Source organism: Actinomadura harenae (assembly GCF_003696215.1).
Classification (GTDB): Bacteria; Actinomycetota; Actinomycetes; order Streptosporangiales; family Streptosporangiaceae; genus Spirillospora; species Spirillospora harenae.
Map to the genome: position 1 here is coordinate 1 of NZ_RFFG01000028.1, position 54,325 is coordinate 54,325.

The 54,325-nt window shown below is 71.8% G+C and carries 58 protein-coding genes and 3 tRNA genes (1 of these 61 cut by a window edge); 34 read left to right on the forward strand and 27 right to left on the reverse strand.

Going from position 1 to position 54,325, the window contains the following annotated elements; translation table 11 throughout:
* On the reverse strand, nt 1-326 hold a 326-nt coding region (locus tag EBO15_RS17335), incomplete at its 3' end, for a MerR family transcriptional regulator (protein ID WP_233616258.1).
* A gap of 75 nt (nt 327-401) precedes the next feature.
* Between EBO15_RS17335 and EBO15_RS17340 the strand changes: the two genes are divergently transcribed.
* From EBO15_RS17340 to EBO15_RS17350, 3 genes are all read left to right on the forward strand, one after another.
* Entirely contained in the window at nt 402-1,169 is a 768-nt protein-coding gene (locus tag EBO15_RS17340; RefSeq protein WP_122195439.1) for a maleylpyruvate isomerase family mycothiol-dependent enzyme, read from the forward strand.
* 71 nt (nt 1,170-1,240) lie between these two features.
* Complete coding sequence (locus EBO15_RS17345; RefSeq protein WP_122195440.1) at nt 1,241-2,467, forward strand: M20 metallopeptidase family protein; 1,227 nt, start codon at nt 1,241-1,243, stop codon at nt 2,465-2,467.
* Nucleotides 2,468-2,612: 145 nt separating this feature from the next.
* Complete coding sequence (locus tag EBO15_RS17350; protein WP_147481531.1) at nt 2,613-3,182, forward strand: hypothetical protein; 570 nt, start codon at nt 2,613-2,615, stop codon at nt 3,180-3,182.
* 19 nt (nt 3,183-3,201) lie between these two features.
* Here the strand turns inward: EBO15_RS17350 and EBO15_RS17355 are convergent, their stop codons facing one another.
* Nucleotides 3,202-5,529, reverse strand: coding sequence for an ATP-binding protein (locus tag EBO15_RS17355; protein ID WP_122195442.1), 2,328 nt, complete (start codon nt 5,527-5,529; stop codon nt 3,202-3,204).
* Between the two features lie 168 nt (nt 5,530-5,697).
* Entirely contained in the window at nt 5,698-6,819 is a 1,122-nt protein-coding gene (locus EBO15_RS17360; RefSeq protein WP_122195443.1) for a TDT family transporter, read from the reverse strand.
* A gap of 94 nt (nt 6,820-6,913) precedes the next feature.
* Between EBO15_RS17360 and EBO15_RS17365 the strand changes: the two genes are divergently transcribed.
* Nucleotides 6,914-7,834, forward strand: a complete 921-nt coding sequence (locus EBO15_RS17365) for a LysR family transcriptional regulator (RefSeq protein ID WP_122195444.1) — start codon at nt 6,914-6,916, stop codon at nt 7,832-7,834.
* 10 nt (nt 7,835-7,844) lie between these two features.
* On the opposite strand, the gene EBO15_RS17370 is transcribed toward EBO15_RS17365, so the two are convergent.
* On the reverse strand, nt 7,845-8,420 hold the full coding sequence (locus EBO15_RS17370; protein ID WP_122195445.1) for a YceI family protein: 576 nt from the start codon (nt 8,418-8,420) through the stop codon (nt 7,845-7,847).
* A gap of 140 nt (nt 8,421-8,560) precedes the next feature.
* Here EBO15_RS17370 and EBO15_RS17375 point away from each other — a divergent pair, with 140 nt between their 5' ends.
* The 9 genes from EBO15_RS17375 to EBO15_RS17410 all read left to right on the forward strand — a co-directional run bounded on the left by EBO15_RS17375 (nt 8,561) and on the right by EBO15_RS17410 (nt 14,500).
* Nucleotides 8,561-9,379, forward strand: coding sequence for a universal stress protein (locus EBO15_RS17375; protein ID WP_122195446.1), 819 nt, complete (start codon nt 8,561-8,563; stop codon nt 9,377-9,379).
* Nucleotides 9,380-9,499: 120 nt separating this feature from the next.
* The gene (locus EBO15_RS17380) at nt 9,500-10,519 is read left to right on the forward strand and encodes a CHAP domain-containing protein (RefSeq protein WP_122195447.1); all 1,020 of its coding nucleotides are present in this window, start codon (nt 9,500-9,502) and stop codon (nt 10,517-10,519) included.
* A 141-nt stretch (nt 10,520-10,660) separates the two neighbouring features.
* Nucleotides 10,661-10,732, forward strand: a tRNA-Gly gene (locus tag EBO15_RS17385).
* Nucleotides 10,733-10,764: 32 nt separating this feature from the next.
* A tRNA-Cys gene (locus EBO15_RS17390) sits at nt 10,765-10,835 on the forward strand.
* 30 nt (nt 10,836-10,865) lie between these two features.
* A tRNA-Val gene (locus tag EBO15_RS17395) sits at nt 10,866-10,940 on the forward strand.
* A gap of 195 nt (nt 10,941-11,135) precedes the next feature.
* Complete coding sequence (locus EBO15_RS43640) at nt 11,136-11,345, forward strand: hypothetical protein (protein ID WP_147481532.1); 210 nt, start codon at nt 11,136-11,138, stop codon at nt 11,343-11,345.
* A 68-nt stretch (nt 11,346-11,413) separates the two neighbouring features.
* Nucleotides 11,414-11,953: a MauE/DoxX family redox-associated membrane protein gene (locus EBO15_RS17400; protein WP_122195448.1), complete on the forward strand. Its 540-nt coding sequence runs from the start codon at nt 11,414-11,416 to the stop codon at nt 11,951-11,953.
* Nucleotides 11,954-12,005: 52 nt separating this feature from the next.
* Nucleotides 12,006-12,533 (forward strand): TlpA family protein disulfide reductase, encoded by a 528-nt coding sequence (locus EBO15_RS17405; protein WP_122195449.1) that lies wholly within the window; start codon nt 12,006-12,008, stop codon nt 12,531-12,533.
* 35 nt (nt 12,534-12,568) lie between these two features.
* The gene (locus EBO15_RS17410) at nt 12,569-14,500 is read left to right on the forward strand and encodes an ABC transporter ATP-binding protein (RefSeq protein ID WP_122195515.1); all 1,932 of its coding nucleotides are present in this window, start codon (nt 12,569-12,571) and stop codon (nt 14,498-14,500) included.
* On the opposite strand, the gene EBO15_RS17415 is transcribed toward EBO15_RS17410, so the two are convergent.
* Nucleotides 14,386-14,886 carry a S26 family signal peptidase gene (locus tag EBO15_RS17415; protein WP_122195450.1) on the reverse strand — a complete coding sequence of 167 codons (501 nt, stop codon included), beginning with the start codon at nt 14,884-14,886 and terminating at the stop codon, nt 14,386-14,388. The genes EBO15_RS17410 and EBO15_RS17415 overlap by 115 nt on opposite strands.
* Nucleotides 14,887-15,057: 171 nt before the next feature.
* On the opposite strand from EBO15_RS17415, the gene EBO15_RS17420 reads away from it, so the two are divergent.
* A complete protein-coding gene (locus EBO15_RS17420) occupies nt 15,058-16,386 on the forward strand; it encodes an AfsR/SARP family transcriptional regulator (protein WP_122195451.1) in 1,329 nt (442 codons plus the stop codon).
* A gap of 32 nt (nt 16,387-16,418) precedes the next feature.
* Here EBO15_RS17420 and EBO15_RS17425 read toward each other — a convergent pair whose 3' ends face one another.
* Together EBO15_RS17425 and EBO15_RS17430 are read right to left on the reverse strand one after the other, a co-directional pair.
* Complete coding sequence (locus EBO15_RS17425) at nt 16,419-17,237, reverse strand: ABC transporter permease (RefSeq protein WP_122195452.1); 819 nt, start codon at nt 17,235-17,237, stop codon at nt 16,419-16,421.
* A complete protein-coding gene (locus EBO15_RS17430) occupies nt 17,234-18,178 on the reverse strand; it encodes an ATP-binding cassette domain-containing protein (protein ID WP_122195453.1) in 945 nt (314 codons plus the stop codon). The genes EBO15_RS17425 and EBO15_RS17430 overlap by 4 nt, the downstream gene beginning before the upstream one ends.
* A gap of 114 nt (nt 18,179-18,292) precedes the next feature.
* Here EBO15_RS17430 and EBO15_RS17435 point away from each other — a divergent pair, with 114 nt between their 5' ends.
* A complete protein-coding gene (locus EBO15_RS17435) occupies nt 18,293-19,021 on the forward strand; it encodes a TetR/AcrR family transcriptional regulator (RefSeq protein WP_122195454.1) in 729 nt (242 codons plus the stop codon).
* Between the two features lie 94 nt (nt 19,022-19,115).
* On the opposite strand, the gene EBO15_RS17440 is transcribed toward EBO15_RS17435, so the two are convergent.
* Nucleotides 19,116-19,733, reverse strand: a complete 618-nt coding sequence (locus EBO15_RS17440) for a TetR/AcrR family transcriptional regulator (RefSeq protein WP_233616259.1) — start codon at nt 19,731-19,733, stop codon at nt 19,116-19,118.
* Nucleotides 19,734-20,048: 315 nt separating this feature from the next.
* On the opposite strand from EBO15_RS17440, the gene EBO15_RS17445 reads away from it, so the two are divergent.
* A complete protein-coding gene (locus tag EBO15_RS17445) occupies nt 20,049-21,158 on the forward strand; it encodes a glycosyltransferase family 2 protein (RefSeq protein ID WP_122195456.1) in 1,110 nt (369 codons plus the stop codon).
* A 233-nt stretch (nt 21,159-21,391) separates the two neighbouring features.
* On the opposite strand, the gene EBO15_RS17450 is transcribed toward EBO15_RS17445, so the two are convergent.
* Nucleotides 21,392-21,997: a TetR/AcrR family transcriptional regulator gene (locus tag EBO15_RS17450; protein WP_122195457.1), complete on the reverse strand. Its 606-nt coding sequence runs from the start codon at nt 21,995-21,997 to the stop codon at nt 21,392-21,394.
* Between the two features lie 98 nt (nt 21,998-22,095).
* Between EBO15_RS17450 and EBO15_RS17455 the strand changes: the two genes are divergently transcribed.
* Nucleotides 22,096-23,298, forward strand: a complete 1,203-nt coding sequence (locus tag EBO15_RS17455) for an MFS transporter (RefSeq protein WP_122195458.1) — start codon at nt 22,096-22,098, stop codon at nt 23,296-23,298.
* Nucleotides 23,299-24,533: 1,235 nt separating this feature from the next.
* Entirely contained in the window at nt 24,534-25,586 is a 1,053-nt protein-coding gene (locus EBO15_RS17465) for a hypothetical protein (RefSeq protein WP_147481533.1), read from the forward strand.
* Nucleotides 25,587-25,713: 127 nt separating this feature from the next.
* On the opposite strand, the gene EBO15_RS17470 is transcribed toward EBO15_RS17465, so the two are convergent.
* The 3 genes from EBO15_RS17470 to EBO15_RS17480 all read right to left on the reverse strand — a co-directional run bounded on the left by EBO15_RS17470 (nt 25,714) and on the right by EBO15_RS17480 (nt 28,864).
* Nucleotides 25,714-26,472, reverse strand: coding sequence for a phosphotransferase (locus EBO15_RS17470; protein WP_122195461.1), 759 nt, complete (start codon nt 26,470-26,472; stop codon nt 25,714-25,716).
* Between the two features lie 12 nt (nt 26,473-26,484).
* Entirely contained in the window at nt 26,485-27,738 is a 1,254-nt protein-coding gene (locus EBO15_RS17475; RefSeq protein ID WP_122195462.1) for an MFS transporter, read from the reverse strand.
* Nucleotides 27,739-27,799: 61 nt separating this feature from the next.
* Nucleotides 27,800-28,864, reverse strand: coding sequence for a PLP-dependent cysteine synthase family protein (locus tag EBO15_RS17480; RefSeq protein ID WP_122195516.1), 1,065 nt, complete (start codon nt 28,862-28,864; stop codon nt 27,800-27,802).
* Nucleotides 28,865-28,949: 85 nt separating this feature from the next.
* Here EBO15_RS17480 and EBO15_RS17485 point away from each other — a divergent pair, with 85 nt between their 5' ends.
* From EBO15_RS17485 to EBO15_RS17495, 3 genes are all read left to right on the forward strand, one after another.
* The gene (locus EBO15_RS17485) at nt 28,950-29,588 is read left to right on the forward strand and encodes an MBL fold metallo-hydrolase (protein ID WP_122195463.1); all 639 of its coding nucleotides are present in this window, start codon (nt 28,950-28,952) and stop codon (nt 29,586-29,588) included.
* A gap of 63 nt (nt 29,589-29,651) precedes the next feature.
* Nucleotides 29,652-31,085, forward strand: coding sequence for a carboxylesterase/lipase family protein (locus EBO15_RS17490; protein ID WP_122195464.1), 1,434 nt, complete (start codon nt 29,652-29,654; stop codon nt 31,083-31,085).
* 130 nt (nt 31,086-31,215) lie between these two features.
* Nucleotides 31,216-32,109 carry an SDR family oxidoreductase gene (locus EBO15_RS17495; protein WP_122195465.1) on the forward strand — a complete coding sequence of 298 codons (894 nt, stop codon included), beginning with the start codon at nt 31,216-31,218 and terminating at the stop codon, nt 32,107-32,109.
* 16 nt (nt 32,110-32,125) lie between these two features.
* Here the strand turns inward: EBO15_RS17495 and EBO15_RS17500 are convergent, their stop codons facing one another.
* Entirely contained in the window at nt 32,126-33,001 is an 876-nt protein-coding gene (locus tag EBO15_RS17500) for an alpha/beta fold hydrolase (protein ID WP_122195466.1), read from the reverse strand.
* 84 nt (nt 33,002-33,085) lie between these two features.
* Here EBO15_RS17500 and EBO15_RS17505 point away from each other — a divergent pair, with 84 nt between their 5' ends.
* On the forward strand, nt 33,086-33,637 hold the full coding sequence (locus EBO15_RS17505) for a CGNR zinc finger domain-containing protein (RefSeq protein ID WP_122195467.1): 552 nt from the start codon (nt 33,086-33,088) through the stop codon (nt 33,635-33,637).
* Nucleotides 33,638-33,685: 48 nt separating this feature from the next.
* A complete protein-coding gene (locus tag EBO15_RS17510) occupies nt 33,686-34,096 on the forward strand; it encodes a VOC family protein (protein ID WP_122195468.1) in 411 nt (136 codons plus the stop codon).
* Nucleotides 34,097-34,156: 60 nt separating this feature from the next.
* Here the strand turns inward: EBO15_RS17510 and EBO15_RS17515 are convergent, their stop codons facing one another.
* Both EBO15_RS17515 and EBO15_RS17520 read right to left on the reverse strand, forming a co-directional pair.
* Nucleotides 34,157-34,582, reverse strand: a complete 426-nt coding sequence (locus EBO15_RS17515; protein WP_122195469.1) for a nuclear transport factor 2 family protein — start codon at nt 34,580-34,582, stop codon at nt 34,157-34,159.
* Nucleotides 34,583-34,625: 43 nt separating this feature from the next.
* A complete protein-coding gene (locus tag EBO15_RS17520) occupies nt 34,626-35,276 on the reverse strand; it encodes an NADPH-dependent F420 reductase (protein ID WP_199744611.1) in 651 nt (216 codons plus the stop codon).
* Nucleotides 35,277-35,358: 82 nt separating this feature from the next.
* On the opposite strand from EBO15_RS17520, the gene EBO15_RS17525 reads away from it, so the two are divergent.
* A complete protein-coding gene (locus tag EBO15_RS17525) occupies nt 35,359-35,781 on the forward strand; it encodes a MarR family winged helix-turn-helix transcriptional regulator (protein ID WP_122195471.1) in 423 nt (140 codons plus the stop codon).
* Nucleotides 35,782-35,802: 21 nt separating this feature from the next.
* Here EBO15_RS17525 and EBO15_RS17530 read toward each other — a convergent pair whose 3' ends face one another.
* Together EBO15_RS17530 and EBO15_RS17535 are read right to left on the reverse strand one after the other, a co-directional pair.
* The gene (locus EBO15_RS17530) at nt 35,803-36,060 is read right to left on the reverse strand and encodes a DUF397 domain-containing protein (protein ID WP_122195472.1); all 258 of its coding nucleotides are present in this window, start codon (nt 36,058-36,060) and stop codon (nt 35,803-35,805) included.
* On the reverse strand, nt 35,994-36,815 hold the full coding sequence (locus EBO15_RS17535; protein WP_122195473.1) for a helix-turn-helix domain-containing protein: 822 nt from the start codon (nt 36,813-36,815) through the stop codon (nt 35,994-35,996). Before EBO15_RS17535 ends, EBO15_RS17530 begins: the two co-directional genes overlap by 67 nt.
* A gap of 102 nt (nt 36,816-36,917) precedes the next feature.
* Here EBO15_RS17535 and EBO15_RS17540 point away from each other — a divergent pair, with 102 nt between their 5' ends.
* The 4 genes from EBO15_RS17540 to EBO15_RS17555 all read left to right on the forward strand — a co-directional run bounded on the left by EBO15_RS17540 (nt 36,918) and on the right by EBO15_RS17555 (nt 39,103).
* The gene (locus EBO15_RS17540) at nt 36,918-37,346 is read left to right on the forward strand and encodes an ATP-binding protein (protein ID WP_147481534.1); all 429 of its coding nucleotides are present in this window, start codon (nt 36,918-36,920) and stop codon (nt 37,344-37,346) included.
* Between the two features lie 226 nt (nt 37,347-37,572).
* Nucleotides 37,573-37,830 (forward strand): hypothetical protein, encoded by a 258-nt coding sequence (locus tag EBO15_RS17545; protein ID WP_199744612.1) that lies wholly within the window; start codon nt 37,573-37,575, stop codon nt 37,828-37,830.
* A complete protein-coding gene (locus tag EBO15_RS17550) occupies nt 37,827-38,375 on the forward strand; it encodes an NUDIX hydrolase (RefSeq protein WP_122195475.1) in 549 nt (182 codons plus the stop codon). The genes EBO15_RS17545 and EBO15_RS17550 overlap by 4 nt, the downstream gene beginning before the upstream one ends.
* Nucleotides 38,376-38,659: 284 nt before the next feature.
* The gene (locus EBO15_RS17555; RefSeq protein ID WP_233616261.1) at nt 38,660-39,103 is read left to right on the forward strand and encodes a hypothetical protein; all 444 of its coding nucleotides are present in this window, start codon (nt 38,660-38,662) and stop codon (nt 39,101-39,103) included.
* Nucleotides 39,104-39,115: 12 nt separating this feature from the next.
* On the opposite strand, the gene EBO15_RS17560 is transcribed toward EBO15_RS17555, so the two are convergent.
* Nucleotides 39,116-39,538 (reverse strand): MarR family winged helix-turn-helix transcriptional regulator, encoded by a 423-nt coding sequence (locus EBO15_RS17560; protein ID WP_122195477.1) that lies wholly within the window; start codon nt 39,536-39,538, stop codon nt 39,116-39,118.
* A gap of 80 nt (nt 39,539-39,618) precedes the next feature.
* The gene (locus tag EBO15_RS17565) at nt 39,619-40,140 is read right to left on the reverse strand and encodes a MarR family winged helix-turn-helix transcriptional regulator (protein ID WP_122195478.1); all 522 of its coding nucleotides are present in this window, start codon (nt 40,138-40,140) and stop codon (nt 39,619-39,621) included.
* An 81-nt stretch (nt 40,141-40,221) separates the two neighbouring features.
* On the opposite strand from EBO15_RS17565, the gene EBO15_RS17570 reads away from it, so the two are divergent.
* Nucleotides 40,222-41,265, forward strand: coding sequence for an alpha/beta hydrolase (locus tag EBO15_RS17570; RefSeq protein ID WP_122195479.1), 1,044 nt, complete (start codon nt 40,222-40,224; stop codon nt 41,263-41,265).
* Here EBO15_RS17570 and EBO15_RS17575 read toward each other — a convergent pair.
* Nucleotides 41,252-43,264, reverse strand: coding sequence for a translocation/assembly module TamB domain-containing protein (locus tag EBO15_RS17575; protein WP_122195480.1), 2,013 nt, complete (start codon nt 43,262-43,264; stop codon nt 41,252-41,254). The genes EBO15_RS17570 and EBO15_RS17575 overlap by 14 nt on opposite strands.
* A gap of 4 nt (nt 43,265-43,268) precedes the next feature.
* Nucleotides 43,269-43,823, reverse strand: a complete 555-nt coding sequence (locus EBO15_RS17580; protein WP_122195481.1) for a helix-turn-helix domain-containing protein — start codon at nt 43,821-43,823, stop codon at nt 43,269-43,271.
* 37 nt (nt 43,824-43,860) lie between these two features.
* On the opposite strand from EBO15_RS17580, the gene EBO15_RS17585 reads away from it, so the two are divergent.
* Together EBO15_RS17585 and EBO15_RS17590 are read left to right on the forward strand one after the other, a co-directional pair.
* Nucleotides 43,861-44,742: an alpha/beta hydrolase family protein gene (locus EBO15_RS17585; RefSeq protein WP_122195482.1), complete on the forward strand. Its 882-nt coding sequence runs from the start codon at nt 43,861-43,863 to the stop codon at nt 44,740-44,742.
* 89 nt (nt 44,743-44,831) lie between these two features.
* Nucleotides 44,832-45,593: a dioxygenase family protein gene (locus tag EBO15_RS17590; protein WP_233616262.1), complete on the forward strand. Its 762-nt coding sequence runs from the start codon at nt 44,832-44,834 to the stop codon at nt 45,591-45,593.
* Between the two features lie 6 nt (nt 45,594-45,599).
* On the opposite strand, the gene EBO15_RS17595 is transcribed toward EBO15_RS17590, so the two are convergent.
* Nucleotides 45,600-46,724, reverse strand: a complete 1,125-nt coding sequence (locus EBO15_RS17595; protein ID WP_233616263.1) for an amidohydrolase family protein — start codon at nt 46,722-46,724, stop codon at nt 45,600-45,602.
* A gap of 194 nt (nt 46,725-46,918) precedes the next feature.
* On the opposite strand from EBO15_RS17595, the gene EBO15_RS17600 reads away from it, so the two are divergent.
* Complete coding sequence (locus EBO15_RS17600) at nt 46,919-48,352, forward strand: glutamine synthetase family protein (RefSeq protein WP_199744613.1); 1,434 nt, start codon at nt 46,919-46,921, stop codon at nt 48,350-48,352.
* Nucleotides 48,353-48,518: 166 nt separating this feature from the next.
* On the forward strand, nt 48,519-49,061 hold the full coding sequence (locus EBO15_RS17605) for a CGNR zinc finger domain-containing protein (RefSeq protein WP_122195483.1): 543 nt from the start codon (nt 48,519-48,521) through the stop codon (nt 49,059-49,061).
* 15 nt (nt 49,062-49,076) lie between these two features.
* Here EBO15_RS17605 and EBO15_RS17610 read toward each other — a convergent pair whose 3' ends face one another.
* Nucleotides 49,077-50,222 (reverse strand): FAD-dependent monooxygenase, encoded by a 1,146-nt coding sequence (locus EBO15_RS17610; protein WP_158628263.1) that lies wholly within the window; start codon nt 50,220-50,222, stop codon nt 49,077-49,079.
* A gap of 63 nt (nt 50,223-50,285) precedes the next feature.
* Here EBO15_RS17610 and EBO15_RS17615 point away from each other — a divergent pair, with 63 nt between their 5' ends.
* Nucleotides 50,286-50,891 carry a TetR/AcrR family transcriptional regulator gene (locus tag EBO15_RS17615; RefSeq protein WP_122195485.1) on the forward strand — a complete coding sequence of 202 codons (606 nt, stop codon included), beginning with the start codon at nt 50,286-50,288 and terminating at the stop codon, nt 50,889-50,891.
* 96 nt (nt 50,892-50,987) lie between these two features.
* Here the strand turns inward: EBO15_RS17615 and EBO15_RS17620 are convergent, their stop codons facing one another.
* The 4 genes from EBO15_RS17620 to EBO15_RS17635 all read right to left on the reverse strand — a co-directional run.
* Nucleotides 50,988-51,680, reverse strand: a complete 693-nt coding sequence (locus EBO15_RS17620) for a CDGSH iron-sulfur domain-containing protein (protein WP_122195486.1) — start codon at nt 51,678-51,680, stop codon at nt 50,988-50,990.
* An 81-nt stretch (nt 51,681-51,761) separates the two neighbouring features.
* Nucleotides 51,762-52,508: an MBL fold metallo-hydrolase gene (locus EBO15_RS17625; protein ID WP_122195487.1), complete on the reverse strand. Its 747-nt coding sequence runs from the start codon at nt 52,506-52,508 to the stop codon at nt 51,762-51,764.
* A 47-nt stretch (nt 52,509-52,555) separates the two neighbouring features.
* Nucleotides 52,556-53,569, reverse strand: coding sequence for a methyltransferase (locus tag EBO15_RS17630; protein WP_122195488.1), 1,014 nt, complete (start codon nt 53,567-53,569; stop codon nt 52,556-52,558).
* A gap of 427 nt (nt 53,570-53,996) precedes the next feature.
* Nucleotides 53,997-54,325, reverse strand: the 3' portion of a protein-coding gene (locus tag EBO15_RS17635) for a hypothetical protein (protein WP_147481535.1). It continues 82 nt past the right edge of the window; the window shows 329 of its 411 coding nt (coding positions 83-411); the start codon falls outside the window, past its right edge; it ends in the stop codon at nt 53,997-53,999.

Below are 54,325 nucleotides of genomic sequence, written 5' to 3' on the forward strand. Positions count from 1 at the left end.
CCCTGCCCCGCCGCGCGGAGCGCCGCGCTCCGCCAGGCCAGCGCGGACAGCTCGGCGTCCACGGCGGCCCGCTCCCGCGCGATCGCCTCGCCGAGGTCGTCCTCGCCGTCCAGGACGGACCGGATCGCGACCAGGCCCATCCCCAGCGCCCGCAGCCGCCGGACGGTCCGCAGCCGCTCCTCGGCGAGCGGGTCGAACCGGCGGTGCCCTCCCCCGCTCCGCAGCGGCGCGAGCAGGCCCTCGTCGCAGTAGAAGCGGATCGTCCGGACCGGCACGCCGGTCCGCCGCGACAGCTCCCCGATCCCCAGCGACGTGATACGGGTCACAGACACTTGAACCTCCAGCCGACTGGAGTTCCTACGGTAAGGGCATCGGTTCCGCCACGGCAGAAGGGGCATCTCATGGACATCCCACCCAGGGACAGACTCGCCGCGGGCCTGCGGCTCCACGCTCCGGCGCTCGGCCGGAAGGCCGCCGGCGGCGATCCCGGCATGACCGTGCCGACCTGCCCCGACTGGACGCTGCGGCAGCTCGTCGAGCACATCGGCGGAGCGCTTCCCGCGATGGCCCGCACCATCGAGACGCGCGCGCGTGAACCGCTCCCCAAGGTCGTCCCGGACGGCATGAACCCGCACCTGTGGGAGGAGTGGCTCGGCGGCGGCGCCGACCGGCTCGTCGCGGCCGTCGAGGCGGCGGGCGAACCGGTCTGGAGCCCGTTCGGCGACGACGTGCCCGCCGAGTTCTGGCTGCGGCGGCTGCTGCACGACACGACCGTCCACCACGCGGACGCCGCGATCACCGTCGGCGCGGAGTGGGCGCTCGACGCCGACCTCGCCGCCGACGGCATCGCCGAGGGCCTGGCCCTCGTGGCCTCGCCGTTCGTCGCGCAGGTCAAGCCGGAGATCGCGCGGTTGCGCGGGGACGGCGAGACCCTGCTCTGGCGTCCGGCCGAGGCGGACCTGCCCGCCTGGCTCGTCACCCGCACCGCGGGCGGGCCGCGCGTCGCCGAGACCGCGCGCGGCACCGACGCGCAGGTGGCCGTCCGGGGCGGCGCCGCCGACCTGTTCCTGCTGCTCAGCAGGCGGATCACCGCGGACGACCCGCGCGTGAAGGTCGTCGGCGACCGGGGGCTGCTCGACCACTGGACGTCCCTGACCGCGTTCGGCTGAGGGGTGCCGCGAGGCCGGGGCGCGGGGATAACGTGAGGCGAAAGATCGTTTCCGAGCTTCGGGAGGCGCCCATGCCCCGCTCCACGATCCCCGGCCGGTCCCTGCGCGCGGACGCCGACGGCCTCCGCGACGACCTGGTCCGGCTGCGCCGCGCCCTGCACCGCGAACCGGAGCTCGGGCTGGACCTTCCGCGCACCCAGGAGAAGGTGCTCGCCGCGCTCGACGACCTGCCGCTGGAGATCTCGACCGGCGAGCGCCTCAGCTCCGTCACCGCCGTCCTGCGCGGCGCCCGTCCCGGCCCGACCGTCCTGCTGCGCGGCGACATGGACGCGCTGCCGGTCACCGAGCGCGGCGAGGCCGACCTGATCTCGCGGGTCCCGGGCCTCATGCACGCCTGCGGCCACGACTTCCACACCAGCATGCTCACCGGGGCCGCGCGCCTGCTCGCCGACCGCCGCGAGAGCCTGGCGGGGAACGTCGTCCTGATGTTCCAGCCCGGCGAGGAGGGCCTGGGCGGCGCCAAGATCATGATCGAGGAGGGCCTCCTGGACGCGTCCGGGGAGCGTCCCGTCGCCGCGTATGCGCTGCACGTGCTGTCGGCGGGCTTCCCGTCCGGGCTGTTCGTGTCGCGCGGCGGCCCGATGCTGGCCGCCGCCGACCGCCTCCGCGTGACCGTCCGCGGGACGGGCGGCCACGGGTCGATGCCGCACCGCGCCAACGACCCGCTCCCGGCCGCGTGCGAGATGGTCACCGCCCTCCAGAACCTCGTGACGCGCCGCTTCGACGCCTTCGACCCGGTAGTCCTGACCATCTGCACGTTCCACGCGGGCACCATGGACAACGTGATCCCGGACGAGGTCACGTTCACCGGGACGGTCCGCTCCTTCTCCCGGCAGGTGCCCGACGAGATGGCCGAGCGGTGCACCCGGCTCCTCCAGGGGATCGCCGACGCCCACGGCCTCGAGGTGCTCGTCGAGTACTACCAGGACTATCCGGTCACGACCAACGACGCCGCCGAGGCCGCCTTCGCCGGGGAGACCGTGCGCGAGGTGCTGGGCGAGGAACGCTACTTCGAGTCCCCGCGCCCCATCCCCGCGTCCGAGGACTTCTCCTTCGTCGGCAACGAGATCCCGTCGGCCTTCCTGGTCCTCGGCGCCTGCCCGCCAGGGCTCGATCCGGCCGAGGCCGCCAACAACCACTCCGCGGATGCGGTCTTCGATGAAGCCGTCCTTCCCGACGGGGCGGCCCTCCTCGCCGAGCTCGCCGTTCGCCGGCTCGCCGCCGAACCGTCCGCCTGACCTCGACGAAGGCCCCGCGTCCCTGGCGTCACGCGTCGTGCCGGCGCGTCACTCCGACCGGTTCCTCCCCCGGTCCGCTCGGAACCCTCGTCAGGCACCACACGTCTTATGACCGACTTGTACGGCAGGGTCAGCCCTGCCGGTCATGGACCAAGGACGCGGGGGCGGCCGCATGATGATGGACGAGCGGATCGAGCGGGCACGGAGCGGGCCGGACGGGTGGCGCGCGCCCGGCCCCGACGCCGTCGCCGTGGCCCGGCAGACGTCCTCCCGGGCCGACGCGAACTCCGAGGACGGGCGCATCCGGGTCACGGCGGCGGCCGGCCGCCTGACCGGCATCGAACTGGACGGGCTCCTGCTGCGAGGCAGCCAGGCCGACCTGGAGGACCGGCTCAACAAGCTGGTCAACACCGCGCTCGCGCGGTCCCGGCCGAAACCGGAGACCGGGCGGCATGCCCTCCCCTTAACCCTCGACGTGCAGCGGGTGCGGCTGGACACCGCCGACAACCCCGCGGAACGGACCTCGTCCGAGGCGTGGACGAGCGACCACCGCGTCTACGCCCTGGCGTCCATCTCCGGGCACATCGCCCGCATCTGGTGGGAGCACGACGCGGGCGGCGCCGAGATCACCGGCGGCCTGGTCCGCGCCGTCAACAACGCCCTGGCCGAGGCCGAGAACCGCGCCCGCCGGGCCACGGCCCGCGCCCGGAACTGACCCCCGCCCGGCGGTTCCCCTAGGAGTTGCGGGCGTACCAGGCGGCGATCTCGGCCCGTGAGGACACGGCGAGCTTGGCGAGGATGTGCTCGACGTGCGAGTCGGCGGTCCGCTTGGCGATGACCAGGCGGTCGGCGATCTCCCGGTTGGTCAGGCCCTGGGCGACGAGCTCGGCGATCTCCCACTCGCGCGGGCTGAGGGATCCGCGGGGCCGTCCGCCGCCCGGTCCCGGGGACGGCGTCTCGCGGCGTTCACCGAGCGCCTCGGCGAGGACGGCGTCCAGCTCCATCCGCCCGCCGGCCTCGGCCGACGCCGTGTAGGGATCGGACCCGAGCTCGGTGCGGACGCCGTCGACCACGACCCCGATGAGCGCCGAGTAGACCGGGCCGAACAGCACCGCGCCGCTGTCGTCGTACTGCCGCTTGGCCGCGCCGAACAGCGCCGCCGCGCTCTTGGGCCGCCCGGTCGCGGCCAGGCCGCACGCCACGACCTCCAGGCACAGCGCGAGGCCGAGCCGGTTGTCGAGCTCGGCCATCGTCCGCAGCCCCGTCCGTCCCACGGCGAGGGCCTCGCTCGCCTGCCCCAGCAGCAGGAGCACGATCCCGTTCAGGGCGCGGGCGTACGCCTGACCCCAGACGTTGCCCTCACGCTCGGCCTCGCGCATCGTGCGCTCGGCGATGGCGCGGGCGGTGGCGACGTCGCCGAGCGCCGCGTGCGCGATGCCCGCGAGCAGCGGGACGATCGACGAGATGACCTCACCCGGGCACGCCTCCGCGAGCAGCCGCTCCGCCTCGGTCAGCGCCGCGATGGCGCGCTCGGGATCGCCTTCCTGGAGGGCGACCACCCCTTCGGCGGCGCGTGCGTACCCGGCGCCGCACCCGTCCGCCGCCCCGGACGGATGCGCCCGGGCCCGCGCGGCCAGTTCCCCGGCCTTGGCAAGGTTGCGCTGGAAGGCCGTCAGCATCGCCGAGAGCCCGAGCGCCTCGGCCCAGAACGGCTCGTCACCGACCGGACGGGCGTCCAGCATGCGCCGCACCCAGTGCCAGGACTCGCCGATGCGTCCGCGCAGGACGAGCAGGCGGCCGTTGCAGACATGGGCCGACAGGAGGACCTCGTCCGGCGCGGTGCGGATGCCCCAGTCGAGCAGCGCGCGGACGCCGGCCTCCTCACGCGCGTGCCACTCCAGCCAGTGCCGCTGACGCGGCCCGCCCAGCTCGTCGACGGCCGTGCGGAGCGTCCCGGCGAACCAGCCGAACGCGCGGGCGCGCGTCCGCTCGGTCTCGCCGAGCCCCTCCAGCCGCTCGGCGCCGTACTCGCGCAGCGTGTCGAGCATCCGGTAGCGGACGCGGCCGTCGCGTTCCACCCGCTGCACGATCGACTTCGCGAGCAGGCCCGCGACCAGGTCGAACACCGTCACCGGGGCGAGCCGCTCGTCGCCGCAGACGCGCTCGGCCGTCTCCAGGTCGAAGTCGGCGGCGAGCACCGACAGCCGCGCCCACAGCAGCCGCTCGTCCGGCGAGCACAGCTCGTGGCTCCAGTCGATCGCCGAGCGCAGCGTCTGGTGGCGCTGCAGGGCGGTGCGGCGGCCCCGCACCTCCAGGGCGTGCCGGTCGAGCCGTTCGAGGATCTGACGCGGCGACAGCGCGCGGACCTGCACGGCGGCCAGCTCGATCGCCAGCGGGATGCCGTCCAGCCGCCGGCACAGCAGCGCGACGGCCTCACGGTCGTCGCCGGACGCCGTCCATCCGGGCACCACGGCGGACGCGCGGTCGGTGAACAGCGCGACCGCGCCGTCGGCGGCCCCCGGCGCGGCGCAGTTCCCGCCGGACGCGCCCTCCTCGCCGGGCACCGGGCTCGGCAGCGGCGCGACGACGAGCGTGTGCTCGCCCGCGATGTCGAGCGGCTGCCTGCTGGTCGCCAGGACGCGCAGGTCGGGCGCGGCGTGCAGCACGGTCTCGGCGAGCATCGCGCAGGAGTCGATGAGGTGTTCGCAGGTGTCCAGCACGAGCAGGCCGGGACGGCGGCCGAGGAACTCGATCGTCGCGTCCAGCGGTTCGCCGCCGCCCTGGTCGGGCAGGCCGAGCGCGTCCGCGACGACCCGGGCGACCAGCCCCGGCTCGGGGGCGGCGGTGAGGTCGACGAACCAGACGCCGTCGGGAGGCGCGGCGGCGCGGGCGGCGCGGACCGCGAGGCGGGTCTTGCCGACGCCTCCGGGCCCGGTGAGCGTGACGAGCCGGCACCGCGCCAGGAGGCGCTCGATCCCGGACAGTTCCTCACGGCGTCCGACGAAGCTGGTCATCTCGGCCGGGAGGCGTCCCGGCCGTTGGTGCAGGGTGCTGAGCGACACCGGCGCCTCTTCCCACCGGCGCGGGGCCGGTGACGGATGGGGGGACGTCCGTCGCATCGTACCCTTTGGAGCACGCCGTGCAACCGTTCCGTCACCGGGGGTTCCGGCGGGTCCGAATCCCCCGGTCCGAGCGGTCGGGGCGCGCGTCGAGCGGTCCGCGCGGGACGGTCAGCGGGGCGGCAGCAAGAGCCGTCCCGTGCGCAGACCGCGGACGGTGTTGCTCCCGGCGATGAGCCATCCGGCCGCGAGCAGCAGGTAGAGGCCGACCGAAACCCAGGTCATCGCGGTGAGGCCGGTGGCCCTGGCCAGCGCGGACGCGCCGGTCACGCACGTCCCGACGGGGAAGGTGAACGCCCACCACGTCATCGCGAACGGCATCCCGGACGCGAACGCCCGCCGGTTGGCGGCCAGGCACAGGACCAGCCACAGCAGGGCGAACCCGAGGATCGGCACCCCGTAGAGGACCCCGAACACATGCATGGCCTGCGCGTACTCGGGCGCGGCGGCCGGCGCGGCGCCGCCGAGCGCGCCCGCGGCCGTCGTGGACTGGCCGAGCGGCCCGAGCACCAGGAACAGCGTCGGGGTGAGCGTCAGCGGCGCGAGCTTGTCGTGCGCGATCCGGTGCCAGACGACCGGCAGCAGCATCATCGTCAGCATCAGGCTCACGCCGAACATCGCGTAGCAGCCGTAGAGCATGGCCGCGCGCGCCTGGCCCTCGGGGAGGTGCGGGATGAGCGCCGGGCCGGTCGCGGCGGCGACCATCGGCGCGACCACGGGCAGCAGCCAGGTCGGGTTCGCCGTGCCGGGCCGAATCTCGTGCCGCGTGGCCATCAGGTAAGGAATGCCGAACGCGACCAGGAGCGAGTACACCGTTCCGGCCGTCCACAGGACCCAGGCGACCGTCACGGCGGCGGATCCGCCGAGGACGTCGCGGCCGAGCGTGAGGGTGCCCGCGCCGACGGCCAGCAGCGCCATCGGCGGGCAGCCGTAGAAGACGGCGGTCCCGGGGTTGTCCAGCAGCATCGCGCGCGCCTCGGCCCGATGCCGGACGACGTGGACGAGCCGGGCGCTCGACAGCGCGATCAGCATCAGCAGCCCGAGCGCCCAGAACGCCACGGCGACCCGGTGCAGCCCGGGGACCGTGACCGGCAGCGCGTTCGCGCCGTTCGCCATGATCGCCGTCCCCATGACGGCCGCGTACCAGTTCGGCCCGAGATGACGGAACGCCTCGGCCGGGCGGTCGAGCTCTCCCAGAATGATCCGCCTCGGCGGTGCGACGGTGATGCCCATGTCTCCGAGACTGCCGTCCCCTGGACACGATCAGTAGTGGTCACGGCCCTATGGGGTCATAAGCCGAGGTTATGGCCGGGGCTAGACTGGGATCATGCCGCTCTCCCACCGCGTCCCCGACCTGGCCGCCCTCGAGCTGCTGCTCGCGGTCGTCCGGCTGGGCAGCGTCGGGCGCGCGGCGGCCGAACTCGGCGTCACCCAGCCCGCCGCCAGCGCGCGGATCCGCTCCATGGAACGGCAGCTCGGCATGGCGCTCCTGGAGCGCTCACCGCGAGGCTCGCGCCCCACCCAGGCGGGCGCCCTGGTCGCCGAATGGGCCCAGCAGGTCGTGGACGCGGCGCACGCCCTCGACGCGGGCGTCGAGGCCCTGCGCGAGCGACGCGACGGACGGCTCCGCCTGGCGGCCAGCCTGACCGTCGCCGAGTACCTGATGCCGGGCTGGCTGGTGGCGTTGCGGGAGACTCGCCCCGACACGGCCGTGACCTTGCGCGCGGCCAACTCGACCGCCGTTGCCGAGCTCGTGCGCGCGGGGGAGGCCGACCTCGGATTCGTCGAGGGCTCCCGCAAACCGGCCGGACTGAGTGGCGCGATCGTCTCCACGGACCGTCTCGTCGTCGTGGTCTCGCCGCGGCACCCCTGGGCGCGCCGCCGCTCCGGGATCACCCCGGAGGAGCTGGCGACGACGCCGCTGATCCTGCGCGAGGAGGGATCCGGGACGCGCGAGGTCCTCGACCGGGCGCTCGCCGCGCACGGCGGCGTGGCCCCGCCGATGCTGCAGCTGGCGTCCACCACCGCGCTCAAGGGGTCGGCGGTGTCCGGGGCGGGCCCGGCCGTGGTGAGCGAGCTGGCCGTCGGCGACGAGCTGGCGCGGGGACGGCTGGTGGACGTGCCCGTCCGCGAACTCGACCTGTCGCGTCCGCTGCGTGCCGTCTGGCCTGCGGGAACGCGTCCGGCGGGACCGGCGCGCGACCTGCTGTCCCTCTGCCGCAGCGCGCCCCACGCGCCCGCGCACTGAGCCAGCCGGGTCAGGCGGCCTTGACCAGCTGGATCTCGAGCTGGATGGCGATCGTGTCGCCGAGGACGACCTTGTCGCCCTGGAGCGGGATGTTGAACTCGATGCCGAAGTCGCGGCGGCTGATCTCGGTGGTGGCCGTGAAGCCGGCGCGCATCCCGCCCCACGGGTCCTCGCTGATGCCGTGGTACTCCGACAGCATCCGCACCGGGCGGGTCACGCCGCGGACGCCCAGCGCGCCGTCCACGTGGAAGCGGGGCGTGCGGGCGCGGCGGCCGACGGTGGCGCGCTCGACGCCGGTGGAGGCGAAGGTCATGACCGGGTGCCGCGCCACGTCGAGGAAGTCGGAGGACCGGACGTGCGCGTCCCGCTCGGCGTTGCGGGTGTCGAGGGAGGCCAGGGTGATCTCCGCCCGCGCGGACGAGGCGAACGGGTCGTCGGCGATGTGCGCCTCGCCGGCGAACTCGGGGAAGGTCCCGCGCACGGTCGTCATCAGGTGCCGGACGGTGAAGGTGATCTCGGAATGGGCGGGATCGATGGTCCAGCGGCCGGACGTCAATCCGGGCGCGACGGTGTCCAGCGTCAACATTCCCCCAAATGTCTACATTTCACGCAGCGGACGTGAATCTACCGCAGAAGTACACAGACAGAACAAAATCGGATCGTGGTCGGGGCCGCCGTCCGGCGCCGTTCCGCATGCCCGCTGACCTGGGCGGGAAGGATCAGGGCGTGATCGGAGAACACGTGCTGGCCGGGTACGAGCCGGGCGCGGGCGGCCGCGAGGCACTGCGCCTGGCCCGGGCCGTCGTCGCGCTGACCGGGGGCCGGCTGACCGTCGCCCACGTCCACCCGCCGGACCGTCCGGCCGCGGCGGGCGAGGCCCTCGCCGTCCTGCGGCAGGCCGAGGACCTGCTCACCGAGACCGCCCCGGAGGTCTCCGCCGACTTCGTCGCCCAGGAGGCGCGCGGTGTGGGCCGCGGGCTGTCCACGCTGGCCAGCCGGGCGGGCGCGGACCTGATCGTGATCGGCTCGCAGGAGGGCGGCGCGCACGGCCGGGTGGCGATCGGCGCGGCCGGCGACAACCTGCTGCACGCCTCCAACGAGGCCGTCATGATCACCCCGGCCGGATACGAGCCGCCCGAGCGCCTCGGCCGGATCACCCTCTCCTACGTCCGCCGCCCGCAGGCCGACGAGGCCGTCGAGCGGACGGCCCAGGCCGCGCTCGCCCTCGACGTCCCGCTGCGCCTGATCACGCTGCTGGTCGGCGACGGCGAGGCCCGGGGGCGGCTCAACGACGACCTGGCCCTCGCGATCCGCCATGCCCAGGACTCGTCCGGCCTGCCGCCCGAGGCGGTGACCGCCGAACTGGCCGAGGGCGGCGACGTCGCGGACGCCCTCAGCGACGTCCCCTGGCCCGAAGGGGAGCTCCTCGTCCTGGCCAGTTCCGAGGACGCGTCGGCCCATCAGGTCTTCCTGGGCGAGATGGCGCTGAAGGTCCTGCGGGCGGCGTCCTGCCCGGTCGCCGTCCTGCCCAGGGGCTACTCCTGAGCTAGTCACCCACGGCCCCCCAGGCGATAGCCCAGGATGGCCGATTCACCCGAACTGGTTGCGGGCTCGAATTTACCTTCGCTACATTCCGTCGAGATCAATACGTGACCTTGGAGCGTCATGGATCCCATCGGCGGGAAGTTGCTCGACGTCGCCCGGAAGCAGGTCGGCTACCAGGCGAAGGACGACGGCTACTCCATGTACGGGGAGTGGTACCGCAAGACCATCGACGGCGACCACGACTCCTACTTCTCCACCGCCCCCTGGTGCGACATGTTCCTCGCCTGGGCCGCGCAGCAGGCCGGGGTCGCCCAGCAGGCCGGGCAGTTCGCGTCGACCGTCGACCACGCCAGGTGGTTCCAGAAGCAGGACGCGTTCGGGCACACGCCCGAGGCCGGGGCCCTGGTCTTCTTCGACTGGTCCGCCAGCGGCGACGTCGACCAGATCGACCATGTCGGCCTCGTCGAGTCCGTCGACGGCGACTGCCTGCACACGATCGAGGGCAACAGCGACGGCGGACGGCTCGTCCGCCACACCCGCTGCGACGACGCCGTGGTCGTCGGCTACGGCTACCCGGGCAAGGTCAGGATCACCGAGAGGTACGCGCCGAGGCACTCCGCTCCCCCGGCCCCCGTCCAGAACATCGGGGCCGCTCAGGACACGTCCGCCGCGGCGGCCCGGCACCGTCCGGCCCCGGCGTCCCACCATGATCACGACGCCGGCCTGCCCGCCCAGGAGGCCGTGATGGGCGGCGTCCTGGCGCTCATCCTGTGCGGAACGGTCGCGCTCAGCGCCGGGAGGGCCGCCGCGGCCCGCGCCGCCGAACTGGCCCCGGACCGCGCGCCCATCCGCGTCCGCAAGCGCGGCAAGCACCACCGCCCGGCCACCCCGGTCGCGCTCCCCGCCGACCTCACCCCCGCGGACCTGGACGACGCCGCCTCCGAGACCACGGTCATGCCCGCCCTCTCCCTCGCCGCCGCCCACCAGGCCGAGGACCGCGAGTTCTGGGGCCGGATCGCCCACCTCCAGGAGGACGAGGACCTGGCCTTCTGGGACGACCTCCACCACGAGTCCACGCTCACCTCGCCCCTGTCCCGCGCCCTGACCACCACCGGAGGCGAGGAGTCCGCCCCCGTCTGAGAGGCCGGGGGCGCGGGGCGCACGGGCCTGGAGCCGGAGGTCACGAGGCCGCCGGGGGCACGCCAGCGCGAGCGTCGAGTGGGCATCGGCGCCGGAGTTCCGCTAAAGTTAACGACGTCGCCAGGGGAACCCGGGCGGCGCGCGGAAGTGGCTCAGTGGTAGAGCATCACCTTGCCAAGGTGAGGGTCGCGGGTTCGAATCCCGTCTTCCGCTCTGAGAGGCAGGCCGTGTGCCGGTCTCGCTCTGGTGGAGTGGCCGAGAGGCGAGGCAACGGCCTGCAAAGCCGTGTACACGGGTTCAAATCCCGTCTCCACCTCTGTGCCGTACCCCCCGAGAGTACGGTCCCGGGCGATTAGCTCAGTGGGAGAGCGCTACCTTGACACGGTAGAGGTCACTGGTTCAATCCCAGTATCGCCCACCATACGTAAGCGCAGGTCGGAAGCCCTGCTTCTCCTCTGGAGAAGCAGGGCTTCCGGCTTTTCGGGCGCTCTCCGGACGATGCGGGCCACCCGCCCTCGGCCGGGGCCGTTAGCCCAGCGGTAGGCCATCGTTAGCGAGCGGGAAGGCCGACCGCAGATCATCACGGTGCCGATGATTCCTCACATCAGGAGGCGTGATGGTTCAGTCCGTACTGTCCCTCGGGGAGCGGGTGCTCTCGCTGGTCGTCCCCAAGACCGAGGCCGCAGCGTGCTGCGCCCCGGACTGCTGGACCGAGTCCAACTGCGGCGGCAGCTGCATCTACACCTGCACCTACTGCTACAACTGCCAGTGCCAGGCAGTTCTGCAGGGATGCCACGAACAGTGCAGCCCAGCGGCCCCGTGCTGATCTGACCGATCCGAAACCGTTCCCGGGGCCGGTCGCACGCGCCCGCCCCGGGTTCCGGAGGGCTCTGGATGGACTATCTGGTTCTGGGCTGCCGCTGCATGCTGTTCGGTGTCTTCGCGGTGGCCGTCGTGGGCAAGCTTCGCAGCGGCCGGGCGTTCCGTGACTTCGCCTGGTCGATCAGGGAACTGCGGCTGGTCCGGCCACGGCGGACCCGTGCCGTCGCCATCGCGGCGATCAGCGCCGAGACGGCGACCGTGGTCATGCTGGCTCTGCTGCCCCTGGCCGGGTTCCTCGCCGCGACGGTGCTGCTGATCGCCTTCTCCGCGGCCATCGTGGTGGGGCTGACCCGCGGCGCGCGGGTGCCGTGCCAGTGCTTCGGTTCCTCCTCGACTCCACTCGGCGGGGCCCATCTGCTCCGCAACGCGATCCTGCTGGCCGCCGCGCTGACCGGGGCCGCAGGCTCGCTGACCGGCCATTCCGCTCGCACCTCCCCGGCGGGAGTGGCGCTGACCGCCGCCTGCGCCGCGGCGGTCATGGTCCTCGTCCTCTTCCTCGATGAGTTCGCCGCCTTCCTCGCCCCCGGCCAGGACACCCGGAACCCGTCGTGACGAACGTCCGGCCGGCCCGCTTCGCCATCAGTCGTCCCAAGGAGCGCATCTGATGCCGTATCTCACCACCGCCACCGTGATCTTCGGTGCCCTGACGATCCTCAACCTGCTCCTCACCGTGACCGTTCTGCGGCGTCTGCGGGACCAGGGGCAACACGAGGAGCATCCCGCCCCCGCTCTTCCCTTCGCCATGCAGGAGTCCGGGTCCCCGGCCCCCGAGGTCGACGCCACCGACGTGGACGGACGCCCCGTGTCCATCCCGGGCGACGTCAGGCTGGTCGGCTTCTTCTCCGGCAGCTGCAGGTCATGCCGGGACCATGTCAACCCGTTTCTGGCCTACGTCGAAGGCATGCGCGACGGTGACGCCCTGGCGGTGGTCAGTGGCACGGCCGAGGACACCGAGGATCTGGTCACCGCGCTCGGCGGCGCCGCACGGGTCGTCCAGGAGCCCCAGAGAGGCCCGGTGACCTCGGGCTTCGACGTGTCGGTGTTCCCGTCCTTCTTCCTTCTCGGCCCGGACGGGACGATCGTCGCGTCGCACACCAGCATCCGGCTGATCCCGGGCCAGGCAGCGGCGTGAGAGGCGCCGCCCGGCGCCTTCGCATGGTGCTGGCGATGATCTGGCGGGCCGGCCGGCTCGCCACCATCGGCTACGTCGCCGTCATCGTGGTCGGCGGGCTCACCCCGCCGGCCTCGGCCTGGCTCACCAAGCTGGTCATCGACCGGCTCGCCCACGGCTCCTTCGCCGCGGGACCGGCGACCGGACTGGCCGGGCTCAGCGTGGCGACGGCGATGGCGCCGCAGCTCACCCGGTATCTGGACGCCCAGATCCGGCGCGGCACCGGCATGATCATCCAGGACCGGCTGTTCTCCGCGGTCAACGGCTTCACCGGACTCGGCAGGTTCGAGAACCCCCGCGATCTGGACCGGATCCGGATGGCCCAGCAGAACGGGCAGGCCGCCCCGGTCCAGCTGGTCTCCGCGCTGTTCATGGCCGCGCAGGGCGCCCTGAGCCTCATCGGCTTCGTCACGGCGCTGGCGGTGATCAGCCTGCCGATGGCCGGCGTGGTGCTCCTGTCCTCGCTCCCCCTCCTGCTGATCGAGCTGCGGCTCTCGCGCCGGCGGGCGGACTTCCTGTGGAACACGACGTCGCTCAACCGCCGGCAGAACCTCTACGCGGGACTGATGACCGACGCCCGGACGGCCAAGGAGATCCGCCTGTTCGGGCTGGGGAACTGGTTCCGGGACCGGCTGCTGGACCAGACGCGGAAGATCAACGGCGCGGAGCGCTCGCTGGACCGCCGGGTGCTCTTCGGCCAGGGCGGGCTGGCGCTGCTCGGGGCCCTGGTGGCGGGAGGCGGCCTGGTCTGGGCCGTCTTCCAGATCAGGAACGGCGCTCTCACGGTCGGCGACATCGCCGTCCTCTCCGCCGCGCTCACCGGAACCCAGGGCGCCCTCGCCGGGCTGGTGGGGCGGACCGCCGACGGCTACCAGGCGTTGCTCACCCTGCGGCACTACGAGGAGATCACCACCGCGGGACCGGACCTGCCGCGTGCCGCCCCGAGCCGCCCGGCTCCCCCGCTGCGGCACGCCATCGAGATGGAGGGCGTCTGGTTCCGGTACGCCGACGGCCATCCCTGGGTTCTTCAGGACGTCTCACTGACCATCCCCTTCGGCCGGGCGATCGCCCTCGTGGGGCGCAACGGCAGCGGCAAGAGCACGCTGGTCAAGCTGCTGTGCCGGTTGTACGACCCGGTCCGCGGCCGGATCCTCTGGGACGGGATCGACCTCCGCCAGATGCCGATCGACGAGCTGCGGGCCCGGATCGGGGCGGTGTTCCAGGACTACGTCTGCTACGACCTGACCGCCCGCGAGAACATCGGCATCGGAGACCTCGCGGCGCTGCACGACCTCGATCTGATCAGGGCGGCCGCCGACCGGGCCGACATCGACCGCGAGCTGTCGGCGCTGCCCCACGCGTACGCGACGCCGCTCAGCCGCGGATACTTCGGAGAGGCCGACGGCGTGGACGGCACCGCGCTGTCCGGTGGCCAGTTGCAGCGCGTCGCCGTGGCCCGTGCCCTCATGCGGGACAGCCGTGACCTGCTCATCCTCGACGAGCCCAGCTCGGGGCTCGACGCGGAGGCCGAGCACCGGATCCACCAGCGCCTGCGCGCCCACCGCGCGGGCCGGACCAGCCTGCTCATCTCGCACCGGCTCGGCGCGGTCAGGGACGCCGACGAGATCGTGGTCCTGTCGGGCGGCCGGGTCATCGAGAAGGGCGAGCACGACGGGCTGATCGCGGCGGACGGGGAGTACGCCCGGCTCTTCCACCTTCAGGCGGAGAGCTACGGCGCCCTGCGGGCGGACGGAGGCGGCGTTCCGCGGGCGGACGGAGGCGGCGTCCTTCCGGTGGGCGGGGACGGCGGCCTTCACGCGGACGGAGGGGGTGTCCTTCGGACGGACGGGCCCGGGACCGACGCCTCACCGCGCGGCCGGGAGAACCGGCGGACCACCACGCCCAGCACCCCGTCGAGGGGGCAGTAGCCCCACATCCGCGAGTCGGCGCTGCGCGCGCCGTCGCCGAGCACCACGACCTGCCCGTCCGGGACCAGCAGATCGGGAACGACCGGCCGCACGTCCTCGGGGACCTCGTCTCCGGGCAGTGCGGCCACCCGCTTCACGTACCAGTCGGGCTCCCCGCCCACACGCCGCCCGCCCACGGATCTTGGACGCGCCAGCACGACCACGTCACCGCGACGCACGGTTCGGCGGCGCAGCACGAGGACGCGGTCCCCGGTGGTGAAGGTCGGCTCCATGCTCGGCCCGCTGACGGTCACCACCACCAACCTGCGCCGCGCCAGGACGGCACTCGCGACCACGCCCAGGACAAGGCACGCGACGGGCACGAGGATCACCAGCGACGTGTTCATGCATCACCCCATCGGCCAGTACCGGCAATCGAACATGTATCGAAACGAGAAGGGTCCTGATGCATCATCCATGAGGACCGTCCAGAGATCTCCGGTGCGCGGCCGGAAGTTCGCCCGGACCTGTGGCCGCGCGCGAAAGCGGCCGTCGGCTTCGCGGATCGGGAGAACACGATGCAGTTCCTCATCCTGGGCTCGGTGGAGATGCGCCACGCCCGAACGCGGATCCGGCCCATGGGGAGGAACCAGCGCACCGTCCTCGCCATGCTCGGCCTGCACGCCAACCGTCCGGTGGCGCTGACCGAGATCATCGAGGCGATCTGGGCCGGCAGGCCGCCGCGCACCGCCGCCACGAAGGTGCACGGGCTGGTCAGCGGGCTGCGCAAGCTCCTGGCCGACTGCGTCGGCCGGGCGGAGGCCAACCGCCTGATCGCGACGCGGGATCCGGGCTACGTCCTGCAGATCCAACCGCACCAGCTCGATCTGGACGAGTTCGAACAGCGCTGGGCCGCCGCCCGCAACGAGCTCCGGCACGGCCGGGCCGATCTGGCCGGAGAGCATCTGCACGACGCCCTCGCGCTCTGGCGGGGTTCGGCCCTGCTCGACGTCACCGACAACCTGGCGGCCTCGGAGAGACCGGCCCTCGAGGAACGCCGGCTCACCGCGGTCGAGGAGCGCATCGGCATCGATCTGCAGCTGGGCCGGCACGCCGACCTGGCCTCCGAACTCACCACCCTGGTGGCCGCGCACCCGTTCCGGGAGATCCTGCGCGCCCATCTGATGACCGCGCTGTGGAGGTCCGGCCGCACGGTGGACGCGCTCGCCTGTTTCCGGGCCGGGCAGCGGCTGATGTCCGAGGAGCTGGGTCTGGAACCGGGGCCGGATCTACGGCGGCTGCACCTGGCCATCCTCACCGGCGACCCCGCCTTCCCCCGTTACATCCCCCCGCCTCACGGTTCTCCCCCACAGGTCGCGTGCCGGAGCACGGCCACCGCAGCCGTCATCTCGGCGCTGTCGGCGTACTCGGGGACGCCGCGGGTCGCGGTGATCTCTGGCGAGCCGGGTGCGGGCAAGACCGTCGTGAGCCTGCATGTCGCCTACCACCTCCGCTCCTGCTTCCCCGACGGCCAGGTCCACGTGGAGCTCAACGGTTCGGGCGATCGCCCGCTGAACCCTCGGGAGGCGATGTCCGGAGTGCTGCAGGCGCTGCGCTCGGGCCGACATGGAGCGTTCCGATCCGACACGCCGCCCGAACCGCCCACCGGGCGGGAGGAGCCGTTCAAAGGGCCTCCGGAAGAACTCGCCGAGGCCTACCGGGAGGCCCTGTCCGACCGGCGCATCCTCATCATTCTCGACAACGCCGCGGGCGCGTGGCAGATCGAACCGCTCCTGCCGATGACCCCGAACTGCGCGGTCCTCATCACGAGCAGGTCGCCGCTGGAGGCGGTGACGGCGCGTACGCATCTCGCCCTCGGCTCCTTCGCGTCCTACCTGCGCTGGTGACACGGTGGAGGTCACTCCGGCGTTTCCCTTGTTCAGCGTCCTCGGCGGGTCTGGGCGCGGGCCGCGAGCGGGACGAACACGACCAGCGCCGCCACCGACCAGAGCAGGACCGCGGCCACCGGGTGGGCCATCGGCCAGGCCGGATGCGCGGACCGCGCGCCCGGGTTGCCGAACAGGTCGCGGGAGGCGGCGGTGATCGCGCTCAACGGGTTCCAGTCGGCGACCAGCCGCAGCCAGGCCGGCATGCCGTCCGTGGGGACGAACGCGTTGGACAGCATCGTGATGGGCAGGAACAGCGGCACGAGCTGGGCGGCCGTCTGGTCGTCCTTCACGACCAGGCCCAGGTACACGCCGACCCAGCTCATCGCGTACCGCAGCAGGACGATCAGCAGGAACGCCTCGGCCGTGGCGGCCGCGCCACGATGCGGCTGCCATCCGACGATCAGGCCGGTCCCGACCATGGCCGCCAGCAGTCCCAGGCCGACGAGAGCGTCGGCCCCGGTCTGCCCGAACGGGACGGCGAGCCGCGCGGTCGGCATCGAGCGGAACCGGTCCATCACGCCCTGGGACGCGTCGGCGGCCATCCGCGTCATGACGCCCTGGACGGCGGTGATGCTCACCATGGCGAACAGTCCGGGCATCAGGTACTCGCGGTAGTCGCCACCGCCCGGCACCTGGATCGCGCTGCCGAAGACGTAGCCGAACAGCACGACCATGACGACGGGGAAGGCGAGTGCCGCGACGATCTGCCCGGGTTCGGCCTTGAGGCGCGCGATCTCCCGGCCGGCGAGGGTCAGCCCGTCCGTGATCGTCCAGCGCAGGCGTTGCGGAGCGGGCCTCGCCGTGGTCATCGGACGGTCTCCTTGGAGTCGGTGAGGCGGAGGAAGACCTCGTCGAGGCTGGGACGGCGCAGCCGGACGTCGGCGACGGCGACCCCGGCGCGGTCGAGCTCGCGCACGATGTCGGCGAGCCGGAAGCCGCCGCCGGGGAGGGGCGCGGTGAGCCGGTCGGCGCCGGTCATCGTGGGATCGGTCCCGGCGAGGGCGTGCAGGACGGACGCGGCGGGACGCAGACCTCCGGGGTCCTCGACGACGACGTCGAGGGTGTCGCCGAGGGTGGCCTTGAGCTCGTCCGGGGTGCCGGTGGCGATCACCCGTCCTTGGTCGACGACGGCGATGTCGTCGGCCAGGTGGTCGGCCTCGTCCAGGTACTGGGTGGTGAGCAGGACGGTGGTACCGTCCGCGACGAGCTCGCGGACGGCGTCCCAGATCTCCAGGCGGCCGCGGGGGTCGAGGCCGGTGGTCGGCTCGTCCAGGAAGAGGACCTCGGGGCGCTGGATCAGGCAGGCGATCAGGTCCAGGCGGCGGCGCATCCCGCCGGAGTAGCCGGCGACGCGGCGGTCGGCGGCGTCCGCCAGTCCGAAGCGTTCGAGCAGGTCGTCGGCCCGGCGGCGCGCCTCGCCGCGGGACAGGTGGCCGAGGCGTCCGAACAGGCGCAGGTTGGCGCGTCCGGTGAGCTGCCCGTCCACGGCGGCGAACTGGCCCGCGAGGCCGATCCGCTCACGCACCCGTCCCGCCTCGCGGACGACGTCGAATCCGGCGATGGTGGCGCGTCCGGCGTCGGGGTCGGACAGGGTCGCCAGGATCCGTACCGCGGTCGTCTTGCCCGCGCCGTTCGGCCCGAGCACGCCGCAGACCGTCCCTTCGGGGACGCCGAGGTCCAGGCCGCGCAGTGCACGGGTGCCGCCGAAGGACTTGTGCAGCCCCTCGGCGAGGACGATCGGATCGGTCATGATCCCTCCACTGGGTATGATGTACGCAGAAAGCGAGGCTAGTAACCGCGTACCGCGTACGCAAGAGGTTCCGGCGAATTATCGCGTACCTCGTACGCATGTGGAGGGGGAAGGGTGCCCGACACCGAGTACACCAACATCTGGATGCGGCCCGAGCGCCCGGCCCGGGGACCGCGCCCCGCCTACAGCCGCGCCCAGATCACCGAGGCCGCCATCCGGATCGCCGACGCCGAGGGCGTGGAGGCCGCCACCATGCGGCGGATCGCGGCCGAGATCGGCGCGGGCGCGATGTCGCTGTACCGGTACGTCCCCAGCCGGGACGACCTGACCGAGCTGATGGCCGACCACCTGATGGGCGAGATCGGCCTCGAGGACGTCCCGACCGGCGACTGGCGCGCCGACCTGCGGCTCTACGCCGACCAGATGCGGGCGATGTGGCTGCGGCACCCGTGGATCGCCACCGTGAACCGCTCGCTCCCCGGATACGGCCCCCACCAGCTGCGGCTGATCGAGCAGGTCATGGGAGTGCTGGACGCGCTCGTCCCCATCGACGAGAACCTCGCGCTGATGGCGATCCTGAACGGCTACGTCGAGGGCGCGGCCCGCGACGAGGTCGCCGCGGCCGAGGAGATCCGGCGCAGCGGCCTCAGCGAGGAGGCGTGGGAGGCGCGCAACTACCCCTACCTGCAGCGGATCCTGGAGAGCGGCCGCTACCCGATCTTCACCAAGATCGCGATGGACGCCCGCCAGCCGCGCCTGAGCCGCGACGACCAGTTCCGGCACGGCCTGGACCGCGTCCTCGACTGCATAGAGACCGCCCTCCCCCAACCCGCCGAAGACTGACACTCCGCCGTCGGACGGGCGTTACGGCACGTCGTGCCGTGGGCCACGACACCCTGCGGCCATCAGGCCGCGACCGGGCCGCCTCTTGTGGTCGTCAGGCGATGGCCACGGCGCCGTTGAGGAAGACGTCGATGGCGTCCTCGATCGGGATGACGGTGTCGCCGACCGGGCGGGTGCGGCTGAACACGAAGCCCATGAACATCGCGGCGACCTGCTCCGGAGGAAGGCGCAGGCTCTCGCGTTCGGGTTCGAAGAGTTCGGCCAGCGCCTCGCGCGTGGCCTCCATGGCCGCGCCGCGATCGGGCCCGGGCTCGGCCTGCTCGGCGCCCCCCTGAGCACCCCGTCCTCCCTTGCGTCCGGTGGCGAACAGCGCGCCGAGGACCAGTCCCATGCGGGCCAGGTAGGCGTCGATCGCGGCGACCGCCTCGGTGAGGCGTTCGACGAGCGGGCGGTCGAGGGAGATCTCGCCGATCTCGGCCAGGACGTGGTCGTTGCGCAGGACCTCGGCGATGCAGGCGTCGAGCAGCTCGTCCTTGTCGGCGAAGACGCGGAAGATCGTCGCCTCGCCGATGCCCGCGGCGCGCGCGATCTGTCCCGTGGTCACGGCCGTGCCGTGCTCGGCGACCAGCGGCAGCGCCGTCCGGACGATCATCTCCCTGCGCTGTTCGGGGCTCATGCCCGGCGCCCGGCGCCGGGTGGGTGGGGTCTCCATGCGGACCAGAGTACGGAGTGAGTGCTCACTCCGTCAACGGCGAAGTGAGCACTCACTCCGCCATCACGGGCGACGCCCCGCGGCTGCCACATGCCTCTGACCTGCAGCTCTTCGGAGTTATCCACAGTTGGGCCGTCACCTGTCCTTGGATGTGCCGGGCGCCCAGGATGGTTCGTAAGCCCGAACCGGCACACGAGAAAGGAACGGACACATGCACGGCGGATTCCCTGGGATCGGCGTCAGCACCCTCATCTACGGCACGGTCTGGATCGCGACGGCGGGTGCTCGCGCCTTCGCGCGGATGCGGGGTGCCCGATGAACGCCCCGGTCCTCACAGCCGAGAAGACGGCCGAGAAGACGGCGTCCCCGTCCGGCGAGCCGACGCTCACGGTCATCGTCCCGGCGCACAACGAGGAGGCGGGCCTTCCCGCCACCCTCGTGTCACTGCACCGGCAGACCGTCCCGCCCGACCAGATCATCGTGGTGGACGACGCGTCCACCGACCGCACCGGCGAGGTCGCCCGTGCGCACGGCGCGACCGTCCTGCGCCCCGAACGCCGGCTGGGCAGCAAGGCCCGCGCTCAGAACCACGCCCTCCCCCACTGCGAGGGCGACCTGGTCCTGGCCGTGGACGCCGACACCGTCCTCGCACCCGACTACGTCGAACGTCTCCGCCCGGTCTTCGCCGACCCCCGGGTCGCGATCGCGGCCGGGAACGTCCAGACCCGGTTCACCCGCACGCTCTGGGAACGCGGCCGCTCCGTGGAGTACCTCTTCGGGTTCCACTTCCAGCGCCCGATCCAGCAGGGCGCCGCGAGCCCGATGGTCTGCTCCGGCTGCTGCTCGACGTTCCGCCGGGACCTCCTGGCCGCGTCCGGCGGCTTCCCCGAGCGGACCATCGTCGAGGACATGGACGCCACCTGGACCTGGCAGATCGAGGGCCGCCGCGCCGTCTACGTCCCCGAGGCCGTGGCGTGGGCCGCCGATCCCGAGTCCCTCGTCTACCTGCGCCGTCAGGTCTGGCGCTGGATGTCGGGCTTCTTCCAGAACGTCCGGCTGCACCTGCGTCCGATGGTGCGCCACAAACCCATGCTGGCGCTCTGGGTCACGCTCGCCGTCCTGGAGATCCTGCTCGCCCCGATGTGGTGGCTGACGCCCGTCCTGCTCACCACGGCCTGGCACGTCCCGCTCGCGTTCGCCGCCCTGTGGTGGCTGGCCAGCGAGTTACCGCTGCTCGTCGCGACACTGCTCTACGCCGCCCGAAAACGCGACATCCCCCTGCGCCGGGTCCTGGCCAGCCTCCCGTGTCTCTATCCGATCCGCGTCGTCAACACCTACTACGCCTGGAAGGCACTGATCGTCGAGCTCGTCCTGGTCCCCCTGTGCCTGGCCAAGACCCTGACCACCTACCACAAGGGCCGCTGACCACGTCCCGAGGCAATCCACCTCGAGGAGCACGGATGGCGGCTTGGCATCGGCCGCGCGGCCTCGGCTCCGGAACGTCCAGGCCGCGCGGCCGGCACGCCTGGGCCTCGCGGTCGGGGCTTGGCGAGCCTCGTCACCTCGTTGTTCAGCGGGGCGGCACGAGGAGGGGCGGGGCTCGGCGTATGCCTCACGCAGGAGGCGCACACCGGTGAGCCGCACGCATCGCGCTGCCGTCAAGGCGTCGTGGTGGGGGCGGGGCCCAGCACGCGGATCGCGGCGTCGATCGCCATGGTCAAGCGTGCGTGGTCGTGGTCGGCGCGTTCTCGGACGCGAAGGCCGAGCACGGTGGTGAACAACAGTTCCACGGCGGCGTCGATGTCGAGGTCCGTGGAGAGTTCGCCCTTGCTCCGTCCCTCGACGAGCAGGGATCGGAGTGCCTGCCGGGTGACCTCGAAGGCGGCCTCGGTCCGTTCGGCGACCTGAGCGTCGGTGACGCCGAGTTCGGTCGCGGTGTTGACCACGAAGCAACCGCGCCCGGGTTCGGCGTCGGGCGGGCAGGAGACCAGCCACAGCATCCAGTCGCGCAGCACGTGGCGCACCGGACGTCCGTCGCTCTCCAGCCATCGTTCGGCCTGGGCGGACTCCGTGGCGCGGTAGTGGTCGAGCACGCGGAGGAAGAGGGTGTGCTTGTCGGTGAACGTCCGGTACAGGCTGCTGGGAGTGAGGTTGAGTTCCGCGCCGAGGTCGCGCACCGAGGTGGCGTTGTAGCCGCGACGCCAGAACAGGTCGGTCGCCTTGACCACCGCGTGGTCCTCGTCGAACTGCCGGGGACGTGCCATGCGACTCAGCCTATCCCGCTTGTGGAGCGATCGCTCCCATACTAGGGTCCTCCGTCATATGGGAGCGATCGCTCCCGAATAAGTGAGGAGAGGGTTCAGTGCCGAGCACAGAACAGGCCGCGGATCGGGCGACCGGCCAGCAGGAGCCGTCGAAAAGCCGCTGGGCGGCGGTCGCCGCCGTGACTTTGGGGACGTTCCTGCTGGTCACCGCGGAACAAATTCCGATCGGCCTGCTGACGGCCGTGGGATCCGCGCTCTCGGTCTCCGAGGGGACGGCGGGGCTGATGGTGACGGTGCCCAGCCTGGTCGCCGCGGTCGCCGCGCCACTGGTACCGGTACTCGTCGGCGCGCTGGACCGGCGGCTGCTGCTTCTCGCCCTGATGGGGCTGATGACGGTCGCGAACGTGGCCTCGGCCCTGGCGCCGAGCTTCGCCGTCCTCGTGGCATCGCGGGTTCTGGTCGGGGTCGCCGTCGGAGGGTTCTGGGCCGTCGCCAGCGGCCTGGCCGTCCGGCTCGTGGCACCCGCGAACGTGCCACGGGCCACGGCGGTCATCTTCGGCGGAGTCGGGGCCGCGAACGTGTTCGGCGTCCCGCTCGGCACATTGCTCGGCGAGTTCTCCGGTTGGCGCATCGCCTTCGCGACGCTCAGCGCCCTCGCGCTCGTCACGCTGTTCGCGCTGCTGGCCGTTCTGCCGTCCCTGGCCGCCTCCCAGCCCGTCCGGCCGCGGTTGCTGGCCGAGCAGTTCCGCAACCCGGGCGTGCGCGTCGGGATCCTCGCGACGTTCCTCATCGTGACCGGCCACTTCTCGGCCTACACCTTCGTGAGCCCGGCACTGCAGAAGCTCTCCGGCATCGACGAGGGACTCGTCGGCCCGCTGCTGTTCGGCTTCGGCCTTGCGGGTATGGTCGGCAACTTCGTCGCCGGTGCCGCCCTGGCCCGCAACCCGTTCCGAACCGTCCTGACCATCACCGTGTCCCTGGCCGTGGCCATGCCGCTCTTCCTGCTCCTCGGTCGCGGACCGTTCGCCGGGGCCCTCCTGCTGATCGCCTGGGGCCTGGCCTTCGGCGGCGTGTCGGTCGGTCTCCAAACGGTGATGATCAGAGTCGCGCCGGAGGCCGTGGAAGCGGCCTCCTCCCTGTGGGTCGCGGTGTTCAACCTGTCGATCGGCCTCGGCGCACTGGTCGGCGGCGTCATCGTGGACTCACTCAGCCTCGGCGCCGTCCTGTGGCTCGGCGGCGCATGCGCGTTGGTGGCCGCCCTGGCGATCTGGACCGCACGCACCAACGAAAGCCTGCGATAACCCGCCGCTCACATCACCACTCAGGCCGCGCGCCCGTCCACGCAGATCGGGGCCTCCCCGTGGGGGTGCCTGGGCGTCCCCACTCGTCTGTTCCGGGCTCGCGCAGGGTGGGTGTGATGCGTTCGAGTGGGCCGAAAGGAGCGGCTCGGTCGGTCGGCGGGGTTCGGGTGCCTTTGCGTTGAGCGCTGTTGGGAGGCGCATTGGTGGGTATGGGGGTGCTTTTGCGAGGGCATTCTCGGTGGGGTGGGCGACACACCTGGGTGGTCTTTTCGCGGGTTGGTGCTGTGGTCGGGGCTGAGCTGGCATCCTTCTTGCCGGTGCGCTGAGTTCAGGGCTCACCGGGACGTCCGACATTGGCCAGTGTTCGGGCGGAATCGGGGGGCCCGGACGATCGCATCGGACGGCCCGTCGCCGATAGCCTGCCGGTCATCGGTGCTCGGCAGGACCTCGTTGACCTGGACGGACTCGGACTCCATATCCCGCTTCTGAACCCCACTTGTGATGCCGGCGCGCGGTTCGCCCGGCGCCCGATCTCGACGGCGGTATCCCATGGCCTTCATCCCCTCGGACCCCGCGGACCCCGACTTCGGGGCGGTCGACCCGAGCGCGCCTCCGCCCTTTGGCGTGTCGCACATGCTCGAGCCGGAGATCTCCCTTCCCGCCGATCCGTTCCGGCGTGAGGAGCCGTTCCTCTCCGGTCCAGGATTTCTCGGTGCGCCGGTTCCGCCACCTCGGCAGGCCGGGACGATGGATCTGCCGTCGTTTCCCACGGCGGCGATGCAGGCGCCGCGCAAGTCGCGGAGAACGCGTCGAACGGCGATGGTCGTCGCCGCCGGTGTGGCGGCGGCCGGTGTCGTGGGGGTCCTCGCGTGGTCCGCCGCCGACCCGGGCAAGAAGCCCGCCCGGCCCGGCCCGGTGACGCCGCGAGCCACGCTCGCCAGTGCGGCGCCGCCCGTGGTCTCGTCGCCTGAGCCGTCCGTCACGCCCACGACCGCTTCGCCCTCGCCAACGGGGCGTCCTTCGGCCGACGGGCAGCCTGCTCCAGGGACGGGTGGGGCCCACCCGACGTCCGGCCCGAAGCCGGGTGGGGGGCATCGGGCCGCTCCGCCTTCGCATCACGCGAGTCCGCCGCACACCACCCGGCCCAAGCCGAAGCCCACGACGCGGTTGTGTCCGGTGTACGACCATGGCGTCCTCGTGGCGTACCGGCCGTGCTGACATCAGATTGGACCTTGATGACCAGAGCTCGAGCAGTGTTCGTCCCGCTGGCCGTCGCGGCGGTCACCGTCGCGCTCGCGTCCCCCGCGTCGGCGGTGGCGTGGCGGCCCGTCTGGTCGAAGCACGGACCGCAGCACACGACGCTGACCAGTGACTTCTCGCCGGTCAGCGTGCTGCTCAAGACGCATGTGAAGTCCAGCGCCAAGGCTCCGTGGACCAAGGGCGTCGAGGCGTGGGTCACCGGGCCGGGCGGCTGGAAGCGGAGCCTGTCGCTGAAGCTGTGGAAGGGGCAGCACCACGCCGACGGCGACTGGTCGAACTGGCTGTCGCTGCCGCCGCAGACTCCGGCGGGGAACTACAGCGTCGGGTTCCTGGCGACGAGCAACAAGGGGCAGAAGGCATGGCGTGGCGGCGCGGCGTCCTTCAGCGTCGGCAAGGTCGCCCATGCGCCGCTCACCCTCCTGCCGGGCAGTCCGGTGAAGATGACCACGACGGGACGGGACGTCACCGCGCGGTTCTTCTCCCCGACGCATTCCACCGCCGCGTACACGACGGTCACCGGTCCGAACGGTAAGACGTTCACGGCCGGGTTCAGCCTGGTCTCGGGGAACGTGGACTACGGCATGTGGCAGGCGAACGTGCAACTGCCCACCACGTCCGCTCCCGGTGCGTGGAAGGTGCGCACCGCCTATGCGACCGCGCCGGGGAGCGGGTGGCTCAACGGGCCCGCGGCGTCCTTCAACCTTCGGCAGTTGTCGGGGTACACCGTCACGGCCAAGCCCACCACGATCAAGCGTGGGAGCCCGGTGGTGTTGTCGGGACGGCTCACCGGCCGCCTGCCCAACGGCACGTACGGCGGTCTCGCCAAGCGCAGGCTTCAGCTGATGTTCCGCTGGAACGCCGGCGGCGCGTCCCCGCAGAAGATCAACAGCGTCACGACCGACGCCAAGGGCGGCTTCCGCCTGTCCGGGTACGCGGTGCGTCCGGGCTGGATGTGGCTCACCTGGGCCGGTGACTCCCTCTACCAGCCCGGCACCAGCCGCGGATTCTGGATCACCATCAAGAAGTGACCCGGACGCCCCTTCCCCGGCTCGCTCGCGGCCGGGGGCTCGGTGGGAGGGGTGTTCGTTTCGGGGATCCCCTCGCGCACGGCGACGCGGCCCAGAGGGGAGAGCCACGCGCGGGGCTGGAGCGGTCTCAGTGGGTCAGGGCCAGGCGGGTGAGGACGGCGGACAGGCCTGCGTCGCGCATGGCCGGGTCGTTGGTGGTGAGGCCGCGGGTGACCTCGTACCAAGGGCCGAGTTTGTGCCAGAGGAGGCCGCGGGCGCGCAGGTCGGGGGTCACGCCGTAGGCGGTGGCCAGGGCTTCGGCGAAAGCGGGCGGGGTGCCGTGGAGGGTCCAGGAGAGGTCGAGGGCGGGGTCTCCGGCCTGCGCGTCGCCGAAGTCGATGACGCCGGAGAGGCGGCCGTCCGACACGAGGACGTGTTCGGGGCCGAGGTCGCCGTGGACGACGATGTCGGCGATGCCGGTGTCGAGGGCGTCCAGCAGTGACGCGCCGTCCGCGCGGGCGGAGTCGGGCAGGAGCGGGAGGACGCGGTCACGGAAGAGGGCGAGGTCGTCGGCGAACTCGTCGCGGGTGTCGCGCAGGCCGTGGGCGGTGGCGTCATGGACGTCGGTGTCGTGGAGGGCGCGGAGGAACAGGCCCAGGGCGTGGCCGTGCCCGGCGTCCGGTGACTCCAGCGGGACGCCGGGCACCAGGCGGTGCCGGACGATCAGGGGGTCGGAGGACGCGAGTTCCGGTACGGGCACCGCGAGGGGAAGGCGTGGGGCGAGCCAGGGCATGAGCCGGATCTCGGCCAGCAGGCGCGGGTGGACGTCCGGGCGGCGCGGGACGCGCACGACCCAGCCGTCCTCGAGCGTCGCCCTGCTGTCCCAGCCCCCGTCGAAGTCGTTCATGATCCAAGTAGATCACTGGGGTTGCAGGCCCGGGCGGCCGAGCTTGGAGCCGCGCATGCGCATGGAGCGGTTGAACGTCGTGGTCAGGGCGATGGCGAGGGTGAGCAGCGACAGCAGGAGGACGGCCTCGCGCGGGTCGGTCACCGACAGGAGGGAGCCGCCGAGGAGCTGTCCGATCGGCATGGATCCCCAGCCGACGAGCAGGGCGACGCTCTTCACGCGGCCGAGGAGGTGGTCGGGGACGACCCTGTACTGGTAGCCGACGACCACGACGTTCCAGATCGGGCTGACGGCGGCCATGCAGGCGATGATCGCGGCCACCTCGTACGGGCTGGTCGCGAGGGCGAGGAGCGGCGCGGTCGCGGCCCACACCCAGGCGGTCCCGATGGCGACGGCCCGGGAGGACATCAGGTCCTGGACGCGCGGGGCGGCGAGGGCGCCGGCGAGTCCGCCGACGCCGAAGCAGCCGAGGATCAGGCCCGTCCCGGCGCTGCCCGCGCCGAGGTCCCTGGACAGGACGATCAGCGTGAGGATGAGGGCCTGGAACATCAGGTTGACGGCGGACGTCAGCGCGACGCTCATCCGGACGAACGGCTCGTTCCACAGCCAGCGCAGGCCGGTGCGGATCTCGTCGTACAGGCCGCCCGCCCATGAGCGTCCGGACGCGTCCGGCTCCGGCGCGGGGCGGCGTTCGGTGCGGATGCCGACGACGGTGGCGAGCGAGACCAGGTAGGACGCGGCGTCGGCGACGAAGGGAAGGGCGTGGCCGAGGCCGAAGAGCAGTCCGCCGAGCGGGGATCCGGTGAGGGCGGCGCTGCGGCTCTTGGCCTCCTGACGGGCGAGGGCCTCGGTGAGGCGTTCGGACGGCACGAGCGCCGGGAGCAGGGCGCGTTGCGAGACGCTGAAGAACACGAAGCAGGAGCCGGAGACGAATCCGGTGGCGAGGACGTGCGGGAACGTGACCGCGTGCAGGGCGAACGCGACGGCCAGGCTTCCGAGCGCGGCGAACTGGCCGATCTCGCAGAAGAGCATGACGCGGCGGCGGTCCCAGCGGTCCACGAGGGCACCGGCGGGCAGGTAGAACAGGACGTACGGGAGGGTTCCGGCGAAGCCGGAGATCCCGGCCTTGGCCGGGGAGCCGGTGAGCGCCAGGACCAGCAGCGGGAACGCCACCGAGGTCATCCGGGTGCCGACCTCGGAGAAGGTCTGCCCCGTCCAGAGCAGGACGAAGTTCCGGTTTCGCCAGAGTGACTCTTTTCCCCGCATTCCACCAAGATCACCCGGTCGCGCGGAGCCCGTCAAGGCTCGCCGCCGCCACCTGCCGGTTTCACGGCGACGGCGGCTCGAGCACCCCGGTCCGCTGGAAGCCCTCCAACGCCTTCGTCCACGGCTCGATCGCGATGCCCTTCTCGTCGAGCCACGCGTCGCTCCAGTACGTGGTGGGGTACAGGTCGCCGTCGTCGCAGATCAGCGTGGCGATGGCGCCCCGCCTGCCGTCCCGGACGAACTGCGCCACGAGCTGTAGCGCGCCCCAGAGGTTCGTGCCGGTGGACGCCCCGGCGCGCAGGCCGGTCGTCCCGCACAGGAAGCGCATGGCGGCGAGGCTCGCGGCGTCCGGGACGGGCATCACGACGTCCACCACGGACGCGTCGAAGCCCGGCTCGACGCGCGGACGCCCGATGCCCTCGATCCGGGACGGCATCCCGGTCGTGTAGTCGTCGGCGCCGTAGGCCCAGCCGGGGAAGTACGCCGAGTTCTCCGGGTCCACGACCGCGAGGCGGGGCCGCGTCTCCCCGGAGATGTCGGCGATGCGGCGTCCGATCGCGGTGGCGGTGCCGCCGCTGCCCGCTCCGACCACGATCCAGTCGGGGACGACCGGGAGGCGTTCGAACAGGACATGTCCGATGTCGTCCTCGCCGCCCGCGCTCGCCGCGATGGCGTCGGCGGAAGCCGCCAGGTAGTTCATGTAGTGGCCGCCGCGCTGTTCCGCGAGCCGTTCGGCCTCGTCGTAGATGGCGAGCGGCGGGTGGACGAGATGGACCGTCCCGCCGAGGTCCTCGATCCGCGCGATCTTCTCGGGGGCGGAGCGGCGCGGCATGACCGCGGCGAAGGGGTGTCCCAGCAGGCGGGCGACGTACGCCTGCGCGACGGCCGCGTTCCCGCCGGTCGCCTCGACGACCGTCGCGCCCGGGGCGAGCGCGCCACGGCGCAGGGCGTCCCGGAACAGGGCGCGCGCGAGGCGGTGCTTCAGGCTTCCGGTCGGGTGGGTGGACTCGTCCAGCAGGTACAGGTCAACGCCCCACTCGGGCGGCAGCGGGAACCGGCGGAGGACGCCGGTGACCGCCTTGTGGTCGGCGGCGTCGGCGTCCAGGAGACGGAGGTAGTCGATCATCCGGACGACGGTACCCGCCGGTGAGCGCGCGTTCGAGTGCGAGAGCGACTGCTCGGCCGGGCCGCCGGAAAGTAGTTTGGCGACCATGAAGATGATCAAGTACGGGCACGCGTGCGTCCGCCTGGAGAAGAGCGGCCGGGCGCTGGTGATCGACCCCGGGGTGCTGACGCCCGAGACCGAGGCGACCGAGGGCGTGGAGGCGGTGCTCATCACGCACGAGCACTTCGACCACTACCACCTCGACAACCTGCGGAGCGTCCCCGCGATCTACACCTGTCCCGGCGTCGCACGGATGCTGGACCAGGCGGACGACCTCGGCGAACTCGACCGCGACCGCGTCCATGTCGTCCAGGACGGCGACACGTTCGAGGCGGCCGGGTTCCGGGTCCGCGTCGTCGGCGAGAAGCACCATCACAGCCACGTCGACTTCCCGCCCTGCGACAACGTCGGGTTCCTCCTGGACGACGAGGTGTTCCATCCCGGCGACGCGCTGACCGTGGTGGACGTTCCGACGCTGCTGTTCGCCGGGCAGGCGCCGTGGCTGACCGTCCCGATGATGTCGGAGTACGTGCGGGCGGTCGGCGCGGAGCGGGCGTTCGCGGTCCACGACGGGCTGGTGAACGACATCGGGCTGCAGGTGCTCGACGACGTGCTGGCGATGGAGGCCGACCGGGCGGGCCGGGAGATCCGGCGTCCCGCTCTCGGGGAGGTCGTAGAACTGTGACTCTGGGGAAGCTTGGGACAGTTGCGGGCTCCCCACGGCCTGACCTTGGGGAACGCTCCTCTCATGAGCAGTGCGGAAAGGGACCTCCAGGCCGGGCGGATCCTCGGGGCCTGGCGTGGCGGGGCGGCGGGGTTCCTCGGCATCCCGTACGGGCGACCGCTCACCGGTGAGGCGCGGTTCGCCCCGCCCGACACGGACGTGGGCTGGGAGGGGGTCTTCGACGCGACGGCGTTCGGGCCGTCGCCGCCGCAGGCCCCCGCCCCGCCCGTCCCGGAGGGCGCGGACCCCGACGACTACCTGCGGATCAACGTCTGGACGCCCGACCCCGACGCGTCCGGCCTGCCGGTGATCGTGTACTTCCACGGCGGCGGGTACGTGACGGGGTCGTCCGCCGACCCGTCCTTCGACGGGACGGCCCTCGCGCGGGACGAGAACCTCGTGATCGTCTCGATGAACCACCGCCTCGGCATGGACGGGTTCGCCCTGGTGGACGGCGCCCCCGCGAACCGCGGGCTGCTCGACCAGGCGGCGGCGCTGCGCTGGGTGCGCGACAACGTCGCCGCGTTCGGCGGCGACCCCGGGAACGTGACCCTGTACGGGCAGTCGGCGGGCGCGGGATGCGTCGCGGCGCTGGTCACGATGCCGTGGATGCGCGGACTGTTCCGGCGGGTGATCCTGAGCAGCCTGCCGAACGCCTACCAGTCCCCCGAACGCGCCCGGCAGGTCGCGTCGGACGTCGCGACCCGCGCCGGGACGCGCCCGACCGCCGCCGACCTCGCGCGCGTCCCCGTGGACGTCCTGGTCACGGCGGTCGCGGAGGGGCTGGCGCGGAACGGCCCGGCCCCGGTCGTGGACGGCGAGGTGCTGCTCACCGACCCGTGGACGGCGTTCGGCGACGGCCTGCTCGACGACGTCCCGATGATGATCGGCCACACCGCCGACGAGTACCGCCTGTTCGTCGCCCGCGGGGGCCTGCTCGGCCGCGTCTCCACCGTCGAGGCCGACCACGCGCTGAAGGCGCTCGCGCCGGGCAGCCCCGACGCCTACCGGACGGCCTATCCCGACGCGTCCTGCGAGGAGTTGTACGACCTGGTCGTCGGCGACGCCCTGTTCCGCATGGGGACCTACCGGCTCGCCGAACTGCACGAGGGCACGACGTTCCTGTACGAGCTGACGTTCACGGTCCCGGCGTACGGCGGGCGGCTCGGCGCGCCGCACAGCTCCGACCTTCCGCTCGTGTTCGACGTGTTCGACGAGGGCGTGGGGGCCGAGCTGTACGGGGGCGACCCGTCCGCCGAGGCGCGGGAGCTGGGCGTGGAGATGCGCCGGGCCTGGGGCGACTTCGCCCGCGGCGGCGATCCGGGCTGGCTCCCGTTCGACCAGGACCGGCGGCTGACCCGGGTCTTCGACGACCAGCTCTCGGAGGTCCGGTATCCGGAGGAGGCGTCGCGCCGGATCTGGGCCGAGCACCGCTTCGGGCCGCTTCCCGCGATCTAGGCCTTGTCGGGTCGCGGTGCGCCTGCGGTGGTTCGCGAACATGACGGGCAGATCGCCGTTACTTGACCTTCCTCCGAGCACGTCCGGGTATCTCCAGGCGGGAAGCGGACCTCGGAGAGGGAGGTAGCCAATGCGGGTGTTCGTCACGGGCGCGTCCGGATGGATCGGGTCGGCCCTGGTGCCGGAGCTCATCGACGCCGGTCACCAGGTCGTCGGCCTCGCGAGATCGGACTGCTCCGCCGGCGCCATCGCCGGAGCGGGGGCGGAGGCGCTGCGCGGCGACATCAACGACCTGGACACGCTGCGCTCGGCGGTGTCCGACGCCGACGGGGTCGTCCACCTGGCCTTCGACCACGACTTCAGCCGGTTCGAGCAGTCGGCGCGCGCCGACGCGCGGGTGATCGGGGCACTGTGCGACGAGCTCGCCGGCACCGAGAAGCCGCTCGTCGTCACGTCCGGGACGCCGATCGTGCCGGGCCGCGCCGCGACCGAGTACGACGAGTCCCTGCCGGGCACCCCGCCCGCGGCCCGGGACGCGAACGCCCGGTTGGCCCTCGAGGCCGCGGGCCGCGGCGTCCGGTCGTCGGTCGTGCGGCTGCCCCGGTCGGTGCACGGCGAGGACGACCTGCACGGCTTCGTCGCCCGCATGATCGACATCGCCCGCGAGAGGGGCGTCTCCGGCACGGTCGGCGACGGGTCCAGCCGCTGGCCGGCGGTGCACGTCGAGGACGCGGCGCTCCTGTTCCGCCTGGCCCTCGAGGACGCGCCGGCGGGCTCGGTGCTCCACGCGGTCGGCGACGAGGGCGTGCCGGTCCAGGACATCGCCGAGGCGATCGGCCGCCATCTGGACGTGCCGACGGCGGCCGTCCCGGCCGAGGACTTCGGGTTCCTCGGCCCGCTCCTGTCGGTCGACCAGCCCGCCTCGAGCATGCTGACCCGCCAGCTGATGGAGTGGCGGCCGTCCCGTCCGGGCCTCATCGACGACCTGAACCGGGGCCACTACTTCGACGAGGCCACCCCGTAGCCGGTCCGCCGCGCGCTCAGCGCCAGGTGCGGTCGAGGAAGTCGGCGATGAGCGGGGCGATCTCGGGCAGGTGCGTTTCGAGGGCGAAGTGTCCCGTGTCGAAGAGGTGGAGCTCGGCGTCCGGGAGGTCGGCGAGGTAGGCGCGGGCTCCGGGGGCGGGGAAGAACGGGTCGTTCGCGCCCCAGGTGATGAGGGCCTGCGGGGTGTGCTTGCGCAACCACGCCTGCCACGCGGGGTAGCGCTCGACGTTGGAGTGGTAGTCGAAGGCGAGCGCGACCTGGGCCTCCCGGCGTCCGGGGAGGTCGAGGAAGTGCTGGTCGAGCGTCCACGAGTCGGGGTCGATCGCGCTCGGGTCGGCGACGCCGGTCTCGTACTGGCTCCGGGTGCCGTCGGGGGTGAGCAGGGACCGGACGGTCGCCTCGGCGTCCGGCTGGTCGGGGCGCAGTGCGATGAAGTCGCGGGCGCCGTCGGAGAGCCCGGCCTCGTAGGCGTTGCCGTTCTGGACGACGAGACCGGCGATCCACTCGGGGTGGCGTTCGGCGAGCCGGAAACCGACCGGGGCCCCGAAGTCGAACACGTACATGACGAACCGGCGCAGGCCGAGCCGGTCGGCGAACGCCTCGGTGACGTCGGCGAGCCGGTCGAAGGAGTAGGTGAAGCCGTCCGGTGCCCGGGTGTGTCCGAAACCCGGGTAGTCGGGCGCGATGACCCGGTAGCGCGCCCCCAGGGCGTCGATCAGCCGCCGGAACTGGTGCGAGCCGGACGGGAACCCGTGCAGCAGGAGCAGGACGGGCGCGTCGTCCCGTTCGGGCAGCGACTCCCGGTAGAAGACGCGCACGCCGTCGACGTCCAGGAACCGGTGGGCTGAGCGGGTGATCGGGGGGAACGCCATCACTAACGCCTTTCGTCGCCGAAGATGCGTTAGTTATAACGAGCATGGGCTAACGGGTCAAGGCGCGGCTATAGCATTAGTTCCATGAGTGACGTCGTCCCGCTGACCGGGGAACCCCTGGCCCTGGACCTGGTCAACACCCGCACGGCCGTGGGCGACCTGCTCACCACCCCCGACGACCTGCGGAGATGGTGCGACCTTCAGGCCGGACGCCTACCGGACGCGCCGTCCGCCGACGCGACTTCCCTGGCCGCCGTCCTGGCCGTCCGCGAGCACACGGCTCGGGCACTCGAACGCGTCCGGCACGGCGAACGGCCGGACGACGCGGACCTGACGGCGCTCAACGACGCGCAGCTCGCGGCGCCCGCGATCAACGAGCTGGCATGGGACGGCTCGGCGCTCACCGCCGGACGCCGTCGAAGCGGACCGTCCGGAACCCGGCTCGCCGCCCACCTGGCCGAGGCGGCGGCGGAGCTCCTGTCGGACCCGGCGGTCACCAGGATCCGCCCGTGCGAGGCGCACGACTGCGTGATGCTGTTCCTCCCCGCCCACCCGCGCCGCCGCTGGTGCTCCCCCGCCCGCTGCGGCAACCGCGTCCGCGTGGCCCGCCACTACCAGCGCCACAAGGCCGACTAGGACCCGCCTCGCTGTCCGCCTTGTCCGATCTTGTGGAAAGATCGCGGGATGCTGCGGCTCACTGATTTCATCATCGACTGTCCGGACACCATGAAGCTGGCGGCCTTCTACTCCGAGGTGACGGGTCGCCCGGTCAAGGAAGGCAGCCACGAGGACTGGGCCGGCGTCCAGTTCGGCGAGATCGAGCTGGCCTTCAACCAGGTGGAGGACTACCGCGCCCCGCAGTGGCCCGACAGTGAGCACCCCAAGCAGTTCCACCTCGACTTCGAGGTCGACGACATCGAGGCCGAGCAGAGCCGCGTCGTGGCCCTCGGCGCGACCCTGCGGCAGGATTTCATCGGCGAAGACGGCTACGGCTGGCGTGTCTACACCGACCCCGTCGGCCACCCCTTCTGCCTCTGCCACAACAAGGGTGTCACCTGGACCGACCAGGGTCCCGTCTGGCCCAAGCGCGGCTAGTCGCCGGGCGGCCGAGGCCGCGTCGCGGATCGTCGCCGAGGTCGGCGGCCCGCTTGCGGATCACCTGGGGTCGTGACGCGAGGCCGGAGGTGCGGCGAGCACCTCGGCGATCAGCTGGGTGTCGGTGTACTCGGTGATCTCGGCGACCTTGCCGTCCCGCATCACGAAGATCCAGCAGTAGCGGTTCGGGTAGGCATGCCCTGAGCTCGTGGTGCTGTGGTTGCGGCCCTCGACCACGACCACGTCGCCCTCGGCCACGAAGCGCCCGGCACTGACGACGTTCCGGCCGCCGAGCTGCTCCGAGAGCGGACGGAGCAGCTCGTCCAGCACGACGCGTTTGCCCTCGTAGGTGCGTGACCAGGCGGTCCGCCCGACGATCGTCCAGCGGACGTCGTCGGCCAGGGCGTCCAGGAAGGGCCGCCCGTTCCCCTTCGCGGTCTCGGCGAAGACCCCTTGCAGAATCGCCTTGTTGTCGGCCTCGGACACTGACCTGCCTCCTGAATCGGACGTTCGGGTCGGACGCCACGCGTCAGCCGACGGGGCCTTTCGCCGCGGCGACCTGGGCGGCCAGGTCGGCCGGAGTGAACATGTGCGGGAACAGGACGCCGCCGGGGTCCAGCGGACCCGATTCGGCCAGTGTGCCGATGTGGACGGGCACGAACCCGGTGGCTCGGACCAGGGAGTGCACGATGTCGTTGGCGTCCGGGTCGTCCCCGGCGACCGCCACGGCCCAGAACCCCGGCTGGGCGGAGCCCCGGTACGCGAGCGACTCGTCCATCACGTGAGTGAAGGCCCGGACGACCGTCGACTCCGGCAGGAGCCGGGCGACATGCGTGCCCTCGGTAAGGGCGAGCGTCGAGATGATCCGGCCCTCCTCGGAGACGCCCATGGGGTTGCTCGCGTCGATGACGATCTTCCCGGCCAACTGCGGGGCGACGGCCGTGAGGACCGAGTCGACCGCCCCATGGTTCAACGCGTTCAGGACGATGTCGGCACCGGCGGCGGCCTGCTCCAGCGACGTGACCGCCGCGCGAGGTCCGAGTTCGTCGACGAACTCACGAAGCTTCTCCGGCGTCCGGACGCCGAACGTCACCCGGTGCCCGGCTTCGATCCAGAAGCGTCCGATCACGCGGCCGATCGGTCCGGCTCCGAGGATGCCCAGGTGTCGCGGGGTGCTCAAGGTCTGCATGGGGCAAGACCTTAAAGCTTGAAGTATCCGAACTGCAAATATTGCAGCTTGAGGTAGTTGCTACGATGGGCGCATGGACAGCAGCGGCGAGCGCGACCTGGCGGCCGAACGGGAGATCTGCGGACTGGTCGGGGAGCTGGCGCGCCGCATCGACAGCCACGTCCGGCAGCGCGTGGTCGGCCTGGACCTGACCGGCCCCCAGGCGGTCGCGCTACGCGAGCTGACCGGGCCGATGACGATGCGAGAACTCGCGCTCCGCATGGGCTGCGAGCAGTCGAACGTCACCTACATCGCCGACCGCCTGGAGAAGCAAGGCGTCATCGAGCGCCGGCCCCACCCTCACGACCGCCGAGCCAAGCGCCTGGCCCTGACCGAACAGGGCACCGCCCTCCGCGAACGCCTGATGGAAGCCCTGACCCAGGACTCCCCCCTGTCCGGCCTCACCTACGAGGAGCAGAAGGGCCTCTACAAACTCCTCCTCAAAGCCGCCCGCTGACCGCCCCGGCCACTCGGCGACTCAGCCGGACAGTCCCTGCGCCCTCTTGATGCTCTCCACGAGACCGCCGAACTCGACTTCGCTCAGGCTGAGATGGCCCGACGCCGGACTCTTGGAGTCCCTGAGTCCGATGGACGACGCGAGCCTCCCCAGTTCAATGCACTGTTCGTCGTCCGCGCCGCCGCTGTACGAACTCTTCCGCCATACAACAGTCACGAGTACCGCTCCAAATACTGGCCGATGATCTCTTTCGAACCATCTACGGATGCTGCCATACATCCGACGCGATCGACCTTAACCGACAGATCGCGAACCTCGCCAGGGCTCTCGATCATGCGACCGCCATTCTGGGCACCGGCGTAGGCGATATCTCTACCGTCCAGCCTGATGATCTGAACCGACCCGTCGACCCCCAAGTGAGCACCCGCCGAGAACGGAACCACTCGGAGGATTACGCCAGGGATGTCGGCCAGGCTGAGCAAGTGCTCCATCTGTGCCTTCATCACCTCTCGGCTACCGACCTGACGCGCGAGGACGGCCTCGTCCACAAGCGCCCAGATCTCCAGCTCGTCCTTTTCGACACGATCAAGGAACCTCCGCTTGCGCGCAACCCGACGCTGCATCGACGCCTCATAGTCCTTCGGGCTGCCCGCCCGCACGTAGGCCCACGAGTAGTCGTCGGTCTGGAGGGCAATCGGAATCACCTGGCCATGCCACATCCAGATCATGGTGGCCTGCTCCTCGTACTTGGCGATCTGCTTGCCCCAGTCCGGATCGTGGGCCATGCGGGCGAACCAGAGCAACATCCGGAAGAGCACACCGGTCCCGTAGTGCTCGTCCAGGAGCCTCATCTGGTCATCCTGAGGACGACGCCTGCCCGCCTCCATATTGGAAACAGTCGAGCGGGCCAGCCCCATGATCTTGCCGCACTGCGTCAGCGAGAGCTCCTCCTTCTCCCGCCAGAAGCGTTGAGTGTGCGCAAGGAAATGCCACATCGAGATCTTGGGATTGAGTTCGTCGCGCACGATCGGCATGACAGTCCTCCTGTTTCCAGAATCCTGGTCAACAGGGCAACGGTAGAACGATCGCGTGAACCTTGGGGCGTGAATTCAGACATCCGGTCCGAGGAGAGCACGATGGTGACGGTGGTGACGGACGACCTGATCATGTCCATGCTGGGCTCACCTGCGTCGGCGGGACTCGCGCGGACGATGACGGCCCAGCGGCTTCACAAATGGGACTGTTTCCACATTCATGACGACGCCGCGCTTATCGTCGCCGAATTGGTGGCGAACGCGGCCGAGGCGACGCCCCGTCAGAAAATCCGCTTCCAGCTCAGCCGGGACGCCCACGGAATCGTCATCGCCGTCTGGGACTCCAGCCCGGCCCGTCCGGTCGCCAAGCCGATCATCGAAATGACCCTGGACGATCTCGACATTTCCGAAGAGTCCTTCGACGTGAACGGCGGCTGGGGTCTCCCGATCGTCGAGGCCCTGTCGACCGCCTGCGGCTGCACCCCGGACCCGTCCGGCGGCAAATGGATCTGGGCCCGCCTCGTCCCATGACCCCGACCGCAGCCATCAAGGCCCGCAGCCGATCGGCGCGGACGTGCTCCAGGAGATCAGCGGCTCCATGCCCGTGGACAATCTGGACCGTGCGGCGTTCTCCGACCCGGACCACACGTTGGCCTACCTGGAGTCTCGGCCGGCCTGTGGCCCTGTTGGACGTCGGCGGATACTTCGCTCCCGCATTCGACCACCTGTGATCCCAGTCCTTGGCCAGGCGCTCGGCGTGGTCGAGGGCACCAAGGACTGGCATCAGAGGTACGCCGCATCAGGCAGGCTCCCCGGCCAGGCCGATGGAAACGCGGTCAACTTCCTTCATGGCGCGAGCGTCGGTGCTTTCATACTCCTGGTGCAGGCCGAGATCCTGGCCGTGCTCACCCGGCTGACCCGCGCGGAACATGAACCGGGCATGCACGAGCTCGACGCCGCCGAACGTGACTTCATCGCAGCGACCTGGCTGCGCTACTTCGATGGGACGTCATGACCGTCACGACGCACGAGATTCACGACACCGTCGCCCGATACCTGCACCGGCATCCGGACGAAGCCGATCATCTGCGGCCGTTGACCGATGCTCTGCTCACCGAGCGGGAGCTGACCTCGCGCAAAGAGTTCCGAGGCGGGCATGTCACGTGCGGTGCCGTGGTCATCGACGACGTCCGCCGGTTGCTGCTCATCCGACACAAGGCACTCGGGCGCTGGCTGCTGCCGGGAGGACACCTGGAGGCCGAGGACACCCGCCTGTTGTCGGCCGCGCTTCGCGAGTTGGAGGAGGAGACGGGCATCTCCTGGCATGGCGCGGTCACCCCTCCCGGCCACGACGTCACGCCCGTGGACATCGACGTCCACGTGATCCCGGCCAACCCGGCGAAACAGGAACCCGAACACTGGCACGCCGACTTCCGCTGGGCGTTCTGGGTGAAGGAGCCCGAGGTCGTCCTTCAGGCCGAGGAAGTGGACGGCTACGCATGGCGGCCGCGCACGGATGCCCCGACTCTCAAGCTGGCGGCCAAGCTCGCGTCGCTGTGAGACAACGCGTGGAAGTCGCTGATGTCGCGCTGCGGGACGTCTTCCCTCGCGTGGGGGATCCTGGGGCTGTTCGGGGGAGGTGAGGGACCCTCGGGGTGGGGAGGTGGGAACCCGTCCGGCGGGGGAAGCGTGGCCCATGTTGGGAAATCCAAGATCTACCCATGCGAATCAAGGCGCTTCACCCCTCACCGACCGTTGGCAACACCGCTCGGCCCGTTCCTGGCTGGGCCATCCGTTGCGCTCGGCTCATACCTCTTGTCGTACTTCCCTCGTGTCTGTGGCGGTTGCCGTTCGCCTTCGACTACGAGATGGGGCAGGTCTACCAGGTGCACAAGCCTTGGCACTGGTGGGTGATCCTGTACGTCTTCGGGCTCAGCGTCCTGTCCGAGGGGCTGGCCTATCTGTCGTTCGGACTGGTCGCCGGGTGGGGTGAGGTGGCGCCGTCCTGGCTTCCGTTCATCGGCGGCAAGCGCATTCCGCCGATGGCCGCGATCGTGCCGGCCACGCTGGGGGCCTTTGGGCTGATCGCGTTGTGGAACCCCTATCCGCTCGCGCTGCTCCACATCGGAGGGGTTCCCCTCGTCGAGTACTCCAACGGCTGGTGGAAGGCCCTCTCGGCCGTGGCCGCCCTCCCGTTGAGCCTGTGGGGTCCGCTTCTCCTGGCGATCACGTTCGCGTACTACAAGCGCCGCCAGGGAGAAGCGGTGACCCAGTCCGTATCCGCCTGATCTTCGGGCCTCTCAGGAGTGGGACAGGTCGGCTGCCAGGCGGGTGGTGATGGCCTCGAGGACTCGGGCCGTCGTGGCCAGGTCCTCGGGGCTCGCGACGCTGTAGGCGCGGGTGATGGTGTCGACGGACGCGGCGCGGACGGTCGCGACGAGAGCGCGGCCCGACTCGGTGGGCTCGATGTCACCGCTGGGGACTTCGTGGACGTAGCCGCTGGCCAGGAGCTTGCCCAGGGCGATCTCGACCGCGGCCCGGTCCCACTGGGTCAGGGCGGCGATGCGGGTGGTGTGCGCCTCGGGGGTGGTCGGGGCGGCGAGCTGGCTGAGGGTGATCCACTGCTTCTCGTCCAGGGTGGTGCCGCCGAGGGCCCGGGCCAGGACGACGGTGTGGTGCTTCTCGGCCTGGCCGATGATCTTCGGGGTCAGGGTGGTGGTCATGGTGTGCTCCTCGTTCCTGTGGTGGGGACGAGTTGATTTTGGCACTGAGTTTCAGTTGGAGTCAAGCCTCTCTTTTTGCCTCAGTCCGCCAGCGGGAGAAGGTCCGGGCCGTCCGACTCGACGGCCAGGGTGACGATGCGGAGCAGGTCGGAGAGCTGGCGGCGCTGCGCCGGAGTCAGCGCCGCCAGGAGCACGTGCTCGCCGGACGACCGGTCCTCGTAGACCGACTCCCACGCCTCGCACGCCTTCGCCGTCAGTCGGACGAGCAGGCGGCGGCGGTCGTCCGGATCGGGGACGCGGTCCACGTATCCGTCGCGCTCCAGGCGTTCCAGGCGGTTGGTCAGAGTTGCGGGGCGGACGTCCAGGACCCCGGCGAGCCAGGTCGGGCCCGCCTGGTACGGGACGCCCGTGGAGCGCAGCCACCAGATGACGTCGTACTGCCAATCGTGCAGGCCGAGCCCGGCGAGCGCCTCCTCGCGCTCCCGGCGCAGCCTCCTCACGATCACCTGCATGCGGGTGACCGCGCCTTCCACGTCGGCGTCGAGATCGGGCAGCTCGCGGGACCAGAACGCGATGTGCCGGTCGATGGAATCCTGGGCCATGGCCGCGATACTACCATTTCGAATATTTCCATTTCGTAGTACTGTCCCTCCCCGTCACCCCCGACGACGAGGAGGACCGCCATGCCGCTCTGGCCCGACGACCTGGCCGGACAGGTCCACGAGCACACCTTCGACAGCGCGCTGCTGCGCGACAACCCGCTCGGCGACCCGCACGAACGCCCGCTGTGGGTCTACACGCCGCCCGGCTACGACGCCGATCCCGGACGCCGCTACCCGACCGTCTACATGCTGCTCGGCTACACCGGGCGCCTCGAGGCGTGGCGTCAGGCGTCCTCCTCCTACCGCGAGCCCGTTCCCGTCGCCGCCGACCGGCTGTTCGCGCGCGGTGAGGCGCCGCCCGCGATCGTGGTGTTCGTGGACGCGTTCACCACGTACGGCGGTAGCCAGTACGTCGACTCGCGCGGTACCGGGCGCTACCACTCCTACCTGTGCGACGAGGTCGTCCCGTGGGTGGACGCGCACTACCGGACGCTCGCCTCCCGCGACCATCGCGGGATCGCGGGCAAGTCCAGCGGAGGGCTCGGCGCGTCCATCACGTCGATGATGCGTCCCAACCTGTTCGGCGCGTTCGCGACGCACTCGGGCGACTCGCTGTCGGAGGCGCAGTACACGCCGCACTTCTACAAGGCCGTCCGTGACCTGCGCGCCTACGACGCCGACATCTTCGCCTGGTGGGAGGACTTCCGGTCGCGCGTGGCGTTCACCAGGCCGGAGGACCTGCGGCTGCTGGAGATCCTCGGTGTTTCGGCCTGTTTCTCGCCCGCCGAGGACGGCACTCCCCTGCTCCCCTTCGACCCGGTGACCGGCGCGCTGCGTCCGGACGAGTGGCAGCGGTGGCTCGACTGGGATCCTGTGCGGATGGCCCCGTCCCACGCGGACGCGCTGCGCTCGATGCACGGCATCTGGATCGACGCGGGAACGAGCGACGAATGGTTCCTCGACCTGGGCGCGACGGCGTTCCGGCGGGCGGTCGCCGACGCGGGCGTCCCCGACGACCGGGTCTTCTTCGAACTGTTCGACGGCGGTCACATGGCGGTCGAATACCGCCAACCACCCGCCATCGCTTGGCTCTCCCGCATCCTGAGCCCCACTAGCGACGGGTGACCGCGCGCGTGACACCCGCGGCGACCGTGGACACCAGGATCCAGCCGACGGCGACCAGCACGTACGAGAACCACTGCGCCGCGCCCTTGGGGTTGAAGGCGTACTTCTGGCCCAGCGTCACCAGCGGCAGCATGAGGTCGAGGGTGTAGACGAACGGGTTGAAGTGCGGGGCCTCGTCCTTCTTCAGCGGGGCCGGGTGGTCCAGGGAGAACACGGTCGTGCCGATGACCAGGAAGAACGCCACCCAGGCGGCGGCGCGCCAGGGCCGGTAGCCGTAGCCGACCGTCACGTCCTGGACGAGGCTCCACGCGCGCGCGATGAGCGGCTTGAAACGGCGCTGGCCGCGCTCCCGTTCGTAGAGGATGCGCTGCGCCTGCGGCTGCCGCCCCAGGTGGACGTACATCTGGGCCAGTTGGTCACACGCCTGGGAGCGCTGGTCCTGCGGAGCGCGTTCCACCCAGTCAAGGCGTTCGCGGGCGGTCAGGGCCGGTTGCAGCGTCTCGTAGACGAGACCGTCCATGCTCAGGTTCTCGGGCCACTTCTCTGGGAGATCGCGCAGAACGCCTATGCGGGCGCCGTCGAGGACCACCCGGCCCTCGACGGCGTCGCCGGGCAGGAGGACGAGCTCGGTGGTCTGGATTCCGGAGGCGTCGAGTGCCGTGCCCCCGGGGATCCGCAGTTCGATCCCTGTCAGGTCGACGTCGAGACGGAATCGGCTGTCGACAAGACGGACCTCTTGGTCCGCCCACACGTTCAGCAGGCGGAGGCCGGAGGCGACCTCGTTGCGCGTGAAGCGGAAGGAGGCCCCGGTCGGGGCGCCGCTCAGCCGCATCCTGCTCGCGAGCACACTGCCGTCCAGGCGGCTGTTGCTGATGCGGATCTCGCCGTCCGCGCGCAGCCTGCCCAGCCGCAGGGTGCCGCCGACCTCGCCGTTCTCCATGTCCACGCACACCCCGTCGCGGCCGGGGCCGAGGGACGCTTCGACCAGGCTGAAATCCCCCACGACACGCGCGCCGCGCAGGCGGATGTCACCGCCGCGCAGCGTCAGGCGGGGCGCGTCGAGGTGGCCGATGGACGCGCGGTCCAGGTTGAGCGCGACATGGCCGGCGCCGTCCAGAACGGCGTCGGCGAGGTGCACGCCCCCGTCGAAGCGGACACCGACCAGCCGGACCTCGCCTTCGACGGTCAGGCCGCTCTCGCACCAGAAGGCGCCGGTGACGTGGGCCCGCGCCGCGCTGAGCGCGAACCCGCCCGGATTGCTCAGCCGCGCGTCGGAGAGCAGCATCGGGCCGCCGATCTCGGCGCTGCGCATCCGGATCTCGCCCTCCGCCGCCATGCCGCAGCCGTCGACGCCCTCGCCGATGCCGGCGTTGTCGATGTCGAGCGCGACGGCTCCGGGGTTCACGACGCGTGCGTGGGCGAGGTCGAACTGGCCGGTGATCCGCGCCCCGCGCAGCACCACGGGACCGTCCGCGACCAGGTCGGGGCAGGCCAGGTCACCGCGCACCGAGACGCCTTCGCCGTCGATCGCGACGTCGCTCTCCGAGCGTCCGATGGTCGCGCCCTTCAGGCGGAGACCGCCGGTGATCTCGCCCTGGTCGATGCGGATCCCGTGCTCGATCTCGGTGCCGCGCAGGTCGAGCAGGCCTTCGATCCGAACGCGCGGCGCCTTGAGCTGGTGGAGGCGGCTGCCGACGAGCCGGACGGTGCGGGTGACGGCCTCGGCCAGTCGGAGCGGCGCGTCGAAGGCGCAGTCCTCGCAGATCAGCGCGACGTCGATGGAGGCGCCCATCAGGTCGAGCCTCCCGGTGACCGTGGCCCCGCGGAGCCGGATCGCGGCGAGTTGCCCCGGCTCCGGGTCGTGCCCGCCGAGCAGCAGGAGCCTGATGACCTCGGCGCGGATGGTGGTGGTGGGGGTGGTCGTGAGGTCGGCCCAGGCGCCGGTGGGGAAGGCGTCCCAGAGGAGCTGCTCGGCGTCGGTCAGGTCGTCGGGGGGCACCGGATCATTCTGGAGGGGCGTCGTCGTGCGGGCCAGACTCGGCGGGGAACAGGATCGGGCTGAGGAGATATCGGGATCGTCCCGGTTCCGACGTGTTGGCCAGGTGGGGGACGATCGCGGCGCGGAGGTCGGCGAGGAGTGCCGTCAGTTCGCCGGGGTTCAGCCAGACGGCGTGCTGCCGGTAGCCGAGCGGGTCGGACGACGGGTCGGAGTCGTCGCGGTCGAGGTAGGCGTCGAACTCGGCGGCCAGGGCGGCGAGCGCGGCGGTGAACGCGGCGCGGTGGTCGTCCGGGGACAGGGCCGCGGCCTCGGCGGGGTCGACCGAGGCGCGGTCGCGGCCGAGCCGGTAGCGGCGTTCGACCGCGCCGCGGACGCGCCGTTCGCCCGCGACCTCCAGGACTCCCGCGGCGGCGAGCACGTCGACGTGGCGGTAGACGGTGGCCTTGGAGACGTCCGTGATCAGCTCGGCGAGGCGCGAGGTCGGCAGGACGCGGCCGCCGCGCAACGCGTGCACGATCCGCAGTCGGACGGGGTGGGCGAAGAGGTCCAGTGTGCGCACACCATGAATGGTCTCACAGGTGCTACCTTTCGCAAGTATGAGAACGGATGAGTGGACTCCCCCGTCCTACGCCGACCCCGACGCCTTCGAGGAGCATGAGGTCGCGGTCGGCTCGGTCGGCGGGGCGCTGGTGTCGCCGCATACCGGGGGCCGGGCCGGGGTCGTGCTGCTGAGCGGTGGCGGACCGTTCGACCGGGACGGGACGGCCGGGCCGAACAAGCCGCTGAAGGACCTCGCCTGGGGGCTAGCCGGGCGGGGCATCGCCTCGGTGCGGTTCGACAAGCCGTCCGGGCAGGCCGCGACCATGACCGACGAGTACGTGCCGTTCGCCGCGGAGGCCGTCCGACGGTTGCGTGACCTGGTGGAACGTGTGTTCGTCGTCGGACACAGCATGGGCGGCAAGGTCGCGCCGCGCGTCGCGGAGGCCGTCCCGGCGGACGGCCTGGTGCTGCTCGCGGCGGACGCGGAGCCGATGCACCGCGCGGCCGTGCGGGTGACACGGCATCTGGCGTCGCTCGACCCCGCGTACGCGGAGTTCGGCGCGCAGATCGAACGGCAGGTGGCGGCGCTGGACGTGCTGACCCCGGACACGCCGTCCGCCGACCTGCCGTTCGGGCTGCCCGCGTCCTACTGGGCCGACCTGCTCGGCTACGACCCGGTCGCGGCGGCCGGCGCGGCCGGCCTGCCGATGTTCGTCGGGCAGGGCGGACGCGACTACCAGGTGACCCTCGCCGACGACCTCTCCCGCTGGCGCGCCGCGTTCGACGCCCGGCCGGACGTGACGTTCCGGGTCTACGAGGCCGACGACCACATGTTCTTCCCTGGATCCGGGCCGTCCGGCCCCGTCGACCACCTCCGCCCGCAACACGTGGACGAGGAGGTCGTCGTGGACGTCGCGGCCTGGCTGGTCGCGCATTGACGCGGCGGCATCCGGGCCTCCTCGGTCGCGTCCCGGCTGTCGGCCAGGTCACATGGCCAACTTGTTTAAATTTGAACTAGTATGGGGTCATGGTCAGGATGCCAGCGATCTATCTCAGCCACGGCGCCCCGCCGCTCGCCGACGACCCCTTCTGGCCCGGCGAGCTGGCGGCCTGGGCCGCCGACCTGCCGCGCCCCGAGGCCGTCCTCATGGTGTCGGCGCACTGGGAGGACGCGCCGGTCACGGTCGGCGCCACCGCGCCCGTCCCGCTCGTGTACGACTTCTGGGGATTCCCGGAGAAGTACTACCAGGTCACCTACCCCGCGCCCGGCGCGCCGGACCTCGCCGCGAAGGTCCGCGGCCTGCTCGGCCCCTCGGTCCACGAGGCCCCCGAACGCGGCCTCGACCACGGCGCGTACGTCCCGCTCAAGGAGATGTACCCCGACGCCGACGTCCCGGTGCTCCAGATGTCGATGCCGACGCTCGACCCGGCCGAGCTCTACGACCTCGGCCGGCGGCTCGCGCCGCTCCGCGACGAGGGCGTGCTGATCGTCGGCAGCGGCTTCTTCACCCACAACCTGCGCGCGCTCGACCCGTCCGGCCGCGTCGCCACCGCGACCGCCGAGTTCGACGAGTGGGGCCGCCGCGCCCTCGACGCGCACGACGTGGACGCGCTGCTCGACTTCCAGCACAAGGCCCCGGCCTCCGCGTTCGCCCACCCGCGCACCGAGCACTTCGCCCCGCTGTTCGTCACGCTCGGCGCCTCGTCCGGGGACGGCGAGGACGACACCAGCCAGCCCATCGACGGGTACTGGCTCGGCATGGCCAAGCGGTCGGTCCAGTTCGGCTGACCGTCCTCAGCCGTCCAGGCCGTAGACGCGGCGGGCGTTGCCCGCCGCGACCATCCCGGCCAGCCGGGACGCGTCGGAGCCCGTCCAGGAGCCCTCGGCGAGGCCGCCGTCCAGAACCCTGCCGAGGGCTCGCCGGAACAGCAACGCCGCGAGGTGGTAGTACTCGGCGAGCCCGTAGGCGTCGGACGAGTAGAGCACCTTGCCGAACGGCGCCAGCTCGAGCAGCTCCCCCAGCACGACCGACGCCCGGTCGCCGACGCCGTGCAACGCCAGGCCGACGTCCGCGAACACGTTCGGGAACACCTGCGCGAGATACCCGGCACTCCGCTGGAACGGGTAGTTGTGCAGGAGCAGGACGGGCGTGCCCGCCCGCGCGAGCTCCCGCAGCAGGCCCGTGAGCAGCAGCGGATCACCGCGCCGCAGATCGGCGTCGGCGTCCCCGTACCCCACGTGGAACTGGACGGGCAGCCGCAGATCGGACGCGCACCAGATCAGGAACCGGTGCAGCACCGGATCCGCGACACGCGGCCGTCCGGCCCCGGCGGCTCCGCGCAGCAGGCGCTCGGCGGCCTGCGCCACGTCACGGTCGGCCGGGCGTTCGCCCGCCAGGTCCAGCCCGGCACGGTAGGCGGCGATCGACTTCACGCCGACCGCGTTCCGCGTCCGTTCGGCCAGGGCCGTCCGGAACGCGTCGGCGAAACCGTCCGCGCCGCCCTCCCGCGCGGCGACGGATTCGGCGAGCGTCTCCAGGCGGACGATCTCGTGCGCGGACGCGCCCGCGAGGCCGCCCAGTTCGTCCGGAGTGAGCAGCCCGTCCGGGTTGAAGCCGGTGTCGACGCAGAGCGCACCCAATCCCGCGGACGCCAGGAAACGCCGGTTGACCTCGGCGAACCCGAGTTCGGCGCGGCGCGCGAGGTAGTCGTCCGGCGACGCGTGCGGAGCGAGGTCGAGGACGGGCGCGCACCAGCGCCGGACGGCCAGCCCGACACGCGTGTCGAAGAAACCGCCGCCGAGCGGCCCGGGGGCGTCCGCCTCGGTCATCAGGGCCTCGAACCCCGCGCGGCCGAGGTCACGGCGCACCACACCGTGACAGTGGTGGTCGACCAGCGGCGGAATGTCGTCGTGAAGCACCGCGCCTCCCTCGTCATTCGGTCAGCACGACCTTACGATGCGTCATGGCGGCCGAGCGGCACCCGGCATCCGCACCACACGGGCCACCGCACGGACGCCCCGTCCCCGCACCGCGCGGGAGGCGCGCCCCGACGCGCGCACGCAGCGGATACGGGACGGATCCGCCAGGGGGGCACGAGCGATGGGAGCAGTGCGTGGAACCGAACGACAGCGGGGCGGCGCGGCGGGCGTTCCAGCCGCTGGACGGGGACGAGCGCGACCGGATGGCGGCCCACGCGGCACGCCTCGTCCCCGACCTCGAGGGCCTCGCCGGAGTCGCGCTGGGCTGGGTCGACACCAGCGGCATCACCCGCATCAAGACCGTCCCGGTGCCCCGGCTCGAGCACGCCGCGCGGTGGGGCGTGGGCATGGCGCCCTGTTTCGACGTGTTCCTCCTGGACGACTCGATCGTGTCCGGGCAGTACATCGGCGGACCGGTCGGCGACCTGCGGCTGCACCCCGACCTCGACCGGCTCGTCCGGCTCGCGGCGCTGCCCGGATGGGCCTGGGCGCCCGTGACCCGGTACACGCAGGAGGGGACCGTCCACCCGATGGACTCCCGCTCGCTGCTCGCGCGCGAGGTCGAGCGGCTCGCGGACCTCGGCTGGTCGGTCCGCGGCGCGTTCGAGATCGAGTGGTCGCTGTCGGAGGACGACGGAACCGACCACTTCGTCCCGGCCTGCAAGGGCCCCGCCTACGGCATGGCGCGGCTGTCCGAACTGTCCGGCTACCTGCGCGACCTGCTCGAGGCGCTCGCCGAGACCGGCGTCTCGATCGACCAGCTGCACCCCGAGTACGCGCCCGGCCAGTACGAACTGTCCTTCGCCGCCGAGGACCCGGTGGGCGCCGCGGACACCGCCGTCCTCATCCGGGAGACGATCCGCGCCGTGTCGCTCGACCACGGCCTGGTCGCCTCGTTCTCGCCCAAGGTCCTCGCGGACTCGGTCGGCAACGGCGGCCACATCCACCTCAGCCTCTGGCGGGACGACCCGGTGGAGGGCCCGGTCAACATGATGACCGGCGGACACGGCCCGTTCGGGCTGACGGCCGAGGGCGAGGCGTTCGCCGCGGGCATCCTCGGACGGCTGTCCGCGCTGCTCGCGATCGGCGCACCGACCGTCTCCAGCTACCTGCGGCTGATCCCGTCGCACTGGGCGGGCGTGTACGGCTGCTGGGGCCTGGAGAACCGGGAGGCCGCGATGCGCCTGGTCACCGGCGCGATCGGCGACCGCGGGCGGGCCGCCAATATCGAGATCAAGTGTTTCGACGAGGCCGCGAACCCCTACCTGGCGCTCGCCGGGCTGCTCGCCACGGGCCGCGCCGGGCTCGCCGCGAAGGCGTCCCTGCCCGAGCCCATCGCGGTCGACCCGGCCTCGCTGTCGGACACCGACCGCATCCGGCTCGGCATCGAACTGCTCCCCGAGTCGCTGGACGAGGCGGTCGCGGCGTTCGAACGCGACGACGTCCTCGCCGAGGCCCTCGGCCCGGAGGTCATCGACACGGTCGCGACCGTCCGGCGCGGGGAGATCGCGCTGTTCGAGCACGCCTCACCCGAGCAGATCACCGAATCCACCCGCTGGCGCCACTGACCGGCCCTTTCCATCGGCCGGCCTGGGCCGTCCGCTCTCGGTCGCCGGGGTGGACGGCCCGGGCCGGTCGCTCGTCTTCTCCGGGTGGGACGGGCCGTCCGGGCCGACGGGATACCCTCGATGCCAGCCCACAGCCGACACCCGCGACAGGCAGGTCTCCCGCGCCATGAAGATCACCGGATACCGCAGTCACGGCGTCGCCGCCGCGGTCGCGCTGGTGAACGCCGTCACCGACCCGGACGGCGACGGCGGCCCGGACGCGCTGCGCGGCATCCTGCGCGTCCACGGCTTCGTCTGGCAGGACTTCGACCCGGCGACCGCGGGCGAGTACCGCGCGTGGGGACGTGAACTCCGCCCCTTCTTCGAGGCGCCCGATCTGCCCGCGGCCGTCGCCGTCCTCAACACCCTGCTCGAACGGACTCCGACGAACCCGCACCTGTCCGACCACGACGGCCTCGGCCTGCACCTCCACCACGCCCCGCCGTCCGCGCAACTCCCGCTCCGGTTCCGCTCCACGACGCTGATGCACCTCTCCGAGCTCGTCTGCTCCTACGGCGTAGGACGCACCGGGGTCTGCGCCGCGCCCGACTGCGTCCGCGTGTACGCCGACACGTCCCGCGCGGGCCGCCGCCGCTTCTGCTCCGAGACCTGCGCCAACCGCACCAACGTCGCCGCCTACCGGGCCCGCCGCCGCTCCCCCGCCTCCTGACCTCGCCGTTCCGCGTCAGGCGAGCCAGAGGGCGGCGAGCTGCCGGGTCGCCAGCCGGGACGGGACGGCGCGGAGCAGGCTGTCGCGTAGCCAGGCGGTCACGCCGGTCTGGGAGGTCAGCCGCGACTGCCGGGACGCCGCCCGCATGAAGCGGTTGGCGCTGGGCCTGCGATCGGCGTCGTAACGCAGGAGCCGCTCGGCGACGTCCCCCGGTTCCGCGCCCGTCAGGTGGCGGGTCAGCGCGGCGGCGTCCTCGAAGGCCTGGCTGGCGCCCTGGCCGAGGTCGGGCGGCATGGCGTGCGCGGCGTCGCCGAGAAGCGCGATCCTGCCGACCGCGAACGACGGCAGGGGCGCGGCCAGGCGGGCGATCGGGTCGACGTAGATGTCGGCGGCCGGGGTGGCCTCGATCAGCTCGGCGACGAGGGGATGCCAGTCGGCCATCAGGGACAGCACCTGCCGGCGCGCCTCGTCCGCGTCGGGCGGCGGGCCGTCCAGGCGGGAGTCGGTGAACCAGTACAGGCGGTCCTCGCCGACGGGGAACAGGCCGAACATCGCGCCGTTGCGGCGGTCGACCAACTGGCTGACGAGCAGGTCCGATGCCATGCCGGGAGGCCGGGGCAGCATGCCGCGCAGGTCCATCCGTCCGGTTCGCCCGACCCCGGGGTGGTCGGGGAAGAGCCGGCCGCGCAGCCTGCTGCCGATACCGTCGGCCACGATCACGGCGTCCGCCGTCGCGACGGGTTCGCCGTCGCTGACCACGGTCACACCGATGGGACCGGGTTCCAGGCGCTCGACCGGCGTCCCGGTTCGGACCAGGCCGGGAGGCAGCGGGGCGCGGAGCACCCGGTGCAGATCGGCCCGGTCGATCATGGCGGGCGTCCCGACCACCTGCCGCACCTGGACCATGTCGGTGACCAGCAGCGGCCGTCCGAGCCGGTCCCGCAGTCCCCAGAGACCGGCCCGCATGTCATGCCCGCCGATCTCCCCGGCCAGTCCCAGCTCGCCCAGCGCGCGGAGCCCGTTGGGCATGACCACGATTCCGGTGCCCGCTTCCCGCAGCTCGGCGGCCCGTTCGAAGAGCGTCACCTCGTGGCCCGTCCGATGCAGTCCCACCGCTGCCGCGACTCCTCCGAGCCCGGCACCGACCACCACGATCCTCATGAGACCTCCTCGACGACTCATTCACTACGATCGTACTAGTACGGCTATTGGTACCATGGGCCCATGCCGCCCACCAATCAGGCCCGTCGCCGAGCAGTCGCCGACACCGCCATCGCGCTCCTGGCGTCCTCGGGCGTGCACGGCGTGACCCACCGAGCCGTGGAGAGAGAAGCGGGCCTTCCGCCGGGAACGGCCTCGAACTACTTCCGCAGCAGGGAAGCGCTGCTGGTGGCCGCGGCGGAGCGCGTCATCGAGCTGCACCATGGCGACACCGCCCGTGCCGCCGACCAGGCCGCCGGGCAGCCCGCGTCCCTGGTCGACCTGCTGACCGAGTCACTGTTCACGGCGGCGACGACGCTGCGGGACCGCTATCTGGCGATCTTCGAACTGCAGCTGGAGGCCGTCCGCCGTCCGGCGCTCGCCTCGGTACTCGCGAACCTGCAGGACGCCGCGCTCCAGATCACCGCCGAGCAGCACGACAGACTCGGCCTCACCACCCCCCGCGCGACGATCGCCACCCTGATCACGCTCTACCAGGGCGCACTGTTCACGCTGGTCGGCTCCCCGCCGGGGAACGTCAGAAGGGACGCCGTCCAGCACATGGTCCAGGTCATCGTGGACGGCTGCGGCGTACAGGACGACGGTGCCGGCCTTGGGGAGCGTCGGTAGGCGGGCTCGGCTATGGCCGCGATCAGCGCGGGCGCTTTCGCCTTAAGCCCATCGGATCTTCTGGCGGGTGCCACCTGAGCCCTGCGGCGGGCCTCGTCAGGTGGTGACGGCACCATCGTCGAAACCGACGGCGGCGTGGCTGCCGTCACAGAAGGGCTTGTTCTTGGACGCCCCGCACCGGCACAGCGCCATGCGGTTGCGCCCTTCGTAGGGCTCACCCGCGTCGTCCACGACGGGGATCCCGCCGCGCACCCACAGCGGGCCGCTGACACCCTGCGCCGGATCCTCGATCAGCCCGAGGGACAGCGGCAACTCCGGTTCGAGCGCACGCCGCTCGTCGAGCTTCCACGGGACGAGGCGTCCGCCGGGACAGTGCTGCGCCTCCTGCTTCGCGCGCTCTCCCCCGCCGGGCTTCTCGATCAGGTTCCAGACCTGGCCGTCCGCGTCGCAGAACCGTGCGAACGCGCACAGCGGCTCGGCATCGGTGAGCGTGTACTCGGGACCGTCCTGCTCCTGCGCCATCTGGAGGTAGGGAACGCGCGCGGCGGGCCCCTCCTCGGCCTGGAACCCGACGCGCTCGTGCGACCCGTCGCAGTACGGCTTGTGGCCGGACCGGCCGCATCGGCACAGCTCGTAGGTGTCCATGTCGGGGAGGCGTTCACCCTCAATCCACTCGACCGACTGCCCTCGCTCGTCCGTCCCGATCACCTGGCGGCTGAGCGGCGGCCCTCCGGTCACCCGGTAGGGCCCGTTGCGGGTCACCTCGACGCGCGGACCGTCATCGGCCATGCTGTCCCCCTCGATCCTCGCGATCTTCCTCCCCTCGGCCGCATCGCCGAAAACGCGCCAGCCACGCGTCGCGGCCTCGGATCAACCGTCGACCAGCGGGACGGTCAGATCCTCGTCGGCGGCGAGCACGTCGTTCCCGAAGTGCTCGCGGGCCGCCGCCACGGATGCCGCGCGGTCGTTGCCAGGCCAAAAGTGCGTGAGCATCAGCCTGCGGGCCCCTGCTCTCCGTGCCCAGAGCCCGGCCTCCGCGGACGTCATCAGGTTGCGGCAGGAGTGGTCGGTCTCGCCGTCCCGATCGGTGGCCTCGACGATGAACAGGTCGGCGTCCCGGCCCAGCTCGGCGAGCATCGGATCCGGTCCGGTGTCGCCGGTGTAGGCGAGTGTCGTCATGTCGTCTTGGAGGCGGACCCCGGTGTTGGGCACGTAGTGCGGCAGGTCCACGCCGGTCAGCGTGAGCGGCCCGGCCCGGTGGACGCCCGGGAGGGGACGATGGTCGAAGACCGACTCCAACGGGACGTCCGGTTCCAGCGCCTGAAGCCGGACGAGTACGCCTGGCGGAGAGTACAAGGGCACTCGGGGGCAGGGTGCGGGGCCGTAGTACCACGTCCGGAACAGGCCGTGGAGGTCGACGCAATGATCCGGATGCTCGTGCGTGATGACGACCGCGTCCACGACACCGTCCGGCCAGCGCGCGAGCAGCCGGGGCAGCGTGCCGTAGCCGAGATCGAGCACGACGCGGAACCCGTCCCAGTCCACGGCGAAGCCGCTGCACGCCCGCCCCGGTTCCGGAAACGCCCCGCAACTGCCGAGCACGGTGAGCTGTCGCATCCGTCCATGATCCCGTCGGTTCCCGCCCCGGGAGGCCCCCGGGACGCTCAGCCGGACGGCAGCAGCTCGGTGATCGAACGCGTGCCCGCCTGGACGACGGAACCCACCCGCAGCCCGGCCTTCGCGGCCAGCTCGCCCAGCCGCTCGAAGGTCCGCTCCCGTCCGCCGACGAAACAGAGCATGCGCAGGTCGCCTTCGGTGTCGGACACCGCGCTCAGGTCACCGGCGAAATGGTCCACGATCAGGACCTTCCCCGAATCCGACACCGCTTCGGAACAGCGCCGCAGGATGCGGAGGGCCTCCGGGTCGTCCCAGTCGTGCAGGACACCGGAGAGCACGTAACCGCCCGCACCTGCGGGGAGTTCGTCGAAGAAGCTGCCCACCTGCGCATCCGCGCGGTCATTCAGTCCCGCCGCCTCGATGGCCTTCCGGGCTCGGGACACCGGACCCTCCAGATCGACCACCGTGCCCCGCAGTTCCTCGTGACGGCGGAGGATCGCGATCAGCATGCTCGCGTCGCCTCCGCCCACGTCGATGACGTGACCGAGCGTGCCCCAGGGGTAGGCGGTCGCGACGACCGGCGCGTCCGCGACCAGCCTTGACCCCATCAACGCGTCGAACGACGCGCCGCGCTCGGAATGCGCGGACAGGTCCTCCCAGAAGGGCCGTCCGAAGAAATGCTGGAAGGCGGGCTCACCGGTGCGGACGCTATGCAGCATGTCGGCGAAACAGAGCGAGGCGTACCCGATGGCGCCGTCCAGATCCAGCCAGCCCCGCATGCCGGCGGGGTGGTCGTCCCGCAGTTGTTCTCCCAGGGCGGTCAGGCCGTACGTTCCGTCCTCCGAGCGCGTGAGCACGTCGGTGGACACCAGGTGTTGCATCACGCGCTCGAGGGCGTCCGGATCGGCGTCCACGGCCTCGGCCAACGACCGTGCCGTCCTCCTCCCGGCGGCGATGTGATCCGCCAACCGCAGGGTCGCCGCCACCCGCACGGCCATCGGAGTCACCAGATCCGCGGCCGCCCAGATCGTCCCGCTCTCGCCGTTCTCCCCTTCAGCCATTCCCCACCCTTTCGCCGCCGAAGGCCGACACCGTCACCCGCCTTCGGGTCAGCCATACCCACCCCCCGCAGCCGACAGAACCGGCCTCCGAACATCCAACCAGGAATGGCCTTGCCGTCCTCAGATATCGGATTTGTTCTGTTCGAGTGCGTCTTCCGGCATCGGCGGACCGGCCTGATCTCAGCGCCGACGAGGCACCGCAAGGGCACCACCATCAGCCGTGCACGGCCCCGGCCTCGCTGCGGGTCTGGCCACCGCGGCGACCTGGGCGTGCTGTCCCGGCTGCGTGTGGGGCGTCCGGGTTGGTGAGGGGTGGCGTTGCCGCGATCGGACGCCGTGCGGGCGGGGCGTTCGGGATCGCGCGCCAGCCACCATTGGACGCGACGTCAACGATCGGGCCGGCGGCTTCATCGCCGCTGGTGTCGCGTCAGAGCCGGTAGGGCCACACGCTGACGCTGTCAGCTGCGACGCCGAGCTCCACCCAGGTTCGGTCGATGCCGCTCGGAGGAGTGTTGCCGAGATCGAGCAAGATCTGCGCGTCGCCCATCTCCAGCGTCGCGGCCCCATCCTCGGTGAGGTGCAGTCGGCCGCGCAGGACGATGCGGCCGCCGTCCGCCCAGACACCGGGTTCCGCGATCGCCGCCGGGACAACGTTGCGTCCCCACAGAACGTCCTCGTCGACTCCCCACTCGACGTAATGCCGAGCGTCCGCCTCCTCCAGATCCCCCTCCAACCGTGCCGTGACATGACCGAGAG

Excerpts from the sequence above, each read along its gene's own strand:
- EBO15_RS17430 (WP_122195453.1), bottom strand. The coding sequence starts at position 18,178 with ATGACCGATCCGATCGTCCTCGCCGAGGGGCTGCACAAGTCCTTCGGC.
- EBO15_RS17510 (WP_122195468.1), top strand. The coding sequence starts at position 33,686 with ATGCTGCGGCTCACTGATTTCATCATCGACTGTCCGGACACCATGAAG.
- EBO15_RS17440 (WP_233616259.1), bottom strand. The coding sequence starts at position 19,733 with ATGGAGACCCCACCCACCCGGCGCCGGGCGCCGGGCATGAGCCCCGAA.
- EBO15_RS17415 (WP_122195450.1), bottom strand. The coding sequence starts at position 14,886 with ATGAACACGTCGCTGGTGATCCTCGTGCCCGTCGCGTGCCTTGTCCTG.
- EBO15_RS17570 (WP_122195479.1), top strand. The coding sequence starts at position 40,222 with ATGCCGCTCTGGCCCGACGACCTGGCCGGACAGGTCCACGAGCACACC.
- EBO15_RS17550 (WP_122195475.1), top strand. The coding sequence starts at position 37,827 with ATGACCGTCACGACGCACGAGATTCACGACACCGTCGCCCGATACCTG.
- EBO15_RS17405 (WP_122195449.1), top strand. The coding sequence starts at position 12,006 with ATGCCGTATCTCACCACCGCCACCGTGATCTTCGGTGCCCTGACGATC.
- EBO15_RS17610 (WP_158628263.1), bottom strand. The coding sequence starts at position 50,222 with ATGAGGATCGTGGTGGTCGGTGCCGGGCTCGGAGGAGTCGCGGCAGCG.
- EBO15_RS17410 (WP_122195515.1), top strand. The coding sequence starts at position 12,569 with ATGATCTGGCGGGCCGGCCGGCTCGCCACCATCGGCTACGTCGCCGTC.
- EBO15_RS17590 (WP_233616262.1), top strand. The coding sequence starts at position 44,832 with ATGGTCAGGATGCCAGCGATCTATCTCAGCCACGGCGCCCCGCCGCTC.
- EBO15_RS17500 (WP_122195466.1), bottom strand. The coding sequence starts at position 33,001 with ATGGCGTTCCCCCCGATCACCCGCTCAGCCCACCGGTTCCTGGACGTC.
- EBO15_RS17345 (WP_122195440.1), top strand. The coding sequence starts at position 1,241 with ATGCCCCGCTCCACGATCCCCGGCCGGTCCCTGCGCGCGGACGCCGAC.
- EBO15_RS17535 (WP_122195473.1), bottom strand. The coding sequence starts at position 36,815 with ATGCCGATCGTGCGCGACGAACTCAATCCCAAGATCTCGATGTGGCAT.
- EBO15_RS17625 (WP_122195487.1), bottom strand. The coding sequence starts at position 52,508 with ATGCGACAGCTCACCGTGCTCGGCAGTTGCGGGGCGTTTCCGGAACCG.
- EBO15_RS17620 (WP_122195486.1), bottom strand. The coding sequence starts at position 51,680 with ATGGCCGATGACGGTCCGCGCGTCGAGGTGACCCGCAACGGGCCCTAC.
- EBO15_RS17420 (WP_122195451.1), top strand. The coding sequence starts at position 15,058 with ATGCAGTTCCTCATCCTGGGCTCGGTGGAGATGCGCCACGCCCGAACG.
- EBO15_RS17350 (WP_147481531.1), top strand. The coding sequence starts at position 2,613 with ATGGACCAAGGACGCGGGGGCGGCCGCATGATGATGGACGAGCGGATC.
- EBO15_RS17630 (WP_122195488.1), bottom strand. The coding sequence starts at position 53,569 with ATGGCTGAAGGGGAGAACGGCGAGAGCGGGACGATCTGGGCGGCCGCG.
- EBO15_RS17380 (WP_122195447.1), top strand. The coding sequence starts at position 9,500 with ATGGATCCCATCGGCGGGAAGTTGCTCGACGTCGCCCGGAAGCAGGTC.
- EBO15_RS17480 (WP_122195516.1), bottom strand. The coding sequence starts at position 28,864 with ATGATCGACTACCTCCGTCTCCTGGACGCCGACGCCGCCGACCACAAG.
- EBO15_RS17495 (WP_122195465.1), top strand. The coding sequence starts at position 31,216 with ATGCGGGTGTTCGTCACGGGCGCGTCCGGATGGATCGGGTCGGCCCTG.
- EBO15_RS17530 (WP_122195472.1), bottom strand. The coding sequence starts at position 36,060 with ATGTATGGCAGCATCCGTAGATGGTTCGAAAGAGATCATCGGCCAGTA.
- EBO15_RS17365 (WP_122195444.1), top strand. The coding sequence starts at position 6,914 with ATGCCGCTCTCCCACCGCGTCCCCGACCTGGCCGCCCTCGAGCTGCTG.
- EBO15_RS17525 (WP_122195471.1), top strand. The coding sequence starts at position 35,359 with ATGGACAGCAGCGGCGAGCGCGACCTGGCGGCCGAACGGGAGATCTGC.
- EBO15_RS17490 (WP_122195464.1), top strand. The coding sequence starts at position 29,652 with ATGAGCAGTGCGGAAAGGGACCTCCAGGCCGGGCGGATCCTCGGGGCC.
- EBO15_RS17400 (WP_122195448.1), top strand. The coding sequence starts at position 11,414 with ATGGACTATCTGGTTCTGGGCTGCCGCTGCATGCTGTTCGGTGTCTTC.
- EBO15_RS17485 (WP_122195463.1), top strand. The coding sequence starts at position 28,950 with ATGAAGATGATCAAGTACGGGCACGCGTGCGTCCGCCTGGAGAAGAGC.
- EBO15_RS17605 (WP_122195483.1), top strand. The coding sequence starts at position 48,519 with ATGAAGATCACCGGATACCGCAGTCACGGCGTCGCCGCCGCGGTCGCG.
- EBO15_RS17465 (WP_147481533.1), top strand. The coding sequence starts at position 24,534 with ATGACCAGAGCTCGAGCAGTGTTCGTCCCGCTGGCCGTCGCGGCGGTC.
- EBO15_RS17565 (WP_122195478.1), bottom strand. The coding sequence starts at position 40,140 with ATGGCCCAGGATTCCATCGACCGGCACATCGCGTTCTGGTCCCGCGAG.
- EBO15_RS17360 (WP_122195443.1), bottom strand. The coding sequence starts at position 6,819 with ATGGGCATCACCGTCGCACCGCCGAGGCGGATCATTCTGGGAGAGCTC.
- EBO15_RS17370 (WP_122195445.1), bottom strand. The coding sequence starts at position 8,420 with ATGTTGACGCTGGACACCGTCGCGCCCGGATTGACGTCCGGCCGCTGG.
- EBO15_RS17615 (WP_122195485.1), top strand. The coding sequence starts at position 50,286 with ATGCCGCCCACCAATCAGGCCCGTCGCCGAGCAGTCGCCGACACCGCC.
- EBO15_RS17445 (WP_122195456.1), top strand. The coding sequence starts at position 20,049 with ATGAACGCCCCGGTCCTCACAGCCGAGAAGACGGCCGAGAAGACGGCG.
- EBO15_RS17585 (WP_122195482.1), top strand. The coding sequence starts at position 43,861 with ATGAGAACGGATGAGTGGACTCCCCCGTCCTACGCCGACCCCGACGCC.
- EBO15_RS17470 (WP_122195461.1), bottom strand. The coding sequence starts at position 26,472 with ATGAACGACTTCGACGGGGGCTGGGACAGCAGGGCGACGCTCGAGGAC.
- EBO15_RS17340 (WP_122195439.1), top strand. The coding sequence starts at position 402 with ATGGACATCCCACCCAGGGACAGACTCGCCGCGGGCCTGCGGCTCCAC.
- EBO15_RS17450 (WP_122195457.1), bottom strand. The coding sequence starts at position 21,997 with ATGGCACGTCCCCGGCAGTTCGACGAGGACCACGCGGTGGTCAAGGCG.
- EBO15_RS17540 (WP_147481534.1), top strand. The coding sequence starts at position 36,918 with ATGGTGACGGTGGTGACGGACGACCTGATCATGTCCATGCTGGGCTCA.
- EBO15_RS17475 (WP_122195462.1), bottom strand. The coding sequence starts at position 27,738 with ATGCGGGGAAAAGAGTCACTCTGGCGAAACCGGAACTTCGTCCTGCTC.
- EBO15_RS43640 (WP_147481532.1), top strand. The coding sequence starts at position 11,136 with ATGGTTCAGTCCGTACTGTCCCTCGGGGAGCGGGTGCTCTCGCTGGTC.
- EBO15_RS17505 (WP_122195467.1), top strand. The coding sequence starts at position 33,086 with ATGAGTGACGTCGTCCCGCTGACCGGGGAACCCCTGGCCCTGGACCTG.
- EBO15_RS17560 (WP_122195477.1), bottom strand. The coding sequence starts at position 39,538 with ATGACCACCACCCTGACCCCGAAGATCATCGGCCAGGCCGAGAAGCAC.
- EBO15_RS17425 (WP_122195452.1), bottom strand. The coding sequence starts at position 17,237 with ATGACCACGGCGAGGCCCGCTCCGCAACGCCTGCGCTGGACGATCACG.